Annotated in this window: 45 protein-coding genes (2 of these 45 running past the window's edge); 32 read left to right on the top strand and 13 right to left on the bottom strand. The window is 44.2% G+C overall.

Annotated elements, in window-relative coordinates:
- The 6 genes from rimP to rpsO all read left to right on the top strand — a co-directional run.
- On the top strand, positions 1–57 hold the 3' portion of the coding sequence (gene rimP / locus D1814_RS18820; protein WP_118495172.1) for a ribosome maturation factor RimP. It extends 402 nt beyond the left edge of the window; 57 of the gene's 459 nt are visible here — the last part of the coding sequence; its start codon lies off the left edge, out of view; its stop codon occupies positions 55–57.
- Between the two features lie 45 nt (positions 58–102).
- Positions 103–1,599, top strand: coding sequence for a transcription termination factor NusA (gene nusA / locus D1814_RS18815; protein WP_118495171.1), 1,497 nt, complete (start codon positions 103–105; stop codon positions 1,597–1,599).
- A 24-nt stretch (positions 1,600–1,623) separates the two neighbouring features.
- Positions 1,624–4,230, top strand: coding sequence for a translation initiation factor IF-2 (gene infB / locus D1814_RS18810; protein WP_118495170.1), 2,607 nt, complete (start codon positions 1,624–1,626; stop codon positions 4,228–4,230).
- A gap of 113 nt (positions 4,231–4,343) precedes the next feature.
- On the top strand, positions 4,344–4,745 hold the full coding sequence (gene rbfA / locus D1814_RS18805; RefSeq protein ID WP_118495169.1) for a 30S ribosome-binding factor RbfA: 402 nt from the start codon (positions 4,344–4,346) through the stop codon (positions 4,743–4,745).
- Positions 4,746–5,717 (top strand): tRNA pseudouridine(55) synthase TruB, encoded by a 972-nt coding sequence (truB, locus tag D1814_RS18800; RefSeq protein WP_118495168.1) that lies wholly within the window; start codon positions 4,746–4,748, stop codon positions 5,715–5,717.
- Positions 5,718–5,840: 123 nt separating this feature from the next.
- Positions 5,841–6,110, top strand: coding sequence for a 30S ribosomal protein S15 (gene rpsO / locus D1814_RS18795; protein WP_012518257.1), 270 nt, complete (start codon positions 5,841–5,843; stop codon positions 6,108–6,110).
- 92 nt (positions 6,111–6,202) lie between these two features.
- Here rpsO and D1814_RS18790 read toward each other — a convergent pair whose 3' ends face one another.
- The 4 genes from D1814_RS18790 to D1814_RS18775 form a co-directional block, all read right to left on the bottom strand.
- Positions 6,203–8,572, bottom strand: coding sequence for a diguanylate cyclase domain-containing protein (locus D1814_RS18790; RefSeq protein ID WP_232368930.1), 2,370 nt, complete (start codon positions 8,570–8,572; stop codon positions 6,203–6,205).
- A 49-nt stretch (positions 8,573–8,621) separates the two neighbouring features.
- Positions 8,622–9,380: a 23S rRNA pseudouridine(2604) synthase RluF gene (gene rluF / locus D1814_RS18785; RefSeq protein WP_118495166.1), complete on the bottom strand. Its 759-nt coding sequence runs from the start codon at positions 9,378–9,380 to the stop codon at positions 8,622–8,624.
- 156 nt (positions 9,381–9,536) lie between these two features.
- On the bottom strand, positions 9,537–10,343 hold the full coding sequence (locus D1814_RS18780; protein ID WP_118495165.1) for a hypothetical protein: 807 nt from the start codon (positions 10,341–10,343) through the stop codon (positions 9,537–9,539).
- A 211-nt stretch (positions 10,344–10,554) separates the two neighbouring features.
- Positions 10,555–12,111: a carbon-nitrogen hydrolase family protein gene (locus D1814_RS18775; RefSeq protein ID WP_118495164.1), complete on the bottom strand. Its 1,557-nt coding sequence runs from the start codon at positions 12,109–12,111 to the stop codon at positions 10,555–10,557.
- A gap of 483 nt (positions 12,112–12,594) precedes the next feature.
- Here D1814_RS18775 and D1814_RS18770 point away from each other — a divergent pair, with 483 nt between their 5' ends.
- Both D1814_RS18770 and D1814_RS18765 read left to right on the top strand, forming a co-directional pair.
- A complete protein-coding gene (locus D1814_RS18770; protein WP_118495439.1) occupies positions 12,595–13,266 on the top strand; it encodes a 2OG-Fe(II) oxygenase in 672 nt (223 codons plus the stop codon).
- 215 nt (positions 13,267–13,481) lie between these two features.
- A complete protein-coding gene (locus D1814_RS18765) occupies positions 13,482–15,167 on the top strand; it encodes a response regulator (protein WP_118495163.1) in 1,686 nt (561 codons plus the stop codon).
- 169 nt (positions 15,168–15,336) lie between these two features.
- Here D1814_RS18765 and D1814_RS18760 read toward each other — a convergent pair whose 3' ends face one another.
- Positions 15,337–17,922 carry an ExeM/NucH family extracellular endonuclease gene (locus D1814_RS18760; protein ID WP_118495162.1) on the bottom strand — a complete coding sequence of 862 codons (2,586 nt, stop codon included), beginning with the start codon at positions 17,920–17,922 and terminating at the stop codon, positions 15,337–15,339.
- A 321-nt stretch (positions 17,923–18,243) separates the two neighbouring features.
- Entirely contained in the window at positions 18,244–19,572 is a 1,329-nt protein-coding gene (locus D1814_RS18755) for a DUF2252 family protein (protein ID WP_118495161.1), read from the bottom strand.
- 300 nt (positions 19,573–19,872) lie between these two features.
- Here D1814_RS18755 and ahpC point away from each other — a divergent pair, with 300 nt between their 5' ends.
- The 4 genes from ahpC (at position 19,873) to D1814_RS18735 (ending at position 24,537) form a co-directional block, all read left to right on the top strand.
- On the top strand, positions 19,873–20,430 hold the full coding sequence (gene ahpC, locus D1814_RS18750; RefSeq protein ID WP_442857726.1) for an alkyl hydroperoxide reductase subunit C: 558 nt from the start codon (positions 19,873–19,875) through the stop codon (positions 20,428–20,430).
- Between the two features lie 178 nt (positions 20,431–20,608).
- Positions 20,609–22,198, top strand: coding sequence for an alkyl hydroperoxide reductase subunit F (ahpF, locus tag D1814_RS18745; RefSeq protein ID WP_118495159.1), 1,590 nt, complete (start codon positions 20,609–20,611; stop codon positions 22,196–22,198).
- Positions 22,199–22,505: 307 nt separating this feature from the next.
- Entirely contained in the window at positions 22,506–23,042 is a 537-nt protein-coding gene (locus D1814_RS18740) for a hypothetical protein (protein WP_118495158.1), read from the top strand.
- 10 nt (positions 23,043–23,052) lie between these two features.
- Positions 23,053–24,537 (top strand): PepSY-associated TM helix domain-containing protein, encoded by a 1,485-nt coding sequence (locus D1814_RS18735; RefSeq protein WP_118495157.1) that lies wholly within the window; start codon positions 23,053–23,055, stop codon positions 24,535–24,537.
- A 326-nt stretch (positions 24,538–24,863) separates the two neighbouring features.
- On the opposite strand, the gene D1814_RS18725 is transcribed toward D1814_RS18735, so the two are convergent.
- A complete protein-coding gene (locus D1814_RS18725; RefSeq protein ID WP_232368929.1) occupies positions 24,864–25,535 on the bottom strand; it encodes a demethoxyubiquinone hydroxylase family protein in 672 nt (223 codons plus the stop codon).
- A gap of 130 nt (positions 25,536–25,665) precedes the next feature.
- Between D1814_RS18725 and D1814_RS18720 the strand changes: the two genes are divergently transcribed.
- From D1814_RS18720 to D1814_RS18710, 3 genes are all read left to right on the top strand, one after another.
- The gene (locus D1814_RS18720; RefSeq protein ID WP_118495155.1) at positions 25,666–26,796 is read left to right on the top strand and encodes a strictosidine synthase family protein; all 1,131 of its coding nucleotides are present in this window, start codon (positions 25,666–25,668) and stop codon (positions 26,794–26,796) included.
- 215 nt (positions 26,797–27,011) lie between these two features.
- Positions 27,012–28,673 (top strand): S41 family peptidase, encoded by a 1,662-nt coding sequence (locus tag D1814_RS18715; RefSeq protein WP_118495154.1) that lies wholly within the window; start codon positions 27,012–27,014, stop codon positions 28,671–28,673.
- Positions 28,673–29,089: a hypothetical protein gene (locus D1814_RS18710; RefSeq protein ID WP_232368928.1), complete on the top strand. Its 417-nt coding sequence runs from the start codon at positions 28,673–28,675 to the stop codon at positions 29,087–29,089. Before D1814_RS18715 ends, D1814_RS18710 begins: the two co-directional genes overlap by 1 nt.
- A 124-nt stretch (positions 29,090–29,213) precedes the next feature.
- On the opposite strand, the gene D1814_RS18705 is transcribed toward D1814_RS18710, so the two are convergent.
- Positions 29,214–31,568: a YgiQ family radical SAM protein gene (locus D1814_RS18705; protein WP_118495153.1), complete on the bottom strand. Its 2,355-nt coding sequence runs from the start codon at positions 31,566–31,568 to the stop codon at positions 29,214–29,216.
- 252 nt (positions 31,569–31,820) lie between these two features.
- Between D1814_RS18705 and D1814_RS18700 the strand changes: the two genes are divergently transcribed.
- Positions 31,821–32,285 carry an EVE domain-containing protein gene (locus D1814_RS18700; protein ID WP_025255036.1) on the top strand — a complete coding sequence of 155 codons (465 nt, stop codon included), beginning with the start codon at positions 31,821–31,823 and terminating at the stop codon, positions 32,283–32,285.
- 85 nt (positions 32,286–32,370) lie between these two features.
- On the opposite strand, the gene D1814_RS18695 is transcribed toward D1814_RS18700, so the two are convergent.
- Positions 32,371–32,781 carry a hypothetical protein gene (locus D1814_RS18695; protein WP_118495152.1) on the bottom strand — a complete coding sequence of 137 codons (411 nt, stop codon included), beginning with the start codon at positions 32,779–32,781 and terminating at the stop codon, positions 32,371–32,373.
- A gap of 167 nt (positions 32,782–32,948) precedes the next feature.
- Here D1814_RS18695 and D1814_RS18690 point away from each other — a divergent pair, with 167 nt between their 5' ends.
- The 8 genes from D1814_RS18690 (at position 32,949) to D1814_RS18655 (ending at position 43,617) form a co-directional block, all read left to right on the top strand.
- Positions 32,949–35,288, top strand: a complete 2,340-nt coding sequence (locus tag D1814_RS18690; RefSeq protein WP_118495151.1) for a TonB-dependent receptor — start codon at positions 32,949–32,951, stop codon at positions 35,286–35,288.
- Between the two features lie 15 nt (positions 35,289–35,303).
- On the top strand, positions 35,304–37,457 hold the full coding sequence (locus tag D1814_RS18685; RefSeq protein ID WP_118495150.1) for an FAD-dependent oxidoreductase: 2,154 nt from the start codon (positions 35,304–35,306) through the stop codon (positions 37,455–37,457).
- 29 nt (positions 37,458–37,486) lie between these two features.
- Entirely contained in the window at positions 37,487–38,332 is an 846-nt protein-coding gene (locus D1814_RS18680) for a DUF547 domain-containing protein (protein WP_118495149.1), read from the top strand.
- Positions 38,333–38,363: 31 nt separating this feature from the next.
- Positions 38,364–39,641 (top strand): ABC transporter substrate-binding protein, encoded by a 1,278-nt coding sequence (locus D1814_RS18675; RefSeq protein ID WP_118495148.1) that lies wholly within the window; start codon positions 38,364–38,366, stop codon positions 39,639–39,641.
- Positions 39,641–41,404, top strand: a complete 1,764-nt coding sequence (locus D1814_RS18670) for an ABC transporter permease (protein WP_118495147.1) — start codon at positions 39,641–39,643, stop codon at positions 41,402–41,404. Before D1814_RS18675 ends, D1814_RS18670 begins: the two co-directional genes overlap by 1 nt.
- On the top strand, positions 41,394–42,032 hold the full coding sequence (locus D1814_RS18665) for an ATP-binding cassette domain-containing protein (RefSeq protein ID WP_118495146.1): 639 nt from the start codon (positions 41,394–41,396) through the stop codon (positions 42,030–42,032). The genes D1814_RS18670 and D1814_RS18665 overlap by 11 nt, the downstream gene beginning before the upstream one ends.
- Positions 42,026–42,679, top strand: coding sequence for a CDP-alcohol phosphatidyltransferase family protein (locus tag D1814_RS18660; RefSeq protein ID WP_118495145.1), 654 nt, complete (start codon positions 42,026–42,028; stop codon positions 42,677–42,679). Before D1814_RS18665 ends, D1814_RS18660 begins: the two co-directional genes overlap by 7 nt.
- 86 nt (positions 42,680–42,765) lie before the next feature.
- Positions 42,766–43,617: a sterol desaturase family protein gene (locus tag D1814_RS18655; protein ID WP_118495144.1), complete on the top strand. Its 852-nt coding sequence runs from the start codon at positions 42,766–42,768 to the stop codon at positions 43,615–43,617.
- A 102-nt stretch (positions 43,618–43,719) separates the two neighbouring features.
- On the opposite strand, the gene D1814_RS18650 is transcribed toward D1814_RS18655, so the two are convergent.
- Complete coding sequence (locus D1814_RS18650) at positions 43,720–44,481, bottom strand: DNA/RNA non-specific endonuclease (RefSeq protein ID WP_118495143.1); 762 nt, start codon at positions 44,479–44,481, stop codon at positions 43,720–43,722.
- Between the two features lie 227 nt (positions 44,482–44,708).
- Positions 44,709–45,284: an exopolysaccharide biosynthesis protein gene (locus D1814_RS18645; protein WP_118495142.1), complete on the bottom strand. Its 576-nt coding sequence runs from the start codon at positions 45,282–45,284 to the stop codon at positions 44,709–44,711.
- Between the two features lie 170 nt (positions 45,285–45,454).
- On the opposite strand from D1814_RS18645, the gene D1814_RS18640 reads away from it, so the two are divergent.
- From D1814_RS18640 to D1814_RS18610, 7 genes are all read left to right on the top strand, one after another.
- On the top strand, positions 45,455–46,945 hold the full coding sequence (locus tag D1814_RS18640) for a sensor domain-containing diguanylate cyclase (RefSeq protein WP_118495141.1): 1,491 nt from the start codon (positions 45,455–45,457) through the stop codon (positions 46,943–46,945).
- Between the two features lie 232 nt (positions 46,946–47,177).
- The gene (locus tag D1814_RS18635; protein WP_232368926.1) at positions 47,178–47,840 is read left to right on the top strand and encodes a SatD family protein; all 663 of its coding nucleotides are present in this window, start codon (positions 47,178–47,180) and stop codon (positions 47,838–47,840) included.
- A gap of 143 nt (positions 47,841–47,983) precedes the next feature.
- On the top strand, positions 47,984–48,838 hold the full coding sequence (locus D1814_RS18630) for a DUF3307 domain-containing protein (protein ID WP_118495140.1): 855 nt from the start codon (positions 47,984–47,986) through the stop codon (positions 48,836–48,838).
- A gap of 190 nt (positions 48,839–49,028) precedes the next feature.
- Complete coding sequence (locus D1814_RS18625) at positions 49,029–51,476, top strand: TonB-dependent receptor (RefSeq protein WP_118495139.1); 2,448 nt, start codon at positions 49,029–49,031, stop codon at positions 51,474–51,476.
- A gap of 15 nt (positions 51,477–51,491) precedes the next feature.
- Positions 51,492–51,785 (top strand): hypothetical protein, encoded by a 294-nt coding sequence (locus D1814_RS18620; RefSeq protein WP_025255054.1) that lies wholly within the window; start codon positions 51,492–51,494, stop codon positions 51,783–51,785.
- Positions 51,782–53,374 (top strand): PepSY-associated TM helix domain-containing protein, encoded by a 1,593-nt coding sequence (locus D1814_RS18615; protein ID WP_118495138.1) that lies wholly within the window; start codon positions 51,782–51,784, stop codon positions 53,372–53,374. Before D1814_RS18620 ends, D1814_RS18615 begins: the two co-directional genes overlap by 4 nt.
- Complete coding sequence (locus D1814_RS18610; RefSeq protein ID WP_118495137.1) at positions 53,371–53,661, top strand: DUF3325 family protein; 291 nt, start codon at positions 53,371–53,373, stop codon at positions 53,659–53,661. Before D1814_RS18615 ends, D1814_RS18610 begins: the two co-directional genes overlap by 4 nt.
- Here D1814_RS18610 and D1814_RS18605 read toward each other — a convergent pair.
- Positions 53,639–54,469: a DUF4437 domain-containing protein gene (locus D1814_RS18605; RefSeq protein ID WP_118495136.1), complete on the bottom strand. Its 831-nt coding sequence runs from the start codon at positions 54,467–54,469 to the stop codon at positions 53,639–53,641. The two genes, D1814_RS18610 and D1814_RS18605, sit on opposite strands and share 23 nt — an antisense overlap.
- Positions 54,470–54,658: 189 nt before the next feature.
- Between D1814_RS18605 and D1814_RS18600 the strand changes: the two genes are divergently transcribed.
- The gene (locus D1814_RS18600; RefSeq protein ID WP_118495135.1) at positions 54,659–55,609 is read left to right on the top strand and encodes a LysR family transcriptional regulator; all 951 of its coding nucleotides are present in this window, start codon (positions 54,659–54,661) and stop codon (positions 55,607–55,609) included.
- Between the two features lie 34 nt (positions 55,610–55,643).
- Here D1814_RS18600 and D1814_RS18595 read toward each other — a convergent pair whose 3' ends face one another.
- A protein-coding gene (locus tag D1814_RS18595; protein ID WP_118495134.1) for a bifunctional diguanylate cyclase/phosphodiesterase crosses the window boundary here: on the bottom strand, positions 55,644–57,671 show its 3' portion. 18 nt of this gene lie beyond the right edge of the window; only the last 2,028 of its 2,046 coding nucleotides appear in the window; its start codon lies beyond the right edge, outside the window — the gene reads right to left on this strand; it ends in the stop codon at positions 55,644–55,646.

Below are 57,671 nucleotides of genomic sequence, written 5' to 3'. Positions count from 1 at the left end.
TTCCAGTTAGCTGTGGCGAATATCGAAAAAGGTAACGTTGTTCCCACGTTCGATTAACGGAACAGCTCTGCTTTCATCGACGAAAGCATAAGAGAGGCGAAAATGAATAAAGAAATTTTGTTAGTGGCGGAAGCCGTTTCAAATGAAAAACAAGTGCCTAGAGAGAAGATTTTTGAAGCGCTAGAATATGCAATTGCTAGTGCGACCAAAAAGAAAAACGAAGGCGAAATCGAAGTTCGTGTTAGCATCGACAGAACTTCTGGTGACTTTGATACATTCCGTCGCTGGATGGTTATTCCAGATGATCAAGAGCAAGAAAATCCATTTGCTGAAATTACGCTATCTGCGGCGCAAATCGACGAGCCAGAGATACAACTTGGCGATTATGTGGAAGAACAGATTGAATCTATCAAATTCGACCGCATAACTACGCAGACCGCTAAGCAGGTTATCGTACAAAAAGTGCGCGAAGCTGAGCGTCAGCAAATGATTGCTGAATACGAAGACAAAGTGGGTGAGCTGGTTACAGGTACAGTTAAGAAAGTAAACCGCGATAATATCATTATCGATTTGGGTAATAACGCAGAAGGCGTTATCTACCGCGATGATATGCTTCCTCGTGAAACTTTCCGTCCGGGTGACCGAGTACGTGGTCTTCTTTACGTTATCCGTCCAGAGGCACGTGGTGCACAGCTATTTATTAGCCGTACTCACCCAGACATGCTAGTTGAACTATTCCGATTGGAAGTACCTGAAATTGCAGAAGAGACGCTTGAAATTAAATCAGCAGCTCGCGATCCAGGTTCACGTGCAAAGATTGCCGTTAAAACTAACGACAAGCGTTTAGACCCAGTAGGTGCTTGTGTGGGTATGCGTGGTTCACGCGTACAAGCGGTATCGGGCGAACTTGGCGGAGAGCGTGTTGATATCGTGCTATGGGACGAGAACCCAGCGCAATTCGTTATCAATGCAATGGCACCCGCTGAAGTTGCTTCTATCGTTGTTGATGAAGACAGCAACAGCATGGACGTAGCGGTTGAAGCGGACAACCTAGCGCAAGCAATTGGCCGTAGTGGTCAAAACGTTCGCCTAGCTAGCCAGCTGACAGGCTGGGAACTTAACGTGATGACGGTTGACGACCTCAACAAGAAGCACGAAGAAGAAAACGCGAAGGTACTTGATCTATTTACTGCTGGTTTGGACATTGACGAAGAGTTTGCGTCTGTCTTGGTAGATGAAGGCTTTACAACACTAGAAGAAGTGGCATACGTGCCAGCAAGTGAACTTCTAGCGGTTGAAGGGTTAGATGAAGAAATGGTTGAAGAGCTGCGCAATAGAGCGCGTGCTTTCTTAACTACGCGTGCACTTGCGAACGAAGAATCGCTTGAAGGTGCAGAACCTACAGAAGCCTTATTAAATCTTGAAGGTATGAGTAAACACGTGGCTTATGTGTTGGCCAGCCGCGGTGTTACTGACCTGGAAGAATTAGCAGAACAAGGTACCGATGATATCAGTGATATCGATGAACTAGACGAAGAGAAAGCCGGGGCGTTAATCATGGCGGCTCGTAATATCGTATGGTTCAGTGAAGAAGAGTAAGGTCAACAGGGGGAAAATTACGTAATGGCAGATGTATCTATTGAAAAGCTCGCCAGCGACATTGGTACGACCGTTGACCGATTGGTTGGCCAGTTTAAAGACGCGGGTATCTCTAAGAGTGCCGGCGATCAGGTAAACGAAGACGAGAAACAGAAACTATTGGATCATTTAAGTAAGCAACACGGCAGCGCAGCTGAACCAACGCGTATGACACTTAAGCGTAAGACTACAAGCACGTTGAGTGTTGGTAAGTCTAAAGAAGTGAAAGTTGAAGTACGCAAGAAGCGCACATACGTTAAACGCAGCGACGTTGAAGAACAGCAGCGTCAAGCGGAAGAAGAAGCGAAGCGTCTTGAAGAAGAGGCTCGTTTGAAGCGCGAAGCAGAAGAGAAAGCAGCCGCTGAAGCGAAGAAAGCCGCTGAAGAAAAAGCACGTAAAGCAGAAGAAGCGAAGAAAGCCGCTGACGAAGAGCGTGCACGTCGTGCGGAACAAGCTAAGAAAGAAGCTGAAGCGCGTAAAGCAGACGAGCCAGAGCTAACTGAAGCTGAAAAAGCGGAAGCAGAAGCAGCGCGTCAGGAAGAAGAGCGTCTGCGTAAAGCGCAGGAAGAAGAAGCGCAGAAGAAACTTGAAGAAGACGCGAAAAAGGCGGCTGACGAAGCGCGTAAGCTTGCTGAAGAAAATGAGCGTCGCTGGAAAGAAGAAGAAGAGCGTCGTAAGAAAGCAGAAGCAGAAGAAGTTCACTTGCACTCTAACCGCTATGCTCAAGAAGCAGAAGACGAAGAAGACATGCAGGTTGAGCGCTCTTCACGCCGTCGTCGCAAATCTAAGAAAAACGCTGGTGAGCATCTTAAGCAAGGCTTTAACAAGCCTGCAGCTCCAGTTGAGCGCGTTGTTAAGCTTGGCGCAACCATCACGGTAGGTGAACTGGCAAGTAAACTTGCTATTAAGTCTAACGAAGTTATCAAAACGATGATGAAGATGGGCGAGATGGCTACTATCAACCAAGTACTAGACCAAGATACTGCGGTACTTGTTATCGAAGAGATGGGTCACAAGTACGAGCTTGTTAACGACAATGCCCTTGAAGACGAATTGCTAGCAGACGGCACAGACGGCGAGAAATCGACACGTGCACCTGTTGTAACCATTATGGGTCACGTTGACCACGGTAAAACATCACTACTTGACTACATTCGCCGTGCGAAAGTAGCAGATGGTGAAGCCGGTGGTATTACCCAGCATATCGGTGCTTACAAAGTACAAACAGATAACGGTGAAATCACTTTCCTAGATACACCTGGACACGCTGCGTTTACTGCAATGCGTGCTCGTGGTGCTACCGCTACGGACATCGTTATTCTTGTTGTTGCTGCAGATGACGGCGTAATGCCGCAAACGAAAGAAGCGGTACAGCACGCCCGTGCTGCTGGTGTACCTCTTATCGTTGCAGTGAACAAAATGGATAAAGAAACAGCGGATCCAGACCGCGTTAAAACTGAGTTATCTCAACTAGAAGTTATCTCAGAAGAGTGGGGCGGAGAACACCAGTTCTGTAACGTTTCTGCGAAAACGGGTATGGGCGTCGACGAGCTTCTTGATGCTATCGTTCTTCAGGCAGAATTACTTGACCTTAAAGCGGTAGCTGAAGGCTCTGGTCGTGGTATTGTTATCGAATCTCGTCTTGATAAAGGTCGTGGTCCGGTAGCGTCAGTACTTGTACAGGAAGGTCAACTACTGGCTGGTGACATTCTACTATGTGGTGAAGAGTACGGTCGTGTTCGTGCAATGCGCGACGAAAACGGCAAAGAGATTAAGGTTGCAGGACCTTCAACGCCGGTAGAAGTACTTGGTCTTTCAGGTGTTCCAGTAGCGGGTGAAGATGCTGCAGTTGTTAAAGACGAGCGTAAAGCTCGTGAAGTAGCAGCGAAGCGCCATCAGAAGAAACGCGAACTTAAACTTGCTCGTCAGCAAAAAGCGAAACTTGAAAACATGTTTGCGAACATGGAATCAGGTGATGTAAGCGAACTTAACATCGTACTTAAGGCTGACGTACAGGGCTCTGTAGAAGCGATTTCTGAGTCACTGGTTAAGCTTTCTACTTCTGAAGTAAAAGTGAACATTGTAGGTAGTGGTGTAGGTGGAATCACCGAAACTGACGCAACCCTTGCGGCTGCATCAGGCGCTATCGTATTAGGCTTTAACGTTCGTGCCGATGCAACAGCACGTCGCGTATTGGAAGCTGAAGAAATTGACTTACGTTACTACAGCGTTATCTACCACCTAATTGACGAAGTGAAAGCGGCCATGAGTGGTATGCTTGCGCCAGAGTTCAAGCAGGAAATCATTGGTCTTGCCGAGGTACGTGATGTATTCAAATCACCAAAACTAGGTGCAATCGCGGGCTGTATGGTTACTGAAGGTAACGTTAAGCGTAGCAATCCAATCCGTGTACTTCGTGAAAACGTAGTAATTTACGAAGGTGAGCTAGAATCACTGCGTCGCTTTAAAGACGACGTACAAGAAGTACGTAACGGTATGGAATGTGGTATCGGCGTTAAGAACTACAACGATGTAAAAGTAGGCGACCAAATTGAGGTCTTCGAAATCGTTGAGGTTAAACGCGAAATTTAATTGCCTTAGTTAATTCGGCATGTGAAAAACGGGGGCCGAGTGCTCCCGTTTTTGTCTGTATAATGTATACAGTCTCAAGCATGTCCTACGTTGAATAAGGAAAGGAGAGTACAATGGCTCGTGAATTTTCACGTACCGACAGAGTGGCTCAGCAAGTTCATAAAGAAGTAGCGAGCATTCTGCAAAACGAATATAAACACCGTGTCGGCGATATGCCTTTAATCACGGTTTCTGATGTAGATGTATCGCGCGACCTCGCCCACGCGAAAATCTTTGTAACTATCTACAACAGCACTGAAGAAGAGGGCAAAGCGCAAATCAAGCAGCTAGCTGAATACAAAAAGTTTATTCGCAGTATCCTTGCCAAGCGCATTCGCATGCGTTCAGTGCCAGACCTTCATTTTTTTGAAGATAAATCGATTGTTGAAGGTATGCGCATTTCTAATCTTGTGTCACAGACCATCGCTAAAGATGAGTCGAAGCGCGATGAAGACGATTCACAAGAGCAGGAGTAGATGGCAAGACGTCGTAAGGGCCGTGATATTAACGGCATAGTATTGCTTGATAAACCGCTTGGTGGATCATCTAACCAACTATTACAGAAAGTACGTTGGCTGTATAAGGCGACCAAAGCTGGGCACACTGGCGCGCTTGACCCGTTAGCTAGCGGTATGCTGCCGCTGTGTTTGGGTGAAGCTACCAAGTTCTCACAGTTTCTTTTGGATGCGGAAAAGACCTACGAGGTTACGGCGCAACTTGGCGTGCGCACAACCACGTCTGACGCTGACGGTGAAGTGGTAGAAGAGAAGCCCGTTGAAGTCACTGAAGAGCGAGTACGTAAGGCATGTTTAGCGTTTTTAGGTAAGAGTAAACAAATTCCTTCTATGTTTTCTGCGCTTAAACATCAAGGTAAGCCACTTTATCACTATGCGCGTCAAGGCATAGAGATTGAGCGTGAACCCCGTGATATTGAAGTGTATGAACTTGACGTACTGCGAATCGAACTACCTTTTGTGGATATGCGCATTAAGTGCAGCAAAGGTACCTATATTCGCTCTATCGTGGATGATTTAGGTCAGAACCTTGGCTGTGGTGCTTATGTAACCCGTTTACATCGTACAGAAGTCGCTGACTATCCTACGGATAAAATGGTTTCGCTAGATACATTGATTGAAATTCAGGAGTCGCTCGAAGATGGTGACTTTAAAGCACTCGATGACTTGCTCATTCCTATGGATACGGCTGTCAGTCGTCTGCCTTTTGTAACTATTAACGATGCGGAAAGAAACCGCTTTGATAATGGTCAATCGGTTAAAGGCAAGTGCTGCGAGGCGCTTAGTGAAGGCACGTCTTACCGCGTTTATCACGGCGTTGATACCAGTGGTATTTTTCTCGGCGTAGGGGAAGGGGTGCTTGACCCGAAAGATCAAGGTACACCCAAACAAGAAGTGTTTGTTAACCCTAAGCGACGGGTTGTTTATTCATAGACGTTGCGCCTGTAAATAAAGACGGTTTATGGCTTGCTAAGTCTGTAAACGTCATTATAATACGGCGCTCATTCCGCTTTGCTGAATTAGTGATCGGCGAAGCATAAATTTTAGGAGAATGATATGTCACTAACTAAAGCAGAAACCGCGAAAATCATTGCTGAGTACGGCGTAAAAGAAGGCGACACTGGTTCACCAGAAGTTCAAGTTGCTTTGCTTACTCATAACATCAACAAGCTTCAAGGTCACTTTGCTGATCATAAGAAAGATCACCACTCTCGTCGTGGTCTTCTACGTATGGTTAGCCAACGTCGTAAGCTTCTAGACTACCTTAAAGGCAAGAACGCTGAGCGTTACCTTGACCTAATCAAGCGTCTAGGTCTACGTCGATAAGACTAGGTTTCAAGAAAAGCGCCCAATGGGCGCTTTTTTTTCATCCAGTGATCACTGATAAAGACTTTCCTTCGAAATACTCCAATGCTGCATCACTTTGATTTTTCAATTTTCCTTAAATGTTGCTTCTTATCTTCATACATCCTTTCATCAGCTATATGAATAAGTTCTTCTAACGTCTTTCCCTCTGAAGGATAGCTTGCATGCCCGATACTGACCCCTACGCTAAATTCCCCTTGTGCGGTAGTGATAGGCTGAGTCAGTGTCTTAAATAGCCGCATCGCTATCCGCTCAGTGTCGTATTCTTTACTAAGTTCAGTGACCACAACAATAAATTCATCACCACCCACACGCGCGGCAATGTCGTATGAACGGCACAAAGCTTTTAGCCTTTGTGCGAGCTCTACAAGTACCTCATCGCCAAGGGCATGACCATATTCATCATTGAGAGGTTTGAAGCGGTTAAGGTCGAGATAGAATAAGGTACAAATCTTTGTGTTTCTTTCTAGCCGGGGAAGTTCATTGCGCATATAAGTAGATAACGCCAATCTATTGGCAAGCCCCGTTAAGGTGTCGCTATTAGCATGCTTTTTAATTTTTTTCTCGGCTTCTATTTGCTCAGTAATGTCAACGTTAATACCGAACATCTTACTACCTTCAACGCGGCCGTATGCTTTAACGTGACGATATTGCTCTTTTAAGGCTTTAATTCTATACGTTGCTTCAAAAGAAGATTTTTCCAATACTGCTTTCTCAATTTTTTTCTTTACGCTATCGACATCATTAGGATGGACTGAGTCCTCCCAATCACTAAACAGCCCATTAAATTGGTTTTGGGTAATATTGTAAATGTTGTGCATCCACTCATTCCAAATAAGAACGTTAGCGCGGATGTCCCACTCCCAAACACCGATGCGTGCGGCATCCGCAGCCATAGACATTCTGCGATTAAGCGTCTTGAGTTCGTATTGAGCTTCACGCCATTTTGTGACATCTTCAGAGAGGGATAAAATAAATTGTGCGTCACCGTAACTATCATCTATAACAATTTTTTTGGTGTGCAAATAGCGCATTCTACCGCCGATATAAAGTCGATAATCATGTGCGTTTTGCTTCTTAGCACTTAATAGTAATTGCTTATCATCAGTAACAAACGCCTTCGCTTCTTTTTCTTCAAAGATATCAAAGTCAGTTAGCCCTATTAATGATGCTTTATCAATTCCCAATAGCTCACTTCCTGCATCGTTAACATGCGTGATAGAAAGCGTCTGAGCGTTTTTTACTAGCAGCATATTGGGTAGGGCGTCAAACACGGTTTGTGCAAAAACTTCTTGGTTTTTTACATCCGATAGGTCTTTAATCGTACACATATAAGCGATATGGTTGCCTGGTAATTGATTAACTTTCAGAGAAAGAGGGAATACTTTTCCATTTTTTCTCATGCCATCAAACGTGAAGGGGGCGCTATGCGCTACGCTGTTATTTGCCCCTTTCTTTAAACGAACAATTAGCGATTCAGTCGTGTGTTCACAAGGACTAATAAGTTCTCTTATATGCACCGACTGTGTAGTAAGGTCACCCAAGCCGAACATGTTTGATGCGACCGGGTTTGCAAACTCAAGTAAGCCCGAATTATCGAAAGTAATAACGCCATCTTGTACGGTGTTTAGTACGGCGTTGTAGCGCTCAAGTAATAAGGTGCGGGTACGAAGTTCAATAAACACTAAGATAGCAAATGCAAATAGCGTGACCATTAGCATAACTAAATAAACTAGATTTTTGGTTTCAGGTTCTTGCAGTAACCTTGTCTCGGGAAGGGCGTAGACGTGCATAGACAGCATACCAGTATAGTGCATGCCGGAGATTGCGCTTCCCATAATGATTGCCGGTACGATTTGTTTAGTGATTCGAAGCTGCGCTGTCGTCACATATTCATGGGTTTTTAATGCAATGCCGGCTAACCCAATGGCGACCACAATCGACAAAGAGAAATACCAACCGTTGTAAACCATAGCGGCGTCCATTTGCATCGCCATCATGCCAATGTAGTGCATGCTGCCTATGCCTAACCCCATATAGATGCTGCGAAGCCAAAGCGTATTTTTTTTATAAGGTAACTTACCCATAACAACAACGCTTGCGAGGATTGCAGGAAAAACGGATAGCAGAGTAATAAAGGGGTCGTAAGAGACCACTAGCGGAAGTTGATAGGCAAGCATGCCAACAAAGTGCATGGACCAAATACCAAAGCCCAAAAAGCATGCGGATGCTAGCGACCAATAAGCCCGCTCATTTTGCAGTTCTGTCTGCGCCATCTTAGCGGCAAGCACGAAGGAAATAAGCGATGCTGATATGGCTATAAAAACAGAGACCAGTAAGAAAAATACATCGTAGGTAGCTAGAATTTCAGTACTAGGGGGAAAGTCTGCTACTGAGAAAAAATGATAATGTCCGTGTTTCAAGGCGTAATAAGGCTAAATTAGAGACTACTACTAAATGTAGTAGTTTCACTTATTTACGCAACTCTTCTTTCTCTGCGGTCTTAGTTGATGAGCGAACGGCATTTTGCATAGTCTTTAATTCGCGCTCCGTTAAGTTACGCCATTGTCCTGGCTTTAACGACCCGAGTTCTAAATGCATAATGCGTGTTCGTTTTAGTTTGGTGACCTCGTAGCCCAAAAACTCACACATCCTGCGTATCTGACGATTAAGCCCTTGGGTAAGAATAATAGTGAATGTGTTTTTGCCAGTCGGTTTAACCACACAAGGTTTTGTCACCGTGCCCAAAATTGGGACGCCACGGGCCATACGCTTTACAAACCGCTCACTAATTGGTTGGTTAACCGTTACTTCGTATTCTTTGTCGTGCGCATTTTCAGCGCGTAATATTTTATTAACGATATCGCCATCGCTAGTGAGTATGATGAGTCCTTCGGAAGGCTTATCCAACCTACCTACGGGAAATATACGTGCTTTGTGGCCAATCGCGTCTATGATGTTTCCTTTAACATGCCGCTCTGTAGTACAGGTTATCCCTATAGGCTTGTTATAAACAATATAGACCCTGTCTGATTTATCCTTAGCTACCGCACCCACTACTTTTCCATCTACTTTGACAATATCGCCGACGCCAATTTTGGTGCCAAGCTCAGGGGGCTTGTTATTCACCGTAACGCGCTTTTGCTCAATGAGTTTATCCGCTTCTCGGCGTGAACATAGGCCTGTGTCGCTAATATATTTATTCAATCGTTTAGGCGCTTGGTCACTCATTGCGCAGTATGTCCTGTCTTATTCTGGGGAAAGCGGTAATGGTATCACGACAAAAAGAAAGGGGCGATTCACCCCTTTCTTTTTCCTGGATTTATCTGGCGTAGCTATACATCGCCGTTCGTTTTGAAAACAAAAAGCCATTAGGTTGTAGGTAGTTTAACTGCCAGCAGGAGAAGGAGGGGAGCCCGCGCCGCCACTGGCACTGCCGCTTGATACTATTTTGGTGGCGATGTCGCGGATCTCGTTTTCTAAACTGGTAATGCGACCAGATAAGGTTGTGTTGCGCTGCTCCAATACTGATAATTTATCGGTAAGATTACGCACACGCTGCTGAGCACTTTGTTTATCGCTAGTTGCTTGTTCTAGTTGAACATTAACGGCTAGTAGCTCATCAGCTAGTGATGCTAGCTGATTTTTAACAGAGCCAATTGCTGCAGCCTGAGTTTTGACATCATCAGAAACGGCACTGACATTTTTATTCATTGCAGTCTGAACATTGCCAACACGGTCACCAAGGTCAGCAATTTCTTTTTGATTGCGACGCCATGCGGAAGCCCAAAGCTTATCCATTTGCTCCCAAAGCTCATTGGTCTTGTTCGACAATTCAGTAACTTTGACTTGTAAAGCAACGGTAGATTCACCGATCTCTTCGCCCGTTGCAGAAAGCTTGTTCTCTAGCTGCACAATGCGCTTTTCGGCTTGCTCAGCCACAGCTTTTTGCTGTTCAAGCATAGTGTATAAGTAGTAACAACCGCCACATGCGGCTAAAGCAATAAAGGCAACTAATACAACCCAGATTCCATTGCCGCCCCCACTATTTGAAGGCTGGCGATTGGTTGAAGGGGAAGATGATGGTGTTGCCGCCTTTGCTGGGGCCGCTTGTCTTTTAGTCTGATAGTCTCGACGGTCTTCTTCATCCAATCTGATAGTTGGAAATTCATCGTTTTTCGAATTATTTGCCATAATAAATTAATAATCTCTTTATGTTGCGCCCTCTTTACAAAACCCATATGTCTTGTTTTAAAGAGAAGAGAGCCCATTATTTTTTGCGCGCAGTTTCATGTTATCGCTAAATCGAAGGAAATTCTATGGCTTATGTAGAATGCTAACTTTCCATAAGCTAAAGAAGCTGGAGTTTGTTTAAAACCAGCATTTTTCATTGATAGAAACCTTATCAGTTTTTATCGCCAATCCATTCAACCCGATAAAGATCACGACGGCGGTCGAGATAGTTTCGTACCGAGCCCTCATTTTGAAGCTTAGTGAGTTTATCTAGGTCTAAATCAACGATTAGCGTCATCTCTGTATTTGGTGTCGTCTCTGATACAATTGCATCGTGGGGAAACGCGAAATCACTAGGTGAAAACACGGCGGTCTGCCCATACTGAATATCCACATTATCTACTTTAGGCAAGTTACCAACGCTACCAGCAATAGCTACATAGCATTCATTTTCAATAGCTCTTGCCTGTGCACAGCGGCGAACCCGTAAATAACCATTCTTTGTGTCTGTCCAAAACGGCACAAATAAAATCTGCATCTCTTGGTCGGAAAGAATGCGCGCCAGTTCGGGAAATTCCACGTCGTAACAAATTAGAACGCCGATTTTCCCAAAATCGGTATCAAAAGTCTTCAGACTATTACCACCCTTCATTATCCAGTCCTCTTTTTCATGAGGAGTTGGGTGAAGTTTGTATTGGCTCTCAATTGTTCCGTCACGCTTGCATATGTAGCTAACGTTATAGAGTTGTTCTTCTTCCACCACAGGCATAGAGCCAGCGATAATCGTAATATTGTACGACACCGCTAAATGAGATACAGCAGTTAAAATTTCATCGGTATAAGTGGCTAAATGCCAAATAGCGTCAATCGATGAATCCGATGGACTAAGACCCATAAGTGGCGCATTGAAAAATTCAGGGAATAAGGCCACGTCGCATGAATAGTCAGATAGTGCGTCAACGAAGTATTCGACCTGTTGTAGTAGTTCTTCTACATTATTGAAATAGCGCATTTGCCACTGAATACAACCTATGCGCGCACTCGATTTTCTGCTGGCGATTAATGAAGGCGTGCCCGGCTCGTAGTAAATGTTATGCCATTGAAGTAGTGTAGCGTAACCTTTTGATGCTTCATCTTCAGGAAGGTACGCGGTCATTACTTGCTTTACTTCAAAGCCGTTTGACAGTTGAAACGTTAAAATAGGGTCGTAAATATCCTTAAGCTTTACTTGTTCGATGTACTCATAAGGCGACAATTCATTCGCATAGTTTCTATAGTTGGGTATGCGACCCCCAGCCATAATTGATTTTAAATTTAAGTTTCTACACAGCTCTTTTCGCGCTTCGTATAACCGTCTACCTAAACGAAGACCTCGGTATTCTGGGCAAACAATAACTTCTACGCCGTAAAGCACATCACCATTTGGATCGTGAGTCGTAAGGTAGGCATCGCCGGTTATCTCATCGTAACTATGCTTATCACCAAACTGGTCGTAATCCACGATAACTGAAATGGCGAAGGCAACCACTTTGCCTTTATCTTCTATACATATTTGGCCTTCTGGAAACGTGGTGACTTGTGCTTTGTAATTAGAGTAAGGCCAGGCGCCGCCAACGTTTGCGTATACCTTGTCCATCAACCCTTTTACATCGTTATAGTCGTCCAGTCTTAAGTTTCTTAAGTCCAGATGGTGTTCCGTTTCTTCTATTTGTGTTTGGTCTTGACTCATGGGGTACTCTTTTTCCTAAAAACTATGATAAATACTTCTGATACGTGCATCGTGTATGTTTCTACTTAACCGCCTTGTCATGGTTTTTTCAACTGTTAAATGTAGTCCTCGTGCTCTTACCGCAAAGGCGAAGGTAACAAGTAAAAGGCGGCTCGCTGTGAAGCAAAAGTCATTAAAATACATACCTTGGCTTACTCATTGATCTTATTTTTTTAAATTTCTCTTTAGTTATTGATTTAGCCTCTCTTTAGCGGAGTTTACTCACGAACTGATTAAATAAGGTTAGCAAGAAACGTGCGAATTCTTTAACCGTCAAAACGATAAATAATTTTTCTGTTATCGATAAAAAAATAGCGCGAAAAATGTGTGGTCATGGAATTGCCACAAGGCTCAACGCCGCGTATAAGTTCGCTACTTTTTTACGTTCAAAAATTTCCTAATAACCACACGATTAGTTAACTACCTATAGGTAAAAATAGATTGATAAATAGAGAACAACTTGCGTCGTATCAGCCTCTACATGTTTTCGATGAAGCCATATTTGAAAACATCGTTGACGACCTAGTCTCAAAAGGCTTTTCTATTCAAGAGAAGGGGTTACCTGATTTTATTACACAAGCACTGTTAACTTGCCAGCGTTCAATCTCCGAAGCTGAATATAGAAAAGCGGGTATTGGTCGGGCAGAGAATTATCAGAAAGCTGAAACAGTGAGAGGGGACGAGATTTGCTGGATTACCGGTTCCTCTGAGGAAGGCGCTCTGTGGCTGTCGTGGTGTGAAGCCATGCAGCAATATATAAACCGTTCGCTTTTTATGGGGATCTTTTCTTTTGAAAGTCATTTTGCTTGCTATGAAGCAGGTAAATTTTACAAGCGCCATGTAGATGCGTTTAAAGGTCAAGACAATAGGGTGCTATCACTTGTTGCCTATCTCAACGATAGCTGGGAAGAGGCAGACGGCGGAGAATTAGTGCTGTATTTTGATGATAATGATCAAATAGGGACAAAAGTCTTACCGACAAAGGGAACATTCGTCGTATTTCTTAGCGAAGCTTTCCCTCATGAAGTCTTGCCTGCAGCAAGAACGCGCCATTCTGTGGCAGGATGGTTTAGGGTAAATGGTAGTGTTAATGACAGTATCGACCCTCCGCGCTAGTACCCAAAAACTCATACTTATGTATAATATGAATTTGCTATATATCTGTTGTGATAAAACCGTACTTTAAATTCGAGTAAGTCGTGAAGCTTAGTGATACATGCACAGACTTTGTATTTGAAGGTAGCGTCGCGCAGATAGCATAGTGTTGTCCACAATAGGTTGTCCTAACGCTATTGTGCCGCTTAGGGAAAAGATGTAGAAGTGATTGGCTAATGCTGGAAAAAATACCTGCCCCCACCCCAAGAGAAGAGCTGCATGTGCTGGTTATCGATAACCAGGGGCTAGTTCACGATGTTGTTGCATCAGCATTACACGAAATAGGAATCAAAAACGTTAGTAGCGCATTTAATGCGTTCCATGCCAAGAGATTATGTGCGGCAAGACAATACGACTTTGTATTACTAGCGTTTAATGTAAGTCACGATAAAGATGGCTTTCATCTTTTTGAAGAACTTAAGCACCTCAACCACATTAACGATACCACAACGGTCATTTTTCTCAGTGCCGAGACATCGCCTGAACTTGTTAACTGTATTGTGGAACTGCAGCCGGATGATTTCTGGGTTAAACCATTACAGCGCAATAAGATAGAGGCACGTTTAGAGTACCTAATACAAGTTCGCTTGAAACTGCACAAAATGCTGCATTGCATGCATGCTGGCGACTATTCGACGGCGATGTATTATGCAGAGCGACAGTTAAAAGACCCCTCGCTTTCAGAGTATCACACCCGTATAAAGCGCCTTATTGGTGATTGTTTACTGCAGCTTCGCGACTATGAAACGGCAGAGGATTACTTTAGAACGCTTTTGCAGAGTATGGACCACGCGTGGGTTCACATTGGTCTTACTCGTTCATTGTTGCGCCAAGATGAACTAGAAGAAGCACAGTTGTTGGTTGATGATTTACTCCAGCGTCCCGATACACGTTTCTTAACCTTTGATTTGCTCGCACAATACTTTATTGAGAAAGAGCAGTTTGATATTGCTTACGAGCAAATGAAAGAGGCAAGTCGGCTTGCGCCCCGCAATATTGAACGAAACAAGCGCTTATGGGACCTAGCCAGGCTGAATCACGATAAAGCTGGCCAGCTCTCTGCCGTGCAAAATATGGCAAAGTTTGCTAAAAACTCCATTCATGACTCACCGCAACTGACACTCAATGTTATTCGCTCCACTATCGATTTGGCTACGAGTTTAGGAAATGTGGAAGGGGAGAAATACCTCAAGCGCGCAGAAAATGAGCTTGAAGACTTAAAGCAGCAAAAAGGTATGCAGAGTCAGCTTGCTGAGCAAATAGACGTGGTGAGATCACGAGTACTATGTCTTAGAGACGAGAAGCGCGAAGCTGAAAAGTTAATGAAGGACCGTTCCGCGTCTACAGAAGGACTGTCCATGGAAGATAGTTTGGATAAGATGAAAGCCTTCCATGAGCTGGGCATGCGTGAACACTGTGTCAGCATTTTAGATAAACTGAGAAAGCAGATAGAAGGGGATACTTTCACCTCCCAGGTGGTTAATGAGTATCTTAATCAAGAGTCTATTGAGCGTACCGAGATTCAGTTTACTACTAAAGAGCTTAAGCAGATGGCGGCCATTAATTACAAAGAAAATCGCCTTATCCCGGCTTATAACAATTTAAGGCAGGCGTTGACCTTGTCACCAAAAGACAAGCAAATCGCGTTAAGTCTGCTCAAAGTCATTACTCAAATGCATCTAGACAATGGACTAAGTGAAGAACAAATGAATTCGGCGCAGCGTGCTGCCAAATTGCTATGCGCTGAAGAGTTATCGGCGACCCAAGCGGAAAAGCGGGACCAGTATATCGCTAGAATTGGCATTGAAGTGGATGATACTAATGCTGCTGACTTAGTCGGTGTCGTCGTCGCTAAAGTGTGATTTGTGACTTGGACTATTTGGTGCGCTGAAAAAGCGGGCTAAAAAGGGGCTAAGGGTAGTGCGGATACTGCTGCTCGTGTATACACAACGTCAAAATGGAAACCGAAAAAAGCTGCCTTGAATTCAAGGCAGCTTTTTTATTTTAAGAAGGGTTTAATCCTTTCTTCTGTTATTTTTTAACAGCAGTAGCACGACGGCGAAAGCCAATCGCTGCGGCTAACAGAGCAAGAATTCCTCCCATTGAGCCGCCTGAGCTGTCGTTATCGTCTTCTTCATCGTCAACAACATCTGCTTGAAGATCAAAAGTTGCGATAAACGGGTCATGATCTGAACTTCTGAACGGGCCAACGTCGGTGAACGCGTAACCATCTTCATCAGCATAATAACGAAGCGCTTGGTCGTACTGCAGCTGGTAAGCTTCAACTGAATTGATATTCCAGTGTGCACCATCGATGGCGTCTTCAAGCATGGCGTCACTTGCTAGTACGTGGTCTAAACTACCTACTTGCTCGGTACCGTAGAACCAATATGAAAAACCTTCGGCATCAAATTCTTCAGCTAAATTGTGATAGCCGAAGCTAGATTCAACGTCAACAGAGGCGCCATCGTCCATACCTGTATTTACCGCAGTAGTTATAGTGTAACCACGAGATTCAGGCGTATAGTTGGTAAGTACTGCTACAGGATCTTCGGCACTATAAGCGTTCAAGTCGCCTAAGATTATCTTACGCTCCGGCAGATTTTCATCGCTCAACGCATTGCCTAAAGTAACGGCTGCCGATACGCGAAACGCGTTACAGCTGCCCTGAATTGTTGTAACTTCAGACGGCGCTTCGGCGATGTCTTCAGCGCACTGCGAACCCTTAGACTTAAAGTGATTCACTGAAACTAGGAATGCCTTACCACTCTCGGTGTGTACAAAAGACTGAAGAAGGCTAGGGCGCATTTGTGCAAGGCTATCTTCGTCAATTTGTTGCACTGGCATATCAACAATAATAGCGTCACTTTCTGGCGTTACTACTGACGCTTTGTAAAGTAGACCTACAGTAATAGCATCAGTGCCAATTTCGCTACCATCGCTGGTGGCAACAAATGAGTATTGCTCAGTTTCACCTAGCTCAGCATTGATGGCACTAACGAGCGACTGAATAGCGCTATCATCACCGAAACCATCATTTTCAATTTCCATCAAACCAACAACATCGGCGTTAAGGTTAACAATAGCATCAACGATACGCCCTTGTTGCAATTCAAACGCCACAGCATCGTCTGCACCACGATTTTCATCATAATCGAAGGTTACATCGCCGTTTGCATCTACTTCTCCGTTGAAGTAGTTAAGCACGTTGAAAGTAGCAATCGATAGGTTGCCTTCTGTAACAGCAGGGGTCGCTTCACGACTTGATGTGACGTCAATAACCTCGCTTGGATTAATTCTATATGTGCCAAAGCTATAATTTAAAGGGCCTGACGCAGAAACCGCATCACCAACACGTATGGCGTTTGCGTAGCTGAAAGTAGGGAAATAGTTTAGCGCATCAGGGTACTGTGAGCTGCTGTTATCTTCGATAGTTAGAAGACTTGTCTCGCTCGCTTCTACCGCTGCTGTATAATCATCTGACAAAGGCGCTGCCACATCACTTGGCTGGCGTTTAATCGCGTCGCTAACTACGATTTCACCGAAGCGCCAAAGGTTGTTCGTGCTTGTTACTGTCGCATCAGTTACGCTTACTATCATGCCTTCAACTGTTTCTAGGTCAAGTTCGTAAGGCATAGATAGCTCGACTGCAGCCACAGCTTCAGCTGCACCACAATCAAGTGCAGCAACATCGCTATCCATGGCAAGGGTCGTCATGCCGTAGTTTTCTTCTACTTCACCATAAAGACGAACGATGTTACCGGTGGCAACATCGACATTGCCGTCTACGAACAAACCTTCAGAGGTTGCATCGTCAGCGTCGTAATCAGACGCTTCTTCCTGTACAAAGAAGCCGTCAGCGCGTGTGCCAGTAACTATAGCTTCGATAATAACGCTATTTCCTACTTCGGCAGAACTGCTTTCACTACCTTGAATAGCACTGATAAGTGTTGCGTCTGCGCCACAAATACCAAGCTCTACAGCAGGCTCTTCTGGTACGTCAACCACGTCGTCACCGCCACCTTCGGTGGTAAATGTACCGGCTGGGAAGGGAGTCGCCGCATCGGTATTTGTTGTAGAACCGTCAAGGGCGTCAACACCACTGTACGTCCAGTTAGATGCTTCAAAACTGCCGCCATTAGCCGATTGCCCAGATGTACGGTATGCCCACCCATCTAGGTATTCCCATGCGGTACCGCTGCCGTCTGTGTTGATATCACCAAACGTATCGATAACGCTGCCATCTTTGAAAAGCTCAATAGCGTCGTCACCATTAATCCCTAACTCTGATGTATCGTAGTCTGGTGCAGAACCAAAAAACGCGGTAAACCCGTCAATTTCTGATGCTACGTAGATATAAGAACCAGCGCTTGCAGAGGTGCCAGCTGGGAAGGTGAACTCCTCTCCATCTGTACCACCACCGTTGTTCGCTGCACCAATACCATAGGTAGATAAGTCTGCAATATCGTTAACAACGAAAAGTTCTACAGCTTTTGGAACACCGCCACTTAATGGACCGTCAATAACACCACTAATAACTAAATCGTTGGCTTGGATAGCGGTAGAAGAAAGTGCAGAGATGATTCCTGCAGATAGTAAAGTTAATGATGTTTTCACGTCATTTTCCCTTTGTAGTTTCATTATTTTTGTAAATCACAGGTACTAGTATTCTTGTTGTAAAATTCTGCAAGAGCAGAGCACTCTGTGAGGCGCAATTTTTGTATTGCTTGTTCTACCGTAGGGAAGTTTATGATTAATAGAAATAACTTAATATTATTCAAGCTGTTTCTAAAATAGCTTAAACAAAACAATAATATAAGGATTATAAGTAAACTTACTTATACTGTTAAATCACTTTTGTAGGCTTACCTAACTATTAAATAACGCTATAGCCGTTTTATAAGCGCGTATTACTTTTTTATTACATGAAGCTTTGTTTTAGTTTGATTCAAGATGGCGGGAAAATAAAGCGTGATCATCAACGACTTGATCTGCATAAAGATTTGCTATTTTTACAAGCAAGTCTTTTGATTGAGAAAAGGCATTTGAGGCTGATTGGGCAAACCGCGTGCTCCTTCTATCTCCGCGACAATGAGCTAGTGCCAAGCTATAGCCGCACAATTGTGCAAAATATTCAAAGCCCCCGTTAAGGGCCTTACTGCCCATTGCGATATCTTGGGGGTCCACACCCACTTTAGCGTGATGTCTTGAGCGAATTAGATAATGAGCGTCTTTAAATTTCACCTCATCAAGAACAAGGTCCGGATTTCTCTGCATTCGTCGCTGGCAACGTGCGGTGAGGTGGGCAGCGTTGAGACGATTGACTGGGTTAACAGTAGGGAAGTAATGAATAGGTGCAGCAACACGCTGTTGTTTAACTTCTACGATATGGCAATGTGCAAAACTCTTTTCATTATGCGGTTTAGACGGCCCGACTAAAAAATAATAGCGCGCCATATTCACGGAGCCGGTTCCTGCGTTCAGGCGTTTAACAATATCAACGATAGATTCGTCCATGTAAGGAGCAAACGCTTCGTGTAATGTTTTATATTCACCTTCGCTCAGGGCTTCGAATTTTTCACCGTTGGATTTAAAGCCCAGCGTCGCGCCATCAAAACTCACCGCTTTAGCAAGCGCACTTTTAATTGTAAAGTCCTCGCCGCCCGCACTACGGGCTTTTGCTTTTTTATAAAGTTTTGTTAGCTTACTAGGAACAGCATTAGGGCAATAATCTATAGCCTCGTTAAGCACCTTGGCATTGTTTACTACACGGTCGCAGGTTTCCACATAGTGCTTAATAAAAGCGTGTTGAGCGCTAATAACTTGCTGATGAGTAACTACGGGCTTAGTAATATCAATATCTTCCCCAGAATACCTACCTTCCACTATACCGCTACAGTGAAGTTGAGCGAGGTGCAACGAGGTGAGGTAGCGCAATATGTCCCATTGTGCTTTGCCAACGCAGGCATCGTCAAAGTCGTTGGGAGAAAAAATAACCGTATCGCCGTGGGATCCTTCCTCTGTAAGAAAACCAAAATTGGAAGTATGACAGTCGCCCATTACACTAGTAAGCGGTATAGAGTCGCATTCTTTGGGAAAGTTGATCATGCCAGCTTTGATGTCTGCATAGAACAACTGTGCGCTGCCCCGATAAAATACAAAGGGGCTCGTTGCCATTTTCATGTGCTTTGCCAAGCTTCGCGAAGGTTCGTGATTATCAACACGCTTAATTTCCTCGAGAATAAGGTGAATTCGGGTATTATTCATAGATTCCTCACGCTGTACATATTAAGGCGGAAAACAGGATTGTATCGCGTACTGAATAGCTAATTGATTCTATTTTCATCGTTCAATTCAATAACCTGATTAAGCGATTCATTTTTATGAATTAGTTTTTTTAAGTGATGCGCGCTATTCTTATCACCAGTTTCGAGAGACATGGGTTTAGCGATAAGTGATTATCTTCACAAAAGTGTGAAACCATGTCGACACAATAAACGTAAAGTTTGTATCCGTATGCATTTAGCGTTCGGAAAATTTAAACCAAATGGAGAATTAAACATGGCATTGATCAATACTGCTATCAAACCTTTCAAAGCGACTGCATTTAAAGACGGCGAGTTCGTAGACGTAAGCAGCGAAGACATCAAAGGTAAATGGGCAGTTTTCGTATTTTACCCAGCTGACTTCACATTTGTTTGCCCAACTGAGCTTGGCGACATCGCTGATAAGTACGAAGAACTTCAGTCTCGTGGCGTAGAAGTATTCTCAGTATCTACTGACACGCACTTCACTCACAAAGCATGGCACGATTCTTCAGACACGATCAACAAAATCAAGTTTGCAATGATTGGCGACCCTACTGGTGAAATCACGCGCAACTTCGACTGTATGCGTGAATCTATGGGCCTTGCTGACCGTGCAACATTCGTTGTTGATCCAGAAGGTATCGTACAAGCGATGGAAATCACTTCTGAAGGTATCGGCCGTGACGCAGACGACCTAGTACGCAAAGTGAAAGCTGCTCAATACGTAGCGAACAACCCAGGTGAAGTTTGCCCAGCGAAATGGAAAGAAGGTGAAGAAACACTTGCTCCTTCTCTAGACCTAGTTGGTAAAATCTAAGCAGCACCGCTTAGTGCCTAACACAGCAGGATAATCTGTAAGTAAAAGTGTTAAGGCAGATAGTTTGTAGGGAGTGGGTCTCCACTCCCTGATGTTAATTTCCTATTTCCGCTTATGTTGTTAGCCTTTCAAAAAAGGTTGGCGGGGATCGGCGTGTCGAAAATAAGGCAGAATAACCGTGTTAACTAAAGAAATTTTACAAGCATTGAAATCATATGCTGAGTCAATGCAAAAAAACGTAACCTTTGTCGTACAGACCGGTGAACATAGCAAGCGCGACGAGCTTGTGAAGTTTCTGTCCGACATAGCTTCAGTAAGCGAAAAACTAAACGTAGAAGAGCGTGAAACTAATGGTGAACTACGCAGCGCTATTAGCTTTTTATTAGAAGCTGATGGTGAAGATACTGGAATTCGTTTTTCAGGTATTCCTGGTGGCCATGAGTTTAACTCGCTTGTACTTGCCATGCTGCACGCGGCAGGTACTGAGCTTAAGCTAGATGATAGTGTTCAAACCTTGGTTAAAGCCGTTAAAGAGCCGCTTAACTTTGAAGTATTTATCAGCCTAAGCTGTCACAACTGCCCCGAAGTCGTACAGGCACTTAATCAATTCGCGTTGATTAATCCTAACATCAAGACTGAAATGATAGACGGTGGGTTGTATCAAAACCTAATTCAAGAGCGCGACATTCAAGGTGTACCAAGTGTTTACCTTAATGGCGAGCTATTCGCAAACGGTAAAGTTGATGGTTCAGTACTTATCAACAAACTTATCGAGCGCGACCCTAGCCTTAAAGAAGCGAATAAAGGCGACGCATTACCGCTTCAAGACGTTACTGTTATTGGTGGCGGCCCTGCAGGTGTAGCGTCTGCGATTTACAGTGCTCGTAAAGGTCTTAAAGTAGCTATAGTTGCTGAAACTTTTGGTGGTCAGGTTAAAGACACCATGGGTATTGAGAACCTAATTTCTGTGCCAAAAACTACAGGGCCTGAGCTTGTCGGTAACCTAATGGAACACGTTCGTGATTACGACATCACGCTTAAAGAGCACGTGCGTGTTGATAGCATTGAGAAAGGTAATATCAAAACGATTACGCTTTCTTCTGGTGAGCAAATCCGCACTCGCACGGTTATCGTTGCTACCGGTGCACGCTGGAGAGAGCTTGGCGTTCCAGGTGAAAGAGAGAACGTAGGTAATGGCGTAGCGTACTGCCCGCACTGTGATGGCCCGTTCTTTAAAGGAAAAGATGTTGCAGTTATCGGTGGTGGTAACTCTGGTATTGAAGCGGCGCTAGATTTAGCTGGTATCGTGAAGTCAGTAACAGTGTTTGAATTTATGCCAGAGCTTAAAGCGGACCAGGTACTTATCAACCAAGCTGAAAAGCGCGAAAACATAACCATTATTAAAAATGCGGCAACACGCCAAATTACGGCGGAAAATGGCAAGGTGAACGCGATTGAATATCAAGATCGTTCAACCAATGAAGTACACACTCGCGAACTTTCTGGTGTATTCGTTCAAATTGGCCTTGTACCTAACAGCCAATTCATGAAAGATATGGTAGAGATGACGCAGTATGGCGAAATCATTGTTGATACTAAGTGCCATACTTCTGAGCCAGGTATCTTCGCCGCCGGTGATGTGACGACTGTGCCGTATAAACAAATCGTTATTTCAATGGGCGAGGGCGCTAAAGCATCATTAGCAGCTTTTGAATACCTGCTTAGCCATGAAGTGGTTGAGACTGAAGATGAAAGCGAAGCTGCATAGTATCTAGTCTTCAAATTAAAAATGGAATAAAGCCGAACTAACTTAGTTAGTTCGGCTTTTTTTTGCACACCATTTTTACAACGTATCGGCGTGCTTTTCCTCGAACGTTTTGCAGTTATAGCGCTAGTTAATCGCAACCACAGTCATTTACACCCAAATGCATCTAAATTGTCAGTAATAGAAATGATACTAGTTATCATTAGTGTAATTTTTTGTTAAATTAGACAGAAATAGCGACTATTCCTGTTCTATTGCCACAAGTAGTGCAGGAAGCCCTTCGCTTGTTTATTCGTTTTAAGGAATCATCATGCTTTCAGTTGCAGCAGGTGGGGTAACATTTGTAGCCTTAGGGGCTATCTATAAAAGTTGGCGCGATCAAGCGTCAACCTACCTTTATTTAGGCTTAATCATATGGCTAGTATCAGCAGTGTGCTGGTCTATAGCACAGGGTTGGGAGTTTGGCGTGTTATATACCTTGTGTATGCCCGCGATTCTAGTCTGGCCATTCATTGCGTTAAACCAAGCATTTTTGCCAAAGCCCAAAAACGTACCCGAGCCTAGGGGGTTTGACTTCGCACGACATACTGTTTTTGTAAATGCAGCAAACTATTTCGTAGTGCTGGTGGTGCTATTGGTCGTTAGCGTCCTGATAACGCTGGGTATGTGTGCGCTACTTCCGTTCTCAATTGCAGGCCAGTTGGCGACTGGAACCGTTCTGCTGCCAATCCTGTGGGGGCTTATTGTTTATCACTACCTTGCCACCGCTCATAAATTTAAAGTTATCGGTGCCTACGCAGCCTTGTCTGTGACTTGTGTGCCGTTACTTGTTTTCTTACCCATGTAGGTGAATATCGATGGATAAAGTTACAAAACAAAATGCATTAAATGCACATACTTGGGTTGGCGTCTTCTTAAGTGTACTGCTTTTCCTTGTATGTCTTTCAGGGACCATCGCTGTATTTCACTTAGAATTCGAAAGATGGGAACAACCTCATATTGAAGAGATGGAGAATGTATCTCCACAGGCCATTGAAAAAGCTATGGATAGTTTTCTAGCTAAGCACACGGAAGAGTCTCACCACCTTTTTGTTGTATTTCCCACATCCGATATTCCCAGGCTAGTAGTTGAAAACGATCATGTAGCGTATTTTGCTGATAGCGAAGGAAATTTAATAGAAGAAGAAAGCGTATCGTTCACCCAGATGTTGGTGGATCTGCATTTATATTTAAACCTGCCGCATAGTTGGGGAATGATTTTAGTCAGTGCTTTAGGTGCGATTATTTGCACCTTGGTTATTACGGGGATTATTGCTCATAAACGAATCTCGAGGGACGCCTTTAAACTTCGACGGGGCGGCAATGGCCAGCAAGCGCAAATTGATTTGCACAACCGCTTTGGTCTTTGGGCTGCGCCATTTCATTTAGTAATTGGCATAACGGGGACTTACTTTGGTTTAGCCGGTATTATTTTAGTATTGGTTGCAACAGTAAATTACGGCGGCGACAGGGATGCTGTAATAAACCAAATCTTTACCCCGGATCCGGTCATCGCTCCCCAAGAAGGTAAGCCAGCTATAGGTAAGGCGTTTGCTCAGATGAAGACCCTTGCGCCTGAAAAGTCACCAATATTTTTAACGGTGCACGAAGTCGGTGAGCCTGAGCAGTTTATTGAGATTTATGCGAAAGCCCCGAATAGAATGATATACGCTGAAGGCTATCGTTTTGATACGGCGGGAAATTATATCGGCGATGCTGGATACGAAGATGGAGAGTGGGGTAAGCAGCTATTCTGGTCTATGTATCGACTGCATTTTGGTGACTTTGCTGGCTTAACCAGCAAGTGGTTTTTTTTCGTGCTGGGTGTGATGCTAACCATGCTGTGTGTTTCTGGTATGGAAATTTGGCTGTCTAAAAAAGCTCACCCACCTTTAGCAAGTAGACTTTGGTACGCCGTAGTTTGGGGCAGTGTTAGCGCATTGGCGTTAACCGCTGCAGTTGATATGTTTTTCGCAGGTTCCCTTATCGCTGTGTTCTGGTGCTTAATGCTGGTCAATACGGCTGTGACCGTGGCGGTTAAGTCTCTGACAAAGCCATTATGGCTGATGATATCTGGGTTGAGTGTATTGGTACTATTAATCACTTATGTCGCTGTACACCAAGGTGCTGCATTTTCTGTTGCATCACTTCAACTAAATATCCCGATGGGGGTGTATGTGGCATGGAGTTTATATCGTGCGAATGTGTTAATAAAACGAGCTAAGAGGGCCTGCGTTCATAATAATGACCTTAGCCCTAGCGCGATAAGTAGAGACACTCAAAGCAGCAGTGTTAACGCATAATCCTTTAAATCACGATTCAGGGGCGGTAAATCGCCCCTCGATGTATTCATCTTAATTACGTTTTTCTCTTTTCCACGTCCCACCATACATGTAGCCATTACTATTTTTCGCAAGCGTTTGGCACGCTTTACACACTATACGCCAGTCGTCTCCCTCACTTTGCCGAACACGAAATTGCGTGTCAGCTTCTACACCGCAATTGTCACATGGCTTTGGTGGTTTTAGCCTGTTTTTCTTTCCCATGCTGCCAACGTTTTGTCCTAATTTTACCCGTGGGGGTATTCTTCTTATTGCCTCAGGTCATTCCCAGAGCATCTAGTATTAACCTAAATCAATTTGGCGATAGCAACGGCAAACGAAGAACCTTTTTCCAATGCTCGCCCCCATAACCTCATTGATAAAGATGGTGGTTGTGTCATCAATGCTAACGCTTCGTCTCTATGATGCTGCTCGTCTTCCTGACAGTGCTTAAATCGCTCTATCACGTTCGATGGTGGAATAGACAATGCTGTCATGTTTTTACACTGCTCGTCATAATGCAAATCAACAAATTCTTCTACACAATAAATGGTATAGAAAAACCAGTTCTGACCAAAAAGGCGCGGTACAAAGCCAGTTATAAAGCCTGCGGCTATCCATAGTGGTAATATAAAACTGCCTCTAAACAGCGGCATTTCACACTCAAAAATAGCAAGGTGTTCCCGCTCTGTTTTAAGGTGTTCTCTTATAAAGCGTGTTGTGTCGTTTCTGCTTTTGTTAATGCGAAACAGGCTAAAAATAAATTCAGCAGCTAATGCTCCTCGGTATATCCAAACGGCACCTGATTCGCCAGCATGACTTGCGCGTAGCTCTCTATCTACTTGCTTAATATACCTAACCCCAAGTGACCTTGCATAAAACGGCATAACGTACTCCAACAGCGTTTTACTAGATAACGCCCGAAATGCGTATATGGATGCCATCTTACGTATTTGTAATACGCTAAGTTTTAAGGGCATCAAGCCTGCCTGTGTAAAAGGCTAAAAGCTGTGATGAATAGTGTTCTATTTAAAAATGAAAGCAGAGTAAGTCGACTTCGCTTGCTATGTTAAATAAGAGCATAAGCTCGTTGCCAAAAGGAGTGCGAGAATGAAAATGCTTTGGGGTTCACTTATTTTAGCTTTTGCCTATTTATTATTATGGCCGGTACCTATCGACCCAGTTAGTTGGCAAGCACCCGACAATAAAGGGTTTACAAAAGCGTTTACAGAAAATCAGCTGTTGTCAAAGCTTTCGCATATCGATTTAGAAGGGGATGAAGGGCCAGAAGATTTTGCGGTAAATAAAGACGGAACCATCGCCACAGCAACCCATTCTGGCGCAGTGTTGTTGATGAAAAAGGGGCAAACGTCATTTACGCCATGGATTAATACCAACGGACGCCCCCTTGGTCTTGAATATGATAACGAAGGAAATTTACTTATTGCCGATGCGCATTTAGGGTTGTTAATTGCAAATGCGAAAGGCGAATTGAAAACGTTGGTCGATCAAGTAGCGAATACGGCCGTGGTATACGCCGATGATGTTGATATTGCCAAAAATGGAAAGGTTTATTTTTCCGATGCGACAACTAAGTTTGCGGCAAAAGATCACGGTGGAACGCTTTCGGCAAGCATGCTAGAAATTTTAGAGCACAAAGGAAATGGCAGGCTAATTGAGTACGACCCATCAACGGCTTCGAGCAAGGTATTGATGGACGGTTTAGTTTTTGCCAATGGCGTTGCAATAAGCCATGATCAGAATTCAGTATTGGTAAACGAAACCGGTAAATATCGTGTATTGCGCTATTGGCTAATTGGGCCAAAGCAAGGCCAAGTAGACGTGGTGATAGATAACTTACCCGGTTTTCCTGACAATATCAGTCGGGCTGTCAGTGGCGGGTATTATCTAGGTCTTGCTTCACCCCGTTCAGCCCCAGTTGATGAGCTATCAGACAAACCTTTTGTTCGCAAAATGATTCAACGTTTACCACAGTTCCTGCGACCACAAGGTCAAGCGTACGGGCATCTTTTAAGGATAAGTGAAAGTGGAGAAGTGCAACAATCTTTTCAAGACCCAAGCGGTGCTTATCCTTTTGTAACGGGCGCCATAGAGACCGAGCATGGTTTGTTTATTAGTAGTTTAATTGCTCCTGCCGTGGGTGTTGTTCCTCTTAGTAAAAAACACTCAACAACTGACGTGACTGATATGGATGTTGATGCTAACAGTGGCAATAACTAGTGACGAAAGATAGTGGTGGTAATACGACTGGAACGTAGAAATAGATAAAATTTAGTTACATTTAATCAATGTTTAAACTTTTGTTACCTAGTTATTCTTACAAAGCTATACCGCTATAAACTATGCTAACGTAGAACATAGTATTGTTATTGAGAGCATAAACGCTGACGAATTATCAATTTCGGCGGCCGTTAATAAAGGGTCTGTAATTAATCATGAAAGCGTATACGTATACTTCAGTTGCATTTGCAGTGGCAATTTCACTTCTCACAGGATGTGGGGGAGGTGGCGGTTCATCCAGTAACACGCCGGTAGCAACGACGCCTACTACACCAACAACGCCTGTTACGTCAGAACCCGAGTGGGAAGCCGGTGTCTATGAGCCACAATCTGAATTCATCGCCAAGTGTGAAACGCCAAGAAGTGGTATCGACCCTTTTACAGGAAGTGCTTATCCAGATACCCAAGGGACCGCAATGGATGAAAAGCTCTGGCTGCGCTCTTGGACTAACGATACTTACTTGTGGTACGACGAAGTGGACGACAACGACCCGGAAAACTTTTCAGTATTGGCGTACTTTGACCAACTAAAAACCAATGAATTAACACCAAGTGGCACGCCAAAAGACAATTTTCATTTTTCACAAGACACGGCAGAATACAATGAGCTATCTCAATCTGGCATATCGTCGGGATTTGGTTTTAGCTGGGAATTTGGTTCAAACACGGTACCAAGAGAGCTAATGGTACGGTACACAGAGCCTGGTTCACCTGCTGCGTTAGCGGACGTGCCGCGAGGTGCTAAGGTAGTGAGTATTAACGGCGTTGATTTTGTTAACGATAATACCCAACAAGGCGTTAACGCGTTAAACGGTGGCTTGTTTCCTGATAACGCAGGAATTACTACGAGCTTTGAGTTTGAACTGATTGACGGCACGACTATGTCTGTAGACATAACTTCTGCTGATGTTAGCGTGACGCCAGTACAAAACGTTAAGGTACTAGATACTGAAAACGGTAAAACAGGCTATTTCCAGTTCAATACCTTTATTGTTACTGCGCAGGAAGGACTAATCGAAGCGTTTGATACCTTTGTCGAACAGAATGTAACTGAGTTAGTTATGGACCTACGTTATAACGGTGGGGGACGTTTAGCGTTAGCTTCACAGCTTTCTTATATGGTAGCGGGCCCAAATCAAACGAATAACGCCACGTTTGAAACGTTGCAGTTTAACGATAAAAACCCGACGACGAACCCTATCACGGGCCAAACTATCAGCCCAACACCGTTTTATAGGAACGTTATTGATTATAACGCTGGCTTACTTACCGACACCTTACTGCCGAGCCTTTCGCTGAATCGTGTTTACGTAATTTCAACTGATGCAACCTGTTCAGCAAGCGAAGCGGTAATGAACGCCCTTCGCGGCATAGATGTAGAGGTGGTACAAATTGGCTCTACAACGTGCGGTAAGCCTTATGGTTTCTATCCAACAGACAACTGTGGTGAAACTTACTTCACTATTCAGTTCCAAGGGGTGAACAATAAAGGCTTTGGTGATTATGCCGATGGCTTTATGCCAACCAGTACGCCGAACTTTGATTTTGAACTGCCTGGATGTGAAGTCGAAGATGACTTTACCGCAAGTTTAGGTGACCCGAATGAAGGTATGTTGTCTGCAGCACTAGAATTTGCAGCTACCGGCGCATGCCCTGAAGTGGTGTCGGGTACTGGCACGGCTGATGTAAATGCACTGCGCAGTAATCAAAGCGCGCTAGTGGGTGAAAAGCTTATTCCTATCGACACACCCGAAACGCGCAGAGAGAACTTTGTTTTACATAACAAGATTAATCAGCCTGTTATCAAGGAGCAGTAATGATGGCTCTGTTCGTTACAAATAAAGGTAAAGGCAAAGGGCTGCCAGCTGCAGCCCTCGCTATAGCGCTTTCATCGGCAATTGGTTGTGCTGCAACCAAGGAGGTTGCGTTGCATAAAGCAATTACTAACGGCACTAGTGCAAGCCAAAAGCAAACTATTGAAAATACCATCAGTAACTGGTTTGGCGGTGTACCCATTAGTGTCGCTGATAATGTGTTTAGCAAAGCCTCAAGCATCACTATTGAACGGAAAGCGAAGGTAGATAGCAGAGGTTTACCCGTTCAGGGGAGGCATGATAACCCTGTGTACAGCTTTACGCTATTAAGTGATGGCGAGCAGTGTCTGCTACGAAATGATCAAACAGGTGAGCTTGCTAAACTTGAAAATGTGAAGTGCTATACAAATCACGTCTGAAAATAAGCGTATAGATTGGGTACATAGTTATTTTTAGCAGTAGCGCAGTGCTATTGCTAAAAATCTGCAAAAAATGCCCGATGTTTAAAAGCATCGGGCATTTTTATTTTTAGCGTTCTCTTTCTTAACGTTTGTGCATGCTTGGCTGTTTTTGGGAGCGGCTACGTTTGTTGCTGCTGCCATTATTCGCCTTAGAAGCCTTGCCAGAATTTCGATTGTCGGTGTTACCGTTGGCTTGCTCTTGCCTGTTAGGGTTACCTTGTTTATTACCGTTTGTATTACGACGGTTTTTATTTACCGTGCTACCGTCACGGCTTTTGCCTTTACCGTTTTTACCCTGAAATGTAGGCGGAAGCCCAGTATGCTTAGTAAGTGCACGTTCACCACGACGTCCTTTTTGTGCTTTCTGGCGTTTTTCGTCAGCCGTCTCTGGTGGAACAAGGTGCTGAGGACCGCGGCCAATTAAATCTTCGCGCCCCATACGCTTAAGCGCTTCACGAATTTGCGCAAAGTTCTTCGGGTCGTGATAACGCAGCATCGCCTTATGCAGCCTGCGGTGAATCTCGCCTTTAGCAGAAGGGACGTCTTCACTGTCTTTGGTTACTTTACGAAGGGAATTCACTTCGGTGTGGTACATGGTGGTGGCCGTTGCCATTGGCGACGGATAGAAGTTTTGTACCTGATCGAGTTTAAATTTGTTTTCTTTAAGCCATATCGCAAGGCTTAACATGTCTTCGTCTGTAGTACCCGGGTGCGATGCAATAAAGTAAGGAATAAGGTACTGCTTTTTACCCGCTTCCTGTGAGTATTTATCAAATAGCTCTTTAAAACGGTAGTAGCTGCCCATACCTGGCTTCATCATTTTTGAAAGCGGGCCGTCTTCCGTGTGTTCTGGTGCTATCTTCAAATAGCCGCCTACGTGGTGAAGCGCTAGTTCTTTCACGTATTCTGGGTCTTCTACCGCTAAGTCATAACGCACGCCAGAAGCGATCAAAATCTTTTTAATTCCAGGCAATTCGCGAGCACGGCGGTATAAGTCGATTGTTGGCTTATGGTCGGTATCCATATGTGCACATATGCTTGGGTACACACAAGAAGGGCGACGACAAGTAGCTTCTGCCTTCGGGCTCTTGCATCGCAGGCGATACATGTTTGCTGTCGGACCGCCTAAGTCTGAAATTACGCCAGTAAAGCCAGGAACGGTGTCGCGTATTTGTTCAATTTCACGAATAATCGAATCTTCAGATCGACTTTGAATGATACGGCCTTCGTGTTCAGTAATAGAGCAGAATGTGCATCCGCCATAGCAACCGCGCATAATATTGATACTGAAGCGGATCATGTCGTATGCAGGGATTTTTGCATCGCCATAGACAGGGTGAGGGACACGCTGATATGGAAGATCAAACACCGCATCCATCTCTTCAGTTTCAAGAGGCATAGCGGGTGGGTTAATCCAGATGTGTCTGTCGCCGTGACGCTGCATAAGTGCACGTGCGCAACCTGGATTGGTCTCTTGGTGTAAAATACGCGATGTATGGGCGTATAACACCTTGTTGTCTTTTACCGTTTCGTACGCAGGTAGCTTAACGTACACGTTCTCCCAAGGCTTACGCTTTTCTTTTTCTTTCTGCGCAGGCTGAATAACAATAGGCGCGGCTTCGGGCGCTTCACTGCTTTTAGCGTCTTTATCCTGCGAGTCGCACTCGGGCTCCATTTGATAGGGGCTTGAAATGGGGTCTATCTTGCCGGGTCTGTCTAGGGAGGTAGAGTCAACGCCTTGCCATTCGGGCAAGGCTTCTTTGACGATTATCGCGGTACCGCGAATGTCGCGCAAATCGGCAATGTCTTCACCTGCCGCTAAGCGGTGGGTTACTTCAACAAGGGGGCGCTCGGCGTTACCGAAAAATAGCATGTCTGCTTTAGAGTCGAACAGTACTGAGCGGCGTACTTTCTCGCTCCAGTAATCGTAGTGCGCAATACGACGCAAGCTGGCTTCAATACCCCCCGCAATCACAGGTACACCTTTAAAGGCTTCGCGACAGCGCTGTGCATATACTGTTACGGCCCGGTCAGGACGCTTACCGCCTACATTGCCTGGCGTATAGGCGTCATCGTGACGAAGCTTTTTGTCAGACGTATAGCGGTTGATCATAGAGTCCATGTTTCCGGCTGTTACGCCAAAATACAGGTTGGGCTTACCCAACTTCATAAAGTCGTCTTTACTCTTCCAGTCTGGCTGAGAAATAATGCCAACCCGAAAACCATGGGCTTCAAGTACGCGACCAATCACAGCCATGCCGAAACTAGGGTGATCGACATACGCATCGCCGGTTACCAAAATAACGTCACAACTGTCCCAGCCTAGGGCATCCATTTCCTCTTTTGACATAGGAAGAAAAGGCGCAGTACCCAAGCAGTGTGGCCAATATTTAGGGTAGGAAAACAGACCGCGGTCGGCCTTAATGGTGGCTTGCATAGTAATCACATCTAGATAAATCAGGGAATTGCTGAACTCATAATAGGAGTAAGCTCAGATTAAGTGCGTAATTATAGCAGTCTTAGCCAAGCTAAGGTATAGCACTGTCATTAAATAAAAGTGCTTTGTATACTGGTGTTTGTTAAAAAGCTGAATTATCTATGCGGATTGGTATTAAAAGAGCACGTACAGCGTATGTTTATTTACATACGCTTCAGTAAGTGTTCAAAGATTAAGAGAATGAATAAAAACATGGCGTATTGGCTATTTAAAACAGAACCTGATGCATTTTCAATAGACGACTTAGCGAGTAGACCTGACCAAACTGAGCCATGGGATGGCGTAAGAAACTACCAAGCCCGTAACTTTTTACGTGATGGCGTAAAGCTGGGCGATAAGGTGTTTATTTATCACTCCAGCTGCAAACTGGTCGGTATTGCAGGCGTTGCAGAAGTGGTGAAAGACGGGTACCCAGACACCACACAGTTTAACCCTGAGTCAAAATACTATGATCCTAAATCTAGCGAAGAAAACCCTCGTTGGTATCGTGTCGATGTGAAGTTTGTAGAAAAGTTTCCCAGCGTCCTTCCACTTTCTGTAATTAAAAGTATGGAAGGTATTACTGAACTACCTTTAGTCAAGAAAGGCGGAAGGTTATCAATAATGCCGGTACAAGAGGGCGAATGGCAGCAACTGTATGATGCTGCCAAAGGCTGAGAACCCCTGTTTCAACGCTTTGAAGTAAATCAAGGTAACGGCAACTGGCTAAGAGGGTAAAGTGCAGTTGCCCTAAAAATGTTTACTACTTACCAAATGCAAATTTGGTGTCGGCGTCGCGCAATAGGAAAAGTGCGAAACACGCGCCCCACATAGGCCATGCGGCAAAAAACAGTAGGTGATTAAAGGCGTCTAGATATTGCGGGAAAGATGAAAGAGTAGACCCGCCGTGAAGAATAAAGATAAGGCCATAGGTGTATTTTTTCGCAAGCCCCGCTAAAAACGCTAAAACCAACGCTAGCTGTAACGCGCCCATGATATAGACGGCCATTTCAGGTACGCCGCCTATGCCGTAGAATTTTTCGAAAATTGCCATGCCGTGAGCTGGATTGACAAACTTATCTAAGGTCCAAACAAACATAACGATAAAAATAGTTACGCGAAGAGAAAGTAACGACCACTCAAGTCGCTTTTGAATATCTGTTTTGTTTTGCATACATGCTCCAAAAGTATAATAGTGCAAGCATACTAGAACGACCGTTCAAAATAAAAATTTCATTTAATTTTGTGTTTTTTAATATTTCTTCGAAAATTAAATGTACTGAAATTTTTTGTGACACGTATCGGTCTAGTCGAATAATAAATAAAAATACGGAATCTTTAATGAAAAGAATAATCGGCCTAGCCGTTAGCACACTAGCGCTCGCCATCAGTCAGTCGTTAGCTGCCCAGCAAGTATCAGATATTGAAGTAGTAGAAGTAACAGGCAATCAACAGAATTTAGACACGCTAAACCCTGGCGATAATACGCTAAAAGGTATATTTGGTAGCGGTTTAAGCGCAGCAGAAACCCCTCGTGCGGTAACGTCACTGTCGGCAGAAGCGATAGAAGCGCTTAACATTAATGATTTGCACGATATCGTAAAGGCAGCACCTAATGCCTACGCTTCAAGTGGCTTCGGTACACCCAGCTTGCCAAGTATTCGCGGTCAGTTAGGTGAACTTTTTCAAGACGGCGTGCGTCGTCAGGCCGGTAACAACGGTTTTGGATTGCCGCTATCATTTAACAGCGTTGAGCAAATCGACGTGGTAAAAGGGCCATCACCTGTACTGTTTGGTAGCACGCAGCGTAATGGTGGCTTTGTTAACCTTCAAACCAAGGTCGCGCCTACTAGTCAAAGTAGCGGTAAAGTTACCCTTCGCGCAGGGCGCTGGGATCAGTATTCAGCCCAAGTAGACTACGGCACAGCGATAGAAGAAGGGAAAAGCGGTATTCGCTTCAGTGCTGAATACCTAGACCATGGCAGCTTCTATGACTTTGCCGAACGAGAGAGTACAAACTTATTTGTTGCCTATCGCTATGCGCCTAGCGAAGAGCTGACTTGGGATATTAGCGCTGAATATTACGATACCGATTATCCAGATAACGCGGGGATAAACCGGCCAACTCAAAACCTTATCGACAACGGTATTTATATTACTGGGCAAGGCACTCAGCCAAATGGCAGCACAGTTCCGGGGGCTGGAGCCATTATTTCACCTACCGGTGAAGTTGTTATTCCTCGCAATCGCGTATTTACTAACCCTGATGACATCAATGGTGCCGAAACCACAGTTATTCGAAGCAATGTAGAATACAAAGTGGCTGATAACGTGGCGCTTCGCAACATTACGTACTACCAATATCTTGAACGTGAGGAAATTGCGCAAAACAGCTTTGTAGAGATAATTGACGGCGCTGACACGTTTGAAAACCGCACCGAGCTAGATTATCAATGGAGCAATAGCCAAACTACAACGGTAGGGCTCGCACTTCGTTACAACGACGTGCTTGGTTATAGCCAATTTACCACTGAGGCCGATAATCCGATTGATTTAACCGGGCCAATTTCGAACCGCGTTATCCCGCTTACCGACGCGCAAAAAGCGCGTTTAGTCGAACTGCGTCCGGGGGTATTCGTATCACCAGGTGCTCAGTATGATTTGGACGGCGATGGAAGCGGCGATTTTAATCTGTCAGACACCACTGATTCCACATCGTGGCAAACTGGGTTGGCACTACAGCAGCGCTCTACATGGACAGACAAGTTCTCAACCATTGCTGGCGTTAGAGTAGATTATTACGATGTTGAAGCCCGCGACCCTTTATCGCCGGTCGGCGTTGAAGCAGCTTCAGATTCGTATAGCGATACGTTAAGCAGCTATCAGTTAAGCGCGGTATACAAACTCACCGGCGACATCAACTTATATGCTGCGTTTTCCGAAAACGATGCCACGTCAAACAGCATGGCGGGGGGCACAGTATTGGGCGGTAATAATGAAATTAACCCGCTTAATTTTGCTACCGAAAATACCCTATATGAAGCAGGGGTAAAATACGCGCCAAGCAGTAAATGGTATGCTGAAGCAGCAGTGTTTGAGCAAACCCGTAGCTTACGTAATCGCGATGGCAGCAACAGCGGCGTTAAAACTAAAGGTTTTGAGTTGCAAATGTTTTATCAAGGCGACGACGTATGGGTCAATGCTGCCTATAGTTATTTAGACGCTCGCTTCGATGACTCTGCAGCGTTTCAAGAAACCGCTCAGGTCATAGACGCGTTTGATAACAGTCGTCCAGATATTATTGAGGGCACGGGTGTGGGTTCGCCGTCGTTTGCCGCGTTCCCTGCATCAAACAGCCGAGTGCAGGGTATTCCGCCGCAAATAGCTTCAATTAATGCTGGGTGGCAGGTTACTGATGATGTTCAGCTTGGTGCGAGTGCGCTGTACACTAAGTCATTCCCGTTAGACTTTTTACAAACCGTGCATATTCGCGATCAGTACAGTATCGACTTAAATGCCGATTACCAAGTTAGCGATGATTTGCGCGTACGCCTAGATGTTATCAACGTTACTGATGAAGAAAATTGGCAGCCGCTTTTTGAAGGGGGCTTTTTTGGCGCTACACTGGCAATGCCTAACGTACCACGTCACGCTCAAGTTACACTACAATACGCGTTTTAAGCGCTAAGGATTTTTATGTTTAAAAAAATAGCGCTTTTAGGGGTTATCGCCGCCGCTATATTTAGTTTTTTCTACTTTGATTTGAACAGCTATTTAACGCTAGAAGGGATGAAAGGGTCACTGGACACTTTTCAAAGCCAAATAGCTGATAATCCGGTACTGAGTATCGGTGTGTTTTTCGCTATCTATGTGGCGGTTACTGCATTGTCGCTACCCGGTGCAGCAATTTTAACCTTAGCCGCAGGAGCCTTGTTTGGCCTAGTGCAGGGTTTAATTATTGTGTCTTTCGCGTCAAGCGTAGGCGCGACATTAGCGTTTTTAGTATCTCGCTTTATATTGCGTGATACCGTCCGTAACAAGTTTAAAGAAAAGCTTAAGAAAATTGACGAAGGTGTGGAAAAGCAAGGTGCGTTCTACTTGTTTACGCTGCGTTTAGTGCCAGTGTTTCCCTTCTTTTTAATCAACCTATTAATGGGGCTTACTTCACTTAAAACCTGGACGTTTTACTGGGTAAGCCAAGTAGGCATGCTTGCCGGTACTGCAGTGTATGTAAACGCAGGTACGCAGCTGGCGCAAATTGACAGCTTGTCTGGCATTGTATCGCCTGGGCTTATCTTTTCATTTGTTCTACTAGGTATATTCCCATGGATAGCCAAAGGCATTGTGGCAATAGTAAATCGCCGTCGCGTCTACAAAGGCTACAATAAGCCGAAGAAATTTGACCGTAACTTAGTGGTGATCGGTGCTGGTGCAGGTGGGTTAGTTACCAGCTATATCGCTGCCGCAGTAAAAGCAAAGGTAACGCTGGTAGAAGCTGGTGAAATGGGGGGCGACTGTCTTAACTATGGCTGCGTACCCAGTAAAGCCATAATAAAAACGGCTAAAGTGGCCAATCAAATGCGCCATGCCGATAACTATGGTTTAGAGCCAATAACACCTGCCATGTCGTTTAAAAAAGTGATGGCCCGTGTTCACGAAGTAATTGCGGCCATAGCGCCTAACGATAGTGTAGAGCGTTACACCAGTTTAGGTGTGGATGTAGTGAAAGGCTACGCAAAGATCATCGACCCTTGGACAGTAGAGATTAAAAAGAAGGATGGCGGCACGCAAACGCTAACCACTAAGAACATTGTTGTTGCCACAGGTGCCGCGCCCTTTGTCCCGGAGCTACCTGGTATCGAACAGAGCGGTTATGTCACCTCTGACACCTTATGGTCTAAATTTGCTGACCTTGAAGAAGCGCCAAAGCGTTTAATCGTGTTGGGTGGTGGGCCTATTGGCTGTGAATTGGCGCAGGCGTTTTCTCGCCTTGGCACCGATGTCACCCAAGTAGAGCGCGCACCGCGGCTTATGGGTCGTGAAGACGCTGATGTAGCTGAATTTTCTGAATCTGTACTTCGTGAAAGCGGCGTGAATGTTCTGACATCTCACGATGCACTGCGCTTTGAAATAAAAGACGGTGAGAAAGTACTGGTTGTCGCTAAAGAAGGTGTTGAATCAACTATCGCCTATGACGAAGTGATTGTGGCTGTTGGTCGAAAGGCTCGTTTACATGGTTTTGGTCTGGAAGATTTGGGTATTCAGTTCGATAGAACCATAGAAACCGATGAATACTTGCAAACCCTGATGCCAAACATTTTTGCTGCAGGTGATGTGGTAGGCCCTTATCAGTTTACACACGTAGCCGCTCACCAAGCGTGGTATGCGGCGGTAAATGCACTTTTCGGTACGTTTAAGAAATTCAAAGTAGACTATCGCGTTATTCCATGGACAACATTTATTGACCCAGAAGTTGCTAGGGTTGGTTTAAATGAGCGGGATGCCGCAGAACAAGAAATTGCTGTAGAAGTAACGCGCTACGAATTTGCCGAACTCGATCGTGCCGTGGCCGAGAGTGCGCGTAAGGGTTTCATAAAGGTGCTCACGCCGCCGGGGAAAGATAAAATATTGGGTGTAACCATTGTCTCTGAACATGCTGGTGATTTGCTGGCTGAGTTTGTTATTGCCATGAAACACGATTTAGGTCTTAACAAAATTCTTGGCACTATTCACGCTTATCCTACGTGGGCTGAAAGTGCGAAATACGCAGCGGGTAACTGGAAGCGCGCTAATGCTCCGGAAAAACTTTTAAGCTTTGTCGAGAAATTCCACACGTGGCGAAGAGGGTAATAGAGGTGAAAACTACTCAAACGACTTTCATGCGTACAATCGCCCTGTTTTCACGTGGTATTGCAGCAGGCAGCATAGCGCTGTTTGCTGCAAGCGTAAGTTTCTATGCAAGCGCTGAAGAAGGCCTGCATAGCACGCTCGATAATTTATTAAGTAAGTATGTGACGCCAATTTCCAACGGCGCAAGTACACAGGTTAATTACGATGGCTTTAAAAAAGAACAGACTACGCTTAACGAATATCTCGCGCGCATATCTAAGGTTGAGCAAAGTACATTCAATTCATGGAATAAGGATAAACAACTCGCTTTTCTTATTAATGCTTACAACGCCTATACCATCGAGCTTATTTTAACTGAGTACCCAGATATTGACTCCATTCGAGATTTAGGCAGTTTCTTTTCCTCGCCTTGGAAAAAAGAGATAGCCCCGTTACTTGGTGAAACTCGCACGTTAGATGAAATTGAACACGAACTTATTCGCGGTACAAACCAAACCACAAAAACCTATAATGAGCCTCGCATTCATTTCGCAGTAAATTGCGCCAGCGTGGGCTGCCCGGCGCTTCGTGAAGAAGCATACACGGGAGACAAACTAGATTCTCAATTAGAGGCACAAACTAAACGATTTTTGGCTGACGCCTCTCGCAACAAAATGAGCGATGACACACTATACTTATCAAAAATATTTGATTGGTATAGTGAAGATTTTGAACGTAAAGATGGCGAATGGCGCGGCACATCAACGCTCACCGAGTTTATCTTGCTGTATAAAGACGCAATGCAATTAACTGATGCACAAGTTTCTGCGTTAAAAAATAATACCGCTGATATTGAATTTCTAAATTATGACTGGGCGCTTAATGCTGCGCGGTAACATTAACAGGCGCACTAAGGGGGCCACCCAAATGAATTCAGGGTGGCAAGCTAAGGGACAGTTAAGTACAAATAGACCCTTGCGTACCTCCATGCAGGTATTCTTTATCACCTGCATAGTCATTTTGTCGGTATTTATTGTAACCCGACCTGCGTTGGGCAAAACTAACGATGAAGCTGCTACCGAAACCCCGCCTATTGTTCGATTTCATGCCTGGGGTGGTAGCGCCCAGGTAAATGGCTACCTTCAGTGGGTAGCCTCGCAAGTTAAGGCCCGTTTTAACATAGAACTTCAACATGTAAAGCTGGCCGACACCAGTGATGCGGTATCTCGTGTCCTTGCTGAAAAGGCGGCAGGAAACAACAAGAACGGGAGTGTTGACCTTATCTGGATAAATGGCGAGAACTTCGCTGCGATGAAAAAGCACGACCTGCTTAGTACTTTGTGGGTAGGTGAACTTGACAACTTTAGCCTAACTAATCCTGATGAAAACCCCGCTGTAACTACAGACTTTGGCGAGCCTACGCTAGGCATGGAAGCCCCGTGGGGGAAAGCGTCTATGGTTTTTTACTATCGCAGCGCACACTTAAATACGCTGGGGCTTATGGCCCCGAAAACCATTGACGAACTTCTACGATTTAGCCAAAAGTCACCGGGTAGATTTACCTACCCAGTACCGAGCGATTATTTAGGTATTAGTTTTATCAAGTATGCAGCGCTTGCACTCAATAAAGACAAACGAGGCCTGTTCTATCAACCAGCAAACGATAAAGCGTTAAACGCGGTTTTACCGAGTTTGTGGGCGTATCTTGATGCGCTGCATCCTACTATGTGGCAGCAGGGTAAGCACATGTTACGGCAAGCCTCCCAACTGCAGCGTTTAGTGGGAACAGGTGAGCTTTCAATGGCCTTCTCTTTTACCGCTGCAGAAATTCCTTCGGCGGTAACTCGTTTTGATTTACCTGACGATGTTCGTACTTATGTTATGCAAGACGGCAGCTTGGCAAACGTCCATTTTGTAGGGCTTACATATAATTCAAGGAACAAAGCGGCGGCCAAAACGGTGGTTAACTTTTTGCTTTCACCACAGGCGCAAGCTAAAAAGCAGGCGGTGAAAGTGTGGGGAGACGACACAGTGCTCGATATTAAAAGCCTTTCAGCGTCAGACCAAGAACTTTTCGTTGAAGACAATATTCACCCGGCAGCACTAGATAAATCGCAAGCCACTGTATTGTTGGCCGAGCCTCATTCAAGCTGGACCGATGCGCTTCGAGAGGCATGGTATGAACGCTACGGAGCGCGCTATTGATGTTCGCTCAATTTACCCGGGTTGCACGCTGGTGCTTATTACTTTTACTGTGCATTCCTGTCTTGGCTGGTTTGGTTGGCGTAGCGTTTCCAGCGTTAGGCTATTTTCCCGCCATAGGTGCAAACACCTTCTCATTAGATATCTTTAAAACTTTATTTGCACTTGATGATATTTGGCAGATGGTGTGGCTTTCACTTTTCACAGGAGTGGGGTCAACATTGCTGGCACTGGCAGGTGCGTTCTTATTGCTAGCTTCATTTTATCAATCGAATTGGCTCAACAAAATTCAAGGCTTATTGAGCCCCTTTCTTGTTTTTCCACACGCTGCCGCAGCCATTGCCTTACTATTTGCCTTCAGCCCGTCAGGCATGTTTGCTCGAATAACAACTGTAGGAGCAAATACGGTTATTCCTGGTACTGGCGAGGCTTTCTCTCCCTACAATACTTTTTTTCCATACGACGCCTGGGGCCTAAGTGTATTGTTAGCATTAAGCTTAAAGGAACTGCCGTTTATTATGTTAATGGCGTTAAGCGTAATGTCGCAGCCATTAGTGAAAAGTAAGCTTTCTGGCTATATCAAAGTGGGCACGGCGCTTGGCTATTCGCCCGTGGCAACCTTTTTTAAGCTTGTGATGCCCACTGTCTTCACACAAATCAGATTACCTGTATTAGCAGTGTTGGTCTTCGCCACCTCTAATGTGGAAATTCCGCTTATATTAGGGGGAAATAACCCCAGCACCTTGGCCGTTGCGATTATGCATTGGTTCAATCATATCGATTTATCTATGCGTCTGTTGGCAAGCAGTGCCGCCGTGCTCCAGGTCGCAGTCAGTGGGTTGGCTTTGCTTCTGTTGTTAGGCGTTGAGCGTATAGTTATATTCGTGGGAAGAAAAAGGCTAGCGAGAGGAAACCGGCGCTTTTTTGATAGCCTTATACATAGCGCTGCGTATAGCACTGTAGCGATATATATTGCTTTGATTGGTGCGGTAGGTTATTCGGTGCTTATGTACTCAATTGCTAAGCAATGGTTGTATCCTGATTTTTTACCAGAAGGCACGACGCTATTGCACTGGCGAACTGCATTTGAAACCCTCGCGACCCCGTTTTCCAATAGCTTATTACTGGGCGTATTGGTAAGTACTTCTGCATTGGGGCTAGTGCTATTTACGCTTGAAAGTGAACAGCTTAAACCCGCAGGTGTAAATGCAGACAGGGCTTTTTCCGTCTCACTGTTTTTGCCGCTATTAGTACCGGGCGTGGCTTTTTTATATGGCTTGGTTTGGTTCCAGCAGCTCGTGCTGCAAGACGCAGTTTGGTTTCACACCTACATCGCCCATATGGTTTATGTCGTGCCATACGTTTTTTTGTCTATGGCGGTGGCCTATCGAAAATTCGACATACGATACGCAATGGTTGCACAAAGTCTGGGGAAAACGCCCTGGCAAGTGTTCTACCATATTAAATTACCATCCCTGTTTTCCGCCATTATGGTGGCCTGGGCGCTAGGGCTCGCTATTAGTTTCAGCCAATATTTACCTACGTTATTGGCCTCGGGGGGCACTATTGCCACTATCACTACAGAAGCCGTAGCGTCAGTGTCGGGAAGCAGTACGCGTTTAACTGCGGTATTCGTTATTATCCAAGCAGTTATGCCCTTAGTTGGCTTTATAATAGCGTGGTATTTACCCGCCGCTTTAGTGAAAACGGGTAGCAAAGTGCGTACTTCAGAGAAAAAGAATAGAGCAGTATTACATGGCGCTTAGTTTAGAACATTTGGTGATTTCTCATGCACAAAACACACTGTTAAAAGTGGATGTATGTGTAAAAGACGGTGAAATTTTAACAGTAATGGGGCCAAGTGGTGCCGGCAAATCTACTTTGCTGAAGGCCATTACCGGCCAACTTCATATGCCGTTTAATTTTAGCGGTATCATTAAAATCAACGGGGTTATAGTAAACGATAAAGCGGCTCATTTACGTAAAGTCGGTATTATGTTTCAAGACGCCTTGTTGTTTGAGCATATGACAGTGGCAGAAAATATTGCCTTTGCCATGCCTAAAGACAGCCACCCAAATCGAAAGGCTAAACTGGAGGCTATCGAAGAAATGCTTAGCGCTGTCGACTTAGCAGGCATAGGGGAACGCGCAGTCACTTCATTATCTGGCGGGCAACAATCCCGTGTTTCTCTACTAAGAACGCTCGCTTCTGAGCCTGACGTCGTATTGTTAGACGAGCCATTTAGTAAGCTAGACTTTGCCCTTCGTGAGCAAATTCGAAGCTGGACATTTAAGCAGCTTAAAGCGCGAAATATTCCCGCAGTACTTGTAACACACGACAAAGAGGACGCCCTTGCTGCCGGCGGCCAAATAATAGAGTTATCATCATGCTAGACGCGAAAATCACTCCCTTTATTAAACCGCTATTAAAGCCTTTGATCACAACACTTGATGCAAAAGGCATCAGTCCGAATCAAGTTACCGTGGCAGGCTTTGTTTTAGGTATTCTCGCCGTCCCCTTTATTATTCTTAACTGGTGGGGAATGGCACTTAGCTGCATTATACTTAATAGGGTTTTCGACGGTATTGACGGCGAGTTAGCGCGATATCAGCAAAGTAGCAGCAGCGCGGGTGGGTTTCTTGATATTTGTTTAGACTTTTTGTTTTATGGGTCTATACCCTTGGCATTTGGTATTGCAGACCCTATCAACTGGGGTATTCCGGCAATGGTGCTACTAGCCACATTTATTGGTACGGGCAGTAGCTTTTTGGCTTTTGCCATTGCAGCCGAAAAATTTCATATCGATAGACCACAGTTCGCTAACAAGAGCTTTTACTATATGCAGGGGTTAACTGAGGGCACAGAAACAATCGCTGTGTTTCTCGCTTTTTGCATCTGGCCTGAGCATTTTGCTGCGCTAGCTTATATTTTTGCCGCTGCGTGCGCGGTAACGGTTGTCACTCGAATTGCGGGTGGGTTTAGCACTCTGAACAAAGTAGAAGTAACACAAAATCAGTGTTCGACAATTGATAAGGGGTAGGGCATCGGTGTTGTGCCTCTTATGTGCATAGAGCGTAATCGGTAGTTGAGAAGTAAAAATGAAACTGAATCGAAAAGAGAGCTACAGTGGATAATGCGTCTGTTATTCGCCTAAGTGTATTTCTTGGTATCTTTGCCTTTATGGCTGTACTGGAAGCCTTGTTCCCAGCGCGCAAAGCTGTTCTGGATAGGAAAGCACGCTGGATAGGTAACCTCTCAATGGTGGTGATGGGCGCACTGGTATCTAGAGTTTTACTTCCTGCCACACTAGTTGGTGTATCGATATGGGCTAAGCAAGAGGGCGTTGGGCTGTTTAACCTTATATCAGATCAAGCCGACAGCACTTCGTCTTCCACTGACCAAATGAATAATACCCTATACGGCAGCGCGCTATTTATTGGTATAGTGGCAGCGAGCGTACTGCTGCTGGATATGCTCATATACTGGCAGCACCGATTATTTCACACTGTGCCTTTTTTATGGCGCTTTCACAAAATGCATCACGCCGACAGCCATGTAGATACTACTACTGGCCTTAGGTTTCATCCCGTTGAAATAGCGATTAGCCTTGGGGTTAAGGCGCTGGCTGCAGCGGCGCTGGGGATACCAGCAATTGCTATTGTTATTTTTGAAGTGGCACTTAACGGGTTTGCGCTATTTAATCACGCAAATATTCGAATACCGCAAAAGTGGGACGACAGAGTAGGATGGGTGCTTATTACTCAACGCTTGCATCGTATACATCACAGCCAAGTGAAAGCAGAATCAAATTCTAACTATGGCTTCAGTGTATCTTGGTGGGACAGACTTTTTAAGAGCTTTACCCCAAGAGCAAAGCAAAGCGACGAAACACTGTCCATAGGCCAACATGATGTGCCAGCGGTAAAAGAGAATGCTTCAATCAGTGCCTTGCTATTGCAACCTTTTAAAAGCAACTAGTTCGTCGTCTTATAAAAACGAAGTAGTACGTGGCTTTAACTAAATAACGGCAAATGGGTAACCGTTTACCGGTAAATAGATACTTGAGTATTTTAGCGAGGCTTAGCTACAGCCAAGTCGCATAGCTAGCGTGCCTAATCTGCCTTCAATCGTTTTCTCACTTTCATCGGGTAATACAGGCATAATATCTAACCCGGTTCTTGCCTCTACTTCATTGATAGTGACTTGTGTAGCGCAGTAATCATCACGACGAGACGCGTTTTGCTGCATGATAAACGCAGATGCTTCTACCAAACCGTCGACTTCACTAACTACAACTTTGAAGTAACCGCTGGGAATATTGTGCAACTCGTCGGCATCAGGTAACGCTGCAAAAAACCATTCGTAAAGAGGGCCCGAAACCACATACACATCTTGCCCTGTTCTCACTAGGCTACGTACAGCATTTTCTAACTTCACCCATGGACCTTGGTTTAAATCAGAGTCTTGGGGGGTAATGTTTGAAAGATAGTTGAGTTCTCGCCAGTCTGGAGAGTTACTAAAAGAGGCAAGAGGAACCTGATGCCCTCTATCTGTGCCTATCCCTCGCCATGCGCCTTTGTAATCGTTAGGCTCAAGCGTACTTTCGTCTTCAAGAGCAGGATCTGCTTTCCAATTTCTGCTTCGCGAAGGGCCGTCGATGGTGTCGGGGGTAACATGATACGCCACCCAGTTGGCAAACTTGGTTTGCGGATTATTGTTCAATGTATAAATAGAACGAGTGATAGTTTGCCCACCTAAGCCAATAGGGCAGCTAAATACACAGTTTTCAGCAAAAGTAGCAAACGAAAATAACGCAAGAGATACCGCTAACATTCTCTTCATATAGTTTTACAGCCTATTCTTTTCTATATCATTACCAGTCATTAGATATCTGTACCAAAGTACAGTTTATAAATGCAAAGAATAGTACGTAAATCTCCAATTAAAGAAAAGAATATTGGTAATGAAAATGTTTAAAAAAGAGCACTGCCTCTAATCAGCATAGCTTTTGAGACTGTAATCTTTGATGGAGTCAGAAGGAGAGAGCGAATGAAAAAAGTTTGTCTGAGCTATACAGCACCTAGCGCTTTTAAGACCAAATAGGCGGTTCCTAGCTGTAATAAACTACCAATAATAAGAAATACGCCATCACGATTAGTCATGCCAAGCGCCGTGATACAAAGCGCTAAAGCAGGAAGGGCGACGGCAAAAGGAAGTGCCTCTAAAGGGATCATGCAAAGTGCCGCAAGCGCACAATATCCAGCGATAATATTTTTTACTGGCGTGTCTGACAAAAATGTGAGGCGGGGTTTAAGTAGCTTTTCAAATTTCTTGGCATAAGGTTTAGCTGTGTCTATGGCGCTTTCCAGTTTATTAGAACTTACTTCTTTTTGTTCAAGCGCCTTTGGCAACCATGGGCTTTTCTTACCGCAAGCCGCCTGAATACAAATAAAAAACAGTGTTAAGCCACATAAGGTAGGTACGCCTGGTATCGCTCCGGTAGGAAGTAGAGCAATGAGAGCGGGTACTAAGAGAAGCGGACCAAAACCTCGGTCTTCAAAGCGATCGACAATTTCACCTAGTGACGTCTTTTCGCTTTCTTCATCATACATTTCATCTAACAGCTCTACGATTGAGTTGCTCATAATTAATGTTTAGTCCCTGTTGCAAAAGCTCTCTATGTAAGTCAGTACGCCTTTACCTTAAATAAGTTTAATAATTTGTTTAGAGAAACTGTTACTGAATACAGGCGATTTGATTTTACTGTTATGAAAGTACTGCTACCTTTAAATAGAGTTTCTTTGTGAGATAGACTTTGAAAAAACACGAAGCCCTTTCTATTTTTCGCCAAATACCTTCAAGTATATTATTCAAATGTACTGATAGTTCTGAGGTTTATGCGAGTCAATATTTCGAGAAATCTTTTGGAATAATTGACGCAAAGGCGTTTGAAAGTCGAGCAATTACGTTTTTTGACCAGAAGTCAAAACGAGAGGTGGCAGTAGGCGAAAATCCATTTTTTCTTGTAGAAACAGGTTTGCAGGTCGCTGACTATTTTCGACTTCAGACAAGCTCTAGAACCATGAATTGCTTTGTTGAAGGCGAGTTTGTATACACGCCAACGTGCGATTGGGTTGTTCTTCATATCAAAACCGATATCACAGGGCTGTTAGATCTTAGTAAGAAAGATTCTCAGGTCAACAAGCATATTACCTTTAACCAACTCCTCACCAACTTTTCTTCAAAGCTAATCAATGCCGACGTTAATGATTTAGATAGTATTATTGACCAAGCATTGGCGGCGTTTGGCACTTTTTGTGACGTAGACCGCTGCTACTTATTTGAGTTTCTCGAAGGAGGGGAGCTAATGTCAAATACCCACGAGTGGGTGGCAGCAGGCGTTACCCCTTACATTGACGAATTACAAAATATGCCTGCTAATTCCTTGCCTTTTTTTATGAGCCATATCACCAACGGGTTGTTTAAGGTCGATGACGTTTCAACGCTTCCAGAGTCCGCTTCATTGGAAAAGGCTGTTTTTGAAGAGCAGCGCATTTACTCTATTCTTTGCTCACGTATTATGGTTGAGGGAACAATTTATGGTTTTATCGGGTGCGATATTATCGGCGCTCCTTACTCATGGAAAGCGTTCGATATCGAATATCTGCGTCGTATAGGAGAAATGCTTGGCAATACGCTTCAAAACTTGCACAACCGAAAAGCGTTACAAAAAATGCAAATAGAGCTGCTCGAAGCGAATAAGCAGTTAGAGCGCTTAGCGAATATGGACGGACTAACGGGGCTTGCCAATAGGCGCTTATTTGATGCAACAATAAAAGACGATATCGTGCGCTGTAAAGAAGCTGACCTACCTATTAGTTTATTATTGATTGATGTGGATTATTTTAAACAATATAACGATTATTACGGACATGTTGCTGGCGACAACGTGCTTAAGAGGGTAGCTGAAACGCTTTCTAATAGTTGTTTGGGTAACGACGACTTAGTAGCGAGGTACGGTGGGGAAGAGTTCATTATTATCTTGCCAGGCACAGATAGTGACGCATTAGAGTGTATTGCCGCTAGAGTTCTTCGCAATGTATCACAGCTTTCGATAGCCCATCAAAAATCAAAAATCAAAGACATCCTTACGGTCAGTATCGGTATGGCGTGTTTTAATAGCGGTAAATCTACAAAACAAAATAGTGTAGAAAATGAATGCTATAATGCTACCTCATTCATTGAGGACGTCGATTCTGCGCTTTATCGCGCTAAAAATTCAGGTAGAAACCGCACATCTTTTTAATTGCGCTCTTGCCCACTAATGCAGTTGTGAACCACTTGCACCGTTAGATGAACTAACCACCGAACTTATCCTCTTCTTACATAAAGGCTGCATAGATTAGTCACATTTTGTTTTGTGATTATTATTAGTCACATTTTGCGGTGTGATTGTTTTTGAATTTAGTGGTTAGGCGTGTCATAGTGATAACAAGTTGAAGCGTTTCTTGCAAAGAAATAGATCACGGCGGCGAATAGTGCACACGAATAAAAACACCGCGATAAATAGCAAATCGAAGATTTATGCTGGCGTCCTGACTGGCGATATAACAGACTCTCAGTCATATAACGACGAAGATTTTAGGAATATCCTCGCTGCGCTAAAGCAGCATTTGTCGAATTACGCCAAGCAGTATGACGGCCATTTTGATATTTATCGCGGCGACGCATTTCAACTGGCGGTGAGCCAACCCCAATACAGTATGCATATTGCATTAGGTTTGCGTTTAGCGCTAAAAGCTCATACTCCGAGCGTTGATGTAAGAATAAGCGTAGCAGTGGGTGAAGCACATTATCGCCCTAACGAAGTAAAAACCGGTACCGGAGACGCCTTTGTTTTATCGGGGCGAGGGCTTGATTCGATTAAACCCAATTACCTTGCTTTTTCCAGTAGCAATACCGAGTTAGAAAGCAAAACTCAGTTACTTACACGCTTTGCGGATACTCATGTAAGCGGCTTAACACAAACCCAATCAGAAACCTTACTGGCCTACCTTGAAGCCTCGGATAAGAGTCATGAGAATATAGCGGCATTACTTGATAAAAATAGAAGTAATGTAAGTCGAATTCTCAACGCGAGTAATTACAAGCTTGTGGCTGAATACCTTGAATATATGAAGCACGCCATCACCGCCGAGTAACAAAGAGCCCAGTAACAAAGAATCGAGTAATAAAAAACGAACAGTAAAAAATCAAAGAGCAATTGCAAGTAAAATAAAACAACAAGGAAGCATAACGTGCAGTGGAAAACCTTAAATGATTACCGCCATAACTGGAGCGTTATATGATAGCTGAAACATCAAAAGGCGCTATCGTTAACGCCGCCTCTGATTTTGCGCAGCCTCAGCTATTGGTGGGCTTACTACTTGCACACTTGCTTGCTGACTTTTATTTTCAGCCCCATTCATGGGTAAAAGAAAGAAACGAGCGACACGCGCTGGCGTTACCCTTGTATTTACATGCACTATTACACGGGGCACTCGCCTTTGTTGCATTTGTACTTTTATCCGGCGTCGACAGCATGGCTACCATAAGCATTAGTGTGCTTATAATAGCGGTTTCACATTTTAAAATTGACGTGATTAAGTCTTATTGCTCCCAAAGTATTACCGCGTTTGTCGCCGATCAAATTTCACATGTGCTTGTGATCTTAGGCGTGTTTTTATATGCCACAGACCAATGGCACAGTGCACTAGCATTACTGAAGTCGCTAGGTGCAGAACATTTGGTGGTGCTTCTTGCCTATTTGGCAGTACTCAAGCCCAGCTCAATTATTATAAAACAGCTGCTGTCTCCTTGGAGCAGTGAGGTTTTAACTAACAAGCCCTCGTCAGCCCACCCAAATGACCCACCAACGATAACTACAGAAGCACAACAAACTTTGTCGATGGCAGGGCAGCGTATCGGCTACTTAGAGCGTGTACTCATGTTAACCTTTGTATTGTTAAATCAGTTTTCCGCTATAGGGTTTCTTATTGCAGCTAAATCTATTTTCCGCTTCGGTGATTTAACTAAGCACCAAGATAGAAAGCTCACCGAGTATGTTCTGCTCGGCACCTTTACCAGCGTGGCGATGACTTTAGCTATTGGTTTAGCATGCGCGGCGGTATTGGGGGTATTACCAGTAAAAGCAGCATAAATTCAATATAACGGTTGTTTGGCTTTTGCAAGCTAGGTGTTTCATAAATGTAAAAATGTGCAATTTTCCAGTATTTTTTTGAAAAAGATGAACTAAAGCCTATTTTTATATTGATTTAACAATCTTCCCCCCTTAACATTCGCGCCCTCATTAAAAGCGATAACTATTATCATTTAGATTTGGGCGGAAAATGAACCACACTTCATACAAAAAAAGTAAAGTTGCAAACGCAATACTTCTTTCTCTTTTATCAGCGACATCGACCGTCACTGCCACGTCGGCACTGGCGCAAGATAAAGATGTTGAAACACCTGTAGATCAGCAAGCAGAAAGTGCAGAAGAGAATTTAGACGTCATTACCGTTTACGGTCGTCACAATCGGCTCATTCTAGAGTCGGGTACGGCCACTAAATCAAATATGAGCTTAATGGAGACGCCAGCAGCTATCGTCGTAGTTGACGGCACTTTATTAAGAGAGCAGGGTGTTGATACGCTGCAAGAAAGTATTCGCAACATCAGTGGCTTAAGCCAGGATGGTAACAACTATGGCGTGGGCGATAACTTAGCTATTCGGGGCCTTGGTGTTAACTACACCTTCGACGGTATTTACGCTGGTGCCGATTTAGGCAATAGCTATAACCCAACGCGCTCAATGACTAATATTGAAAGTATTGAAGTGCTCAAAGGCCCCGCAACTGGCCTATACGGCATGGGCGAAGCGGGCGGTATTATCAACCTTATTGAGAAGAAACCTCAGTTCCAAGAGGCCTATGAGATTAAAGCGTCTGTTGGCAGTTGGGATAGCTATTCAATAATGGCTGACGCAACAGGTGCAATTAACAAAGACCTTGCCTATCGTGTTGTAGCTAACCGTGAACAGTCTGACGGTTATCGAGGGCTTAGCGATGAGCGAAGCGAGCTTTACACTTCACTTAAATACGTTGCATCAAGCGATAACCAATTTCTTTTGTCAGCCGCGTATATTGACGATGCAGTACAAATCGATTCAGTAGGGCATCCTGTACGTCTTATCGATCTAACCATGTTTGATACTGATGCAGGTAGCTTAACAGGTGCTGACTTAGTTAACGATACTGCAGAATCAGGTGGTCTACAGCTAACTGATGCACAGCGCGACGAATTGGCTGCATCGCTGGTATCTACCGATGGGGTACAGCCTTTTGACTTGGGTGATACTAGCCTTATCTCACCTATTTCGCGCCCTAATGAAGGTGAAGAGTTCCGAGTGAAGCTTCGTCAAGACTTGGCAATTAACGACGATTGGTCTTTAACCCAGCAATTGCAATATCGAACCTACGAAACGTCGTACATTCGCCAAACCAGTGCTTACAACTATGTATATGTGGACCGTAATGGCACCACTAACTTAGAGCCTCGAGCGCCTCTAGTAATTGACGACGTACTCTATCCGTACGCAGCGCGTCGACAGGAATACCGCAAAGTTGAAGCACAAGAAAGTGTGTGGCAATACTTCATTGACCTTACCAATACATGGTCGCTAGGCGACATTCGTGGTGAGCATTTATTTAGTGCTAACTACGAAAATATGGACGTAGAATACGCGCAGTGGTCTATTTGGGATGCAGACGACACACGAAGCGATGCTGTACCTTACATTTTAGATATTCGTAAACCGAATTGGCCAACAGGCACATTTGAAGACTATAACCCAGCGCTTCGTAGCAAGTACGATAAAGAAGTATCTAGCTGGGGCGTGAGCTTCCAAGAAGTATTGTATTTAAATGATAACTTTACTGCACGTATTGGCGGTGCATACGGCGGCGTAAAGCAAACCTATCAGAACCAATTTAGCGATGGTAACCCAGAGTACGATGCAAACGATGATGGTTTCACCTACAACCTAGGCTTAACCTACATGTATAGCGACAGCCTAAGTACTTTCATTAATCACTCAAAAGGTCGCACAGCTTACAGTGTGTTAGGTTCCTTATCAGAAGAAGATAACCGCCCCGATTCTGAATCTGAATCTTGGGATTTAGGTGTACGTTTCACTGCCTTAAACGAACAGGTCATTGGCTCGGTGGTTGTGTTTGATACGGCACGTACTAACCTTCAGTACACTAACCCATTGTACGAAGATAATATTGAAGATCCATCTTACAACGTTGATGTACCTGAGTTTTATTACGACGAACAAGACCGCACTACCGGTGTTGAAGTAGATATTAACTTTGATATTAATGAGCAGTGGTCGCTTAATGCAAATGGTACTTATCAAGAGCCACGCACCGAGCCCGGCGCATTTGCATCAAGCACTGATGAAGAACAGACGAAGGGAATTGCTGAAAAGTTCGCAAGTACTTGGCTAACCTATAGCCATAGCTTTGAAGCGCTACCTGCGCCGGTTAAGTTCAGCGTCGGTGTGACTTACGAAGACGAGCGTACCATTTCAGCTTCTGCATTTGGCGTAGACTATGCTTTCGTAGATTCATACACAGTATGGGATGCGGCAGTTAGCTATGTATCTGATGATTGGGATGTTCAGCTAAACATTCGTAACCTGGACAACACAGATTACTACAGCAGTGCTATGTATTTAGGTGGTCTGCCTGGTGAAGAGCGTAATGCGAAACTTTCAGTTGCCTATCGCTTCTAAAAAAGAGTGAGCACATTGAACAAGAACGTAGACGTTGCGCTGCGTAGCATAGCCGCCATTTTGGGCGGCTATGCCGTTTCTGCGCTAATAAGCTTTTACTTCGCTTTTATATTTTTCCACACGTTAAACCAGCAAGAGGGAGTAGCAATACTAAGTGGCAGTATGGCAAGCTACTTTGTATTTTTTGCTGTATTTATCGCAAGCTTTGCAATTAAGCATACGGTGAAGTGGTGCGCGTTTTTAATTGCTTTTAGTGCCACTCTCGTTTTGGCGCTTCCCTTAGTTTCACCTTTAAGCAACCCATTATGAAAGCTACATTCAGAAAGAGTATGATTTGGTTACACACTTATTTAGGTGTGATACTCGGGTGGTTGCTTTTCGCCATATTTTTTACTGGCACGTTAAGTTACTTCACACCGGAAATTACTCGCTATCTGATGCCTGAAAGAGCAAGCATTTCTAAAAGTCAGCAAACGATGATCGCCCACTCTTTTGCGTATTTAGGTGAGCATGCTAGTGAAGCTGAACAGTGGCGAATAGCTTTGCCGTCAGAGCGTTCTGCACTTTGGAGTGTACAATGGCGTGAGGGTAAGCAAAGGCAAACCGTTGTATTTAATAATCAGCTAGCATCAGTTGAAAACGAAACAGACACTAAAGGTGGCCTGTTTTTTAGGAATTTCCACTACACATTGCAACTTCGAGGCTATGGCGGGCGATACATTGCGGGCGTTGCTGCAATGGCAATGCTGCTTGCTATTTTTACCGGAATTTATACACACCGCAGGTTTTTTAAAGACTTTTTTACGCTACGCCCACAAAAGCTAAAAAAGTGGACCACCGACTTTCATGCTTTAGCCGGTATTCTCACTATTCCATTTTGTATAATGATCTGCCTTAGCGGCATTTTCATCTACGCGATTATGTATTTGCCCTATACCGCTAACGCTAACTTCGAGCGGGGAGAACGAGGTGTAAACAGCCAGATTATTCCTTCACTGCCGAGCCTGCATTTAAATGAAAAAATTATTGGTAACGATCACTTGTTAAAAGCGTCGACGCTGCCTCCCAAGCACAACTATGCGCATATACTAGAACAAATTGCTAACCAATGGCGCGAGCCCAATCCAATAGCAAGAATTACCGTTGAAGGCGTAGGGTATAAAAATAGCCGTATGATTGTAGAACGCAGCAAGGCCACAACAGTATCCAACCGCGCAGAACGTTTAGTTTTTGAAACCTATACTGGTAAACCACTCAAAGGTTACGATGACGAAACGGTTCCAGCTCAAATACGACGCATTCTATACGGACTTCATCAGGCAAATTTTGCCCCTATTGGCATGCGATGGTTACTATTTGGTTTAGGCATTTTAGGCTGCGCGCTTATTGCTACAGGCAATATCATTTGGGTAACTCAGCGGAAAAAAAGCGCTAAGCAAAACCCGTTCACGTTGGCACTTGTGGAAAAAGGCAACGTAGCAGCTGTTGCTGGCTTAATATTGGCTAGCGTATCGTTTTTCATTGCTAACAAATTGATAGGACACGATGTTGAAGGCCGTGCCCAATTGGAAGTAAACACATTTTTTACTGTGTGGGCATTAAGTGCGGTTCACGCATTCTGGCGCACTAAAGCTGCTGTTGCTTGGAAAGAGCAGTTCGCACTAGCAAGTGGGCTTTGTTTTGTCACCGTCGCTATAGAACTCGTGTCATTTAGAGACCGAATAGCAAACAGTATCGAATATTTAGATAGCGTTTATTTAAGCTTTATTCCTGCTTTTTTCGTTTCAGGTATCATCTTGCATTGGGCAGCGAAAAAGATAGGTTTACGTATTACCAATGCGGATATTGCCAAAATAAGTACTAAATCTGGTACTCGTGTGAAAAAGGAGCAGGAATGATAACACTGGTTTTTATACTACAGCTGTTAGGCTTCTTATGTTTAATGTTAGTAATGAACAAACACGCTAAGCAGGCAGGTAATAGTAGGGTATTAACGCAGGTGTTACGGGTATTACCCTCGCCACCCATTACCAAGTTAATAGGCTGGATGCTACTCACTGCATCTTTGTGTTTAGCGCTCACGCGTATTGAAATCACCAGTATCGCAATGGTTTGGTGGTGCTGCACATTAAGTGCAGCCCTCCTAATTATTACCGTGTACTTCAGCTATTTACTTGATACTTAGATGAGCTTCTAACATAAACGATAGCGTCAGCATCACTTACGTTGCGGACTTCGTGAGTTACTGGCGTGGATGATTCGATATAGCTTCCCGCATCAAGGGCAAGTGCTTTAGCGTTGCTATCTTGCTTATAGTTTAAGCTGCCCTTTATCACTACGGCCTTAAATTCATCACCGCTAGATGTTATTGAACCTTCAAAGCCACTTGACAGTTTAACTAAAGTACCGTAAACACTATTGGTATCGCCCCATAGATAGGTGGCGGACACGCCTTCAGCCGCAATGTTGACCAGGTCACTCTTTTGCAGCCATACCATATTATTGATGTGCAAATTAACGGGTCGTTCTCCATTGTCGAAATGTTCTTTTGACGGTTTAACTAAATACGGACCTTCGTCAATTTCCAGATAAATCAGGTTGGTTTTGTCCTTTGCTGCTGTAGTGTGATCTTCGCCCGCAGGTTGAGTCCAAAACGAACCTGTTGGCATCCACATTTTAGCGGCACTGGGGTCGGCGTTGTGCATTTCACCTTCAATAACAATACCCCGATAGGTAATGTTGTGAATGTGTGGTGGCGATTCAAAACCCTTATTAAAACGAACTAGCATACCGGCGGCTGTGTTTTTTGTTCTATCACCCCAGAGGTCAGCCGCGCCTGGACTTTTGTCACCGCGTGCAGGGTTCAAGTAACCCCATTCAACATTTTCTGCACTTACTACCTTTGTATCAGCATAGGCACTGGGCAATAAAGCAGCACAAGTGCCTACAACTAGTGATGCTATGGTTAGTTTGCGCCACGTGAGGTATTTCATATAAAGCTCCTGTTTATCCTTGCTACTAACGTCATTAACGAATGAATAACAGTTTATTCGTTGGTTAACGGATAATAAACGACCAAAATCGATAAGGACTTTCCCGAAAACGTGGATAATAAAAGTGATCCATTTGCTTTTTGTTTTTTGTTTATAAGGGCGTATGTGGACTAAACCTGCGAGGAAAAAATGAAAACCGAAGACCTTTCTGTGTTTGTAAAAGTCGCTGAAGTCAATTCGATAACGGCAGCGGCTAAGAAACTTGATATCAGTTCATCTGCTGCAAGTATGGCCATTAAGCGTTTAGAAGAGCAGCTTGGCGTAGCGCTATTTGTGAGGAGTACACGCAGAATTAGGCTGTCCCATGAAGGGGAACAATACTTACCGATGGCTCAACAGGCGCTAAATACACTCCAGCAAGGTTTATCACTCATTACTGAGGAAAAGCAAAGTGTTAATGGTGAGCTTCGCATGGCGATGTCTTCGGAAATGGGACGTAATTTAATGCGCGAACTGCTGAATAAAGTGCAGAGTGAAAACCCCGAACTTTCGTTACGACTACATGTAAGCGATAGCCGAGTAGATTTTTATCGGGACGGTGTTGATGTAGCGCTTCGTGCAATGACCAAAGAAGCAGTAAAAGAATCACAAATGTATGGCTTTAAATTGTGCAACATTCCACACGTTATTTGCGCATCGCCCGAATACCTTGAAAAGTACGGTGAACCGCTAACAGCAGATGAACTTAACCAGCATAATGCCTTACTCTATAAACTTTACGATCAAACCCATAACACATGGGAATTGGTGAAAGAGAACGAAAAAATTAAGGTGAAAGTGCGCAGCAACCGCGCGGTGAACGATGGAGACATTGTTAGGCGATGGTGCGTCGACGGTATGGGCGTTGCCAAAAAATCAGTCATCGATGTGGCCGAAGATTTATTAAGCGGTAAATTAAAGCGGGTGTTGCATCAGTATCAGGTTCCATTAACTGAAATGTGGATAATGTTACCCAGCCGACATTTGATCACCCCCGCAGTAAGATTAGTTAGAGATGAATTGAAATTGGTTATCGAAGACCGTCGACAAAAGCTTATAGAAAAAGGCTTGCTTAATGAAAGGGAATGGCCGTGCTCTTAACAGTTTGATAGCGGCTCGGTCTTTATTCACTATCTCAATGTCGAGACATCAAAGGCGCTATCTCACTGCTTTTAAGCGGTTTATGGTGCAGGTAGCCTTGGACAGAGTCACAGCCCATTTCAGCAAGGGCCTGCTGCTGCTCTTTAGTTTCTACGCACTCGCCCAAAGTGGTCAACTCTAAGCTTTTCGCAAGCATTATGATGGTGTTAACAATACCGTCATTAGAGCTTGATTGCCCTAATTGAGAAACGAAGCTACCGTCAATTTTAAGCTTGTTGATAGGAAGTGTGCCTATGTAGCTAAGGCAAGAATAGCCAGTGCCAAAATCATCGATGGAAATGTTGAGGCCAATTTTTTTCAGCTTTTTAAGAGAAGTTAATGCAAAGTCCGTAGAGCTAATAAATGTATTTTCAGTTAGCTCAACTTCCAATAAATGTGGTGGGACATGATACTTACTCAATACCTCTTCGATTTGCTCTGCACAGTCTAGCTGGATCAAAAAGCTTGCAGGTAAATTGACCGCCACCGGTACTAAACTTAGCCCTTCATCTAGCCACTTACGAATTTGTTGGCATACATTTGAAAGTACCCAAGTAGTAAGAGGGTTTATTAATCCCGCCTCTTCAGCAACGGGGATAAACTGAGATGGCGCGATATCAGTGCCTTCGTCGTTCCAGCGTATCAACGATTCTAGGCCGATAATTCTACCACTACGTATGCAGACCTGAGGTTGATACACTAGCGAGAATGCGCCCTCTAGTTTAATCGCTTGTCGAATTCTACTTTCTAAAGATAGACGAACCAAAGACTCTTCAAGCATTTCAATATTAAAAAAGCTATAGCCCCCAGGGCCTTTTTCTTTAGCATGATACATGCTCGTATCAGCGTGCTTTAATATTTCTATTCCCGTTTCTAAGTTCTTTTGATGTAGTGCAATGCCAATACTGGTTGAAATGTGAAGCTGGTTGCTACCTATTGCCATTGGCTGGCTAAGGCTCTCGATAATTTCAGAAGATAAAGCAACAAGCTCATCATGTTCGGCAACATCCTCTAGCATTATTACAAACTCATCACCACCCCAGCGGCAAACGCAATCTTTTTTGGTAACTATTGCCGTTAGCTTTTTGGCCACGATAATTAAGACTTCATCGCCTACATCATGACCTAGCGTGTCGTTAATAAGTTTGAACCTATCAAGATCGAGAAACAAAATAGAAAGGGCAGTGTTTTGGGCATTAGCTTTGTTTACGGCTTCATCTAACTTTTCTACAAACAAATGTCTGTTTGGAAGTTGGGTTAGAGCATCGTAGTTCGCTTTTTGATATAGCTGCCTAGTGCGCAGTTCTACTACTCGCTCTAATTCTGTGTTCTGGGCTTGAAGCTGAGCTTGATGATCTTCTACAGTGGCCAGAATGTGATTAACACCTTTAAACAGTTCACCGAGCTCATCATCTCTTCTATCAGGCAGGCGTTTAGCGTACTCACGTTTACTTCCTACAAACTTAACAAGAGAAATAAGTTGTTGAATCGGTTTTGACAGAAAACTCTGAAGTCGCCAGTGAAAGAGGTAAGTAAATAGCATACTGATTATGATCACGCCTAATACGACATACATAGCATGTTGCTGCTGTTGCTCTAACGAAGTTGTGCTTGCGGTAAGTATGAGGTAACCAATTACTTCATTGTTAAATTCTATGGGCTTGAGGTAATAAATCAGGTGTTTACCGAAAGTTGCGCCTTCTTTCACAGTCGAAGGCGATATATCTCCTTGAAAGTCATCCATGGTATAGCTTGCAATGACCGTGAATGCGTCGTCATAAACTTTTGCACTTTTTATCGCGGGTAGTTTAGATGCGGCATCAAGTAATTCTTGAGTGGTTTCAACATCGCTAAATAAAACGGATGTACTTGTTGCGGACGCAAGAAGGGTAGACTGGTTGTCTAATACATCTACCAAATTACTTTTGTAATCGTCGACGAAGTTGTTGTAAAGCAGCCCTGCTACTAGGCACAAAGAGAAAAAATTAACAACGAGAACAGCGAGAAGTTGTTTGGTGAAAAA

The organism is Alteromonas sp. BL110 (genome assembly GCF_003443615.1).
In the GTDB taxonomy this organism is placed as follows: domain Bacteria; phylum Pseudomonadota; class Gammaproteobacteria; order Enterobacterales; family Alteromonadaceae; genus Alteromonas.
The sequence above is the reverse complement of the archived record's forward strand: the minus strand, read 5'-3'. Positions and strand labels throughout refer to the sequence as shown.

Coding starts and splice junctions, on each gene's coding strand:
- D1814_RS18755 (WP_118495161.1), bottom strand. CDS start 19,572: ATGAATAATACCCGAATTCACCTTATTCTCGAGGAAATTAAGCGTGTT.
- D1814_RS18765 (WP_118495163.1), top strand. CDS start 13,482: ATGCTGGAAAAAATACCTGCCCCCACCCCAAGAGAAGAGCTGCATGTG.
- rpsO (WP_012518257.1), top strand. CDS start 5,841: ATGTCACTAACTAAAGCAGAAACCGCGAAAATCATTGCTGAGTACGGC.
- D1814_RS18600 (WP_118495135.1), top strand. CDS start 54,659: ATGAAAACCGAAGACCTTTCTGTGTTTGTAAAAGTCGCTGAAGTCAAT.
- D1814_RS18780 (WP_118495165.1), bottom strand. CDS start 10,343: ATGGCAAATAATTCGAAAAACGATGAATTTCCAACTATCAGATTGGAT.
- infB (WP_118495170.1), top strand. CDS start 1,624: ATGGCAGATGTATCTATTGAAAAGCTCGCCAGCGACATTGGTACGACC.
- D1814_RS18735 (WP_118495157.1), top strand. CDS start 23,053: ATGGATAAAGTTACAAAACAAAATGCATTAAATGCACATACTTGGGTT.
- D1814_RS18670 (WP_118495147.1), top strand. CDS start 39,641: ATGTTCGCTCAATTTACCCGGGTTGCACGCTGGTGCTTATTACTTTTA.
- D1814_RS18660 (WP_118495145.1), top strand. CDS start 42,026: ATGCTAGACGCGAAAATCACTCCCTTTATTAAACCGCTATTAAAGCCT.
- D1814_RS18700 (WP_025255036.1), top strand. CDS start 31,821: ATGGCGTATTGGCTATTTAAAACAGAACCTGATGCATTTTCAATAGAC.
- D1814_RS18725 (WP_232368929.1), bottom strand. CDS start 25,535: ATGCCCTTAAAACTTAGCGTATTACAAATACGTAAGATGGCATCCATA.
- D1814_RS18695 (WP_118495152.1), bottom strand. CDS start 32,781: ATGCAAAACAAAACAGATATTCAAAAGCGACTTGAGTGGTCGTTACTT.
- D1814_RS18645 (WP_118495142.1), bottom strand. CDS start 45,284: ATGAGCAACTCAATCGTAGAGCTGTTAGATGAAATGTATGATGAAGAA.
- D1814_RS18720 (WP_118495155.1), top strand. CDS start 25,666: ATGAAAATGCTTTGGGGTTCACTTATTTTAGCTTTTGCCTATTTATTA.
- D1814_RS18630 (WP_118495140.1), top strand. CDS start 47,984: ATGATAGCTGAAACATCAAAAGGCGCTATCGTTAACGCCGCCTCTGAT.
- D1814_RS18715 (WP_118495154.1), top strand. CDS start 27,012: ATGAAAGCGTATACGTATACTTCAGTTGCATTTGCAGTGGCAATTTCA.
- rbfA (WP_118495169.1), top strand. CDS start 4,344: ATGGCTCGTGAATTTTCACGTACCGACAGAGTGGCTCAGCAAGTTCAT.
- D1814_RS18605 (WP_118495136.1), bottom strand. CDS start 54,469: ATGAAATACCTCACGTGGCGCAAACTAACCATAGCATCACTAGTTGTA.
- D1814_RS18705 (WP_118495153.1), bottom strand. CDS start 31,568: ATGCAAGCCACCATTAAGGCCGACCGCGGTCTGTTTTCCTACCCTAAA.
- D1814_RS18690 (WP_118495151.1), top strand. CDS start 32,949: ATGAAAAGAATAATCGGCCTAGCCGTTAGCACACTAGCGCTCGCCATC.
- D1814_RS18650 (WP_118495143.1), bottom strand. CDS start 44,481: ATGAAGAGAATGTTAGCGGTATCTCTTGCGTTATTTTCGTTTGCTACT.
- rluF (WP_118495166.1), bottom strand. CDS start 9,380: ATGAGTGACCAAGCGCCTAAACGATTGAATAAATATATTAGCGACACA.
- D1814_RS18610 (WP_118495137.1), top strand. CDS start 53,371: ATGATAACACTGGTTTTTATACTACAGCTGTTAGGCTTCTTATGTTTA.
- D1814_RS18740 (WP_118495158.1), top strand. CDS start 22,506: ATGCTTTCAGTTGCAGCAGGTGGGGTAACATTTGTAGCCTTAGGGGCT.
- D1814_RS18665 (WP_118495146.1), top strand. CDS start 41,394: ATGGCGCTTAGTTTAGAACATTTGGTGATTTCTCATGCACAAAACACA.
- D1814_RS18675 (WP_118495148.1), top strand. CDS start 38,364: ATGAATTCAGGGTGGCAAGCTAAGGGACAGTTAAGTACAAATAGACCC.
- D1814_RS18710 (WP_232368928.1), top strand. CDS start 28,673: ATGATGGCTCTGTTCGTTACAAATAAAGGTAAAGGCAAAGGGCTGCCA.
- D1814_RS18625 (WP_118495139.1), top strand. CDS start 49,029: ATGAACCACACTTCATACAAAAAAAGTAAAGTTGCAAACGCAATACTT.
- truB (WP_118495168.1), top strand. CDS start 4,746: ATGGCAAGACGTCGTAAGGGCCGTGATATTAACGGCATAGTATTGCTT.
- D1814_RS18615 (WP_118495138.1), top strand. CDS start 51,782: ATGAAAGCTACATTCAGAAAGAGTATGATTTGGTTACACACTTATTTA.
- nusA (WP_118495171.1), top strand. CDS start 103: ATGAATAAAGAAATTTTGTTAGTGGCGGAAGCCGTTTCAAATGAAAAA.
- D1814_RS18685 (WP_118495150.1), top strand. CDS start 35,304: ATGTTTAAAAAAATAGCGCTTTTAGGGGTTATCGCCGCCGCTATATTT.
- D1814_RS18775 (WP_118495164.1), bottom strand. CDS start 12,111: ATGAGTCAAGACCAAACACAAATAGAAGAAACGGAACACCATCTGGAC.
- D1814_RS18680 (WP_118495149.1), top strand. CDS start 37,487: ATGCGTACAATCGCCCTGTTTTCACGTGGTATTGCAGCAGGCAGCATA.